The 57,671-nt window shown below is 42.7% G+C and carries 57 protein-coding genes (1 of these 57 running past the window's edge); 28 read left to right on the top strand and 29 right to left on the bottom strand.

Features of this window, described 5'->3' with window-relative positions:
• The 3 genes from RIB15_RS02720 to RIB15_RS02710 all read right to left on the bottom strand — a co-directional run.
• Position 1 carries a 1-nt sliver of an alanine dehydrogenase gene (locus RIB15_RS02720; RefSeq protein WP_350200616.1) on the bottom strand. The gene continues 1,214 nt to the left of window position 1, outside the view, so just 1 of its 1,215 coding nucleotides falls inside the window; only part of the start codon is in view: it crosses the left edge, with 1 base visible at position 1; its stop codon lies beyond the left edge, outside the window.
• Between the two features lie 118 nt (positions 2-119).
• Positions 120-2,117, bottom strand: coding sequence for an NAD-dependent DNA ligase LigA (ligA, locus tag RIB15_RS02715; protein WP_350200615.1), 1,998 nt, complete (start codon positions 2,115-2,117; stop codon positions 120-122).
• A 12-nt stretch (positions 2,118-2,129) separates the two neighbouring features.
• Positions 2,130-3,200: a helix-turn-helix domain-containing protein gene (locus tag RIB15_RS02710; protein WP_350200614.1), complete on the bottom strand. Its 1,071-nt coding sequence runs from the start codon at positions 3,198-3,200 to the stop codon at positions 2,130-2,132.
• 98 nt (positions 3,201-3,298) lie between these two features.
• On the opposite strand from RIB15_RS02710, the gene RIB15_RS02705 reads away from it, so the two are divergent.
• The 8 genes from RIB15_RS02705 to surE all read left to right on the top strand — a co-directional run bounded on the left by RIB15_RS02705 (position 3,299) and on the right by surE (position 8,981).
• The gene (locus RIB15_RS02705; protein WP_350200613.1) at positions 3,299-4,003 is read left to right on the top strand and encodes a ComF family protein; all 705 of its coding nucleotides are present in this window, start codon (positions 3,299-3,301) and stop codon (positions 4,001-4,003) included.
• Positions 4,004-4,033: 30 nt separating this feature from the next.
• A complete protein-coding gene (locus tag RIB15_RS02700) occupies positions 4,034-4,708 on the top strand; it encodes a hypothetical protein (protein ID WP_350200612.1) in 675 nt (224 codons plus the stop codon).
• Positions 4,705-5,352 (top strand): hypothetical protein, encoded by a 648-nt coding sequence (locus RIB15_RS02695; protein ID WP_350200611.1) that lies wholly within the window; start codon positions 4,705-4,707, stop codon positions 5,350-5,352. Before RIB15_RS02700 ends, RIB15_RS02695 begins: the two co-directional genes overlap by 4 nt.
• The gene (locus RIB15_RS02690) at positions 5,309-5,926 is read left to right on the top strand and encodes a histidine phosphatase family protein (RefSeq protein WP_350200610.1); all 618 of its coding nucleotides are present in this window, start codon (positions 5,309-5,311) and stop codon (positions 5,924-5,926) included. The genes RIB15_RS02695 and RIB15_RS02690 overlap by 44 nt, the downstream gene beginning before the upstream one ends.
• 112 nt (positions 5,927-6,038) lie before the next feature.
• Positions 6,039-6,728, top strand: coding sequence for a bifunctional demethylmenaquinone methyltransferase/2-methoxy-6-polyprenyl-1,4-benzoquinol methylase UbiE (gene ubiE, locus RIB15_RS02685; RefSeq protein ID WP_350200609.1), 690 nt, complete (start codon positions 6,039-6,041; stop codon positions 6,726-6,728).
• Between the two features lie 215 nt (positions 6,729-6,943).
• Positions 6,944-7,381 (top strand): 3-hydroxyacyl-ACP dehydratase FabZ, encoded by a 438-nt coding sequence (gene fabZ / locus RIB15_RS02680; protein ID WP_350200608.1) that lies wholly within the window; start codon positions 6,944-6,946, stop codon positions 7,379-7,381.
• Entirely contained in the window at positions 7,378-8,208 is an 831-nt protein-coding gene (gene panB, locus RIB15_RS02675; protein WP_350200607.1) for a 3-methyl-2-oxobutanoate hydroxymethyltransferase, read from the top strand. The genes fabZ and panB overlap by 4 nt, the downstream gene beginning before the upstream one ends.
• Positions 8,205-8,981, top strand: coding sequence for a 5'/3'-nucleotidase SurE (gene surE, locus RIB15_RS02670; RefSeq protein ID WP_350200606.1), 777 nt, complete (start codon positions 8,205-8,207; stop codon positions 8,979-8,981). Before panB ends, surE begins: the two co-directional genes overlap by 4 nt.
• A 159-nt stretch (positions 8,982-9,140) precedes the next feature.
• Here the strand turns inward: surE and RIB15_RS02665 are convergent, their stop codons facing one another.
• On the bottom strand, positions 9,141-9,992 hold the full coding sequence (locus tag RIB15_RS02665) for an esterase/lipase family protein (RefSeq protein ID WP_350200605.1): 852 nt from the start codon (positions 9,990-9,992) through the stop codon (positions 9,141-9,143).
• Between the two features lies 1 nt (position 9,993).
• The gene (locus tag RIB15_RS02660; RefSeq protein WP_350200604.1) at positions 9,994-10,434 is read right to left on the bottom strand and encodes a hypothetical protein; all 441 of its coding nucleotides are present in this window, start codon (positions 10,432-10,434) and stop codon (positions 9,994-9,996) included.
• A gap of 72 nt (positions 10,435-10,506) precedes the next feature.
• On the opposite strand from RIB15_RS02660, the gene RIB15_RS02655 reads away from it, so the two are divergent.
• Positions 10,507-11,655 carry a hypothetical protein gene (locus RIB15_RS02655; protein ID WP_350200603.1) on the top strand — a complete coding sequence of 383 codons (1,149 nt, stop codon included), beginning with the start codon at positions 10,507-10,509 and terminating at the stop codon, positions 11,653-11,655.
• 109 nt (positions 11,656-11,764) lie between these two features.
• On the opposite strand, the gene coaBC is transcribed toward RIB15_RS02655, so the two are convergent.
• The 4 genes from coaBC to RIB15_RS02635 all read right to left on the bottom strand — a co-directional run bounded on the left by coaBC (position 11,765) and on the right by RIB15_RS02635 (position 14,793).
• Positions 11,765-12,961, bottom strand: coding sequence for a bifunctional phosphopantothenoylcysteine decarboxylase/phosphopantothenate--cysteine ligase CoaBC (coaBC, locus tag RIB15_RS02650; RefSeq protein ID WP_350200602.1), 1,197 nt, complete (start codon positions 12,959-12,961; stop codon positions 11,765-11,767).
• A 2-nt stretch (positions 12,962-12,963) separates the two neighbouring features.
• On the bottom strand, positions 12,964-13,257 hold the full coding sequence (locus RIB15_RS02645; protein WP_349354634.1) for a DNA-directed RNA polymerase subunit omega: 294 nt from the start codon (positions 13,255-13,257) through the stop codon (positions 12,964-12,966).
• Positions 13,258-13,265: 8 nt separating this feature from the next.
• The gene (gene gmk / locus RIB15_RS02640) at positions 13,266-13,838 is read right to left on the bottom strand and encodes a guanylate kinase (protein WP_350200601.1); all 573 of its coding nucleotides are present in this window, start codon (positions 13,836-13,838) and stop codon (positions 13,266-13,268) included.
• A gap of 73 nt (positions 13,839-13,911) precedes the next feature.
• The gene (locus RIB15_RS02635; protein WP_350200600.1) at positions 13,912-14,793 is read right to left on the bottom strand and encodes a YicC/YloC family endoribonuclease; all 882 of its coding nucleotides are present in this window, start codon (positions 14,791-14,793) and stop codon (positions 13,912-13,914) included.
• Between the two features lie 145 nt (positions 14,794-14,938).
• Here RIB15_RS02635 and RIB15_RS02630 point away from each other — a divergent pair, with 145 nt between their 5' ends.
• From RIB15_RS02630 to RIB15_RS02615, 4 genes are all read left to right on the top strand, one after another.
• Complete coding sequence (locus tag RIB15_RS02630) at positions 14,939-16,783, top strand: carbamoyltransferase family protein (RefSeq protein WP_350200853.1); 1,845 nt, start codon at positions 14,939-14,941, stop codon at positions 16,781-16,783.
• Between the two features lie 3 nt (positions 16,784-16,786).
• Positions 16,787-16,936 carry a DUF5989 family protein gene (locus tag RIB15_RS02625; RefSeq protein ID WP_350200599.1) on the top strand — a complete coding sequence of 50 codons (150 nt, stop codon included), beginning with the start codon at positions 16,787-16,789 and terminating at the stop codon, positions 16,934-16,936.
• A gap of 19 nt (positions 16,937-16,955) precedes the next feature.
• Positions 16,956-17,324 carry an SxtJ family membrane protein gene (locus tag RIB15_RS02620; protein WP_350200598.1) on the top strand — a complete coding sequence of 123 codons (369 nt, stop codon included), beginning with the start codon at positions 16,956-16,958 and terminating at the stop codon, positions 17,322-17,324.
• Between the two features lie 116 nt (positions 17,325-17,440).
• A complete protein-coding gene (locus tag RIB15_RS02615; RefSeq protein ID WP_350200597.1) occupies positions 17,441-18,682 on the top strand; it encodes a carboxypeptidase-like regulatory domain-containing protein in 1,242 nt (413 codons plus the stop codon).
• 12 nt (positions 18,683-18,694) lie between these two features.
• Here the strand turns inward: RIB15_RS02615 and msrB are convergent, their stop codons facing one another.
• The 6 genes from msrB to RIB15_RS02585 all read right to left on the bottom strand — a co-directional run bounded on the left by msrB (position 18,695) and on the right by RIB15_RS02585 (position 24,683).
• A complete protein-coding gene (msrB, locus tag RIB15_RS02610) occupies positions 18,695-19,147 on the bottom strand; it encodes a peptide-methionine (R)-S-oxide reductase MsrB (RefSeq protein ID WP_350200596.1) in 453 nt (150 codons plus the stop codon).
• Between the two features lie 18 nt (positions 19,148-19,165).
• Positions 19,166-20,038 (bottom strand): N-acetylmuramoyl-L-alanine amidase-like domain-containing protein, encoded by an 873-nt coding sequence (locus RIB15_RS02605; RefSeq protein WP_350200595.1) that lies wholly within the window; start codon positions 20,036-20,038, stop codon positions 19,166-19,168.
• Between the two features lie 79 nt (positions 20,039-20,117).
• Positions 20,118-21,467 (bottom strand): phosphoglucosamine mutase, encoded by a 1,350-nt coding sequence (glmM, locus tag RIB15_RS02600; protein ID WP_350200594.1) that lies wholly within the window; start codon positions 21,465-21,467, stop codon positions 20,118-20,120.
• 6 nt (positions 21,468-21,473) lie between these two features.
• Positions 21,474-23,477 (bottom strand): SGNH/GDSL hydrolase family protein, encoded by a 2,004-nt coding sequence (locus RIB15_RS02595; protein ID WP_350200593.1) that lies wholly within the window; start codon positions 23,475-23,477, stop codon positions 21,474-21,476.
• A 2-nt stretch (positions 23,478-23,479) separates the two neighbouring features.
• Complete coding sequence (locus tag RIB15_RS02590) at positions 23,480-24,025, bottom strand: cob(I)yrinic acid a,c-diamide adenosyltransferase (RefSeq protein WP_350200592.1); 546 nt, start codon at positions 24,023-24,025, stop codon at positions 23,480-23,482.
• Positions 24,026-24,068: 43 nt separating this feature from the next.
• Positions 24,069-24,683 (bottom strand): IMPACT family protein, encoded by a 615-nt coding sequence (locus tag RIB15_RS02585; RefSeq protein WP_350200591.1) that lies wholly within the window; start codon positions 24,681-24,683, stop codon positions 24,069-24,071.
• 299 nt (positions 24,684-24,982) lie between these two features.
• Between RIB15_RS02585 and RIB15_RS02580 the strand changes: the two genes are divergently transcribed.
• The 4 genes from RIB15_RS02580 (at position 24,983) to RIB15_RS02565 (ending at position 28,998) form a co-directional block, all read left to right on the top strand.
• A complete protein-coding gene (locus RIB15_RS02580; protein WP_350200590.1) occupies positions 24,983-25,690 on the top strand; it encodes a succinate dehydrogenase cytochrome b subunit in 708 nt (235 codons plus the stop codon).
• Between the two features lie 35 nt (positions 25,691-25,725).
• Positions 25,726-26,133 carry a GxxExxY protein gene (locus RIB15_RS02575; protein ID WP_350200589.1) on the top strand — a complete coding sequence of 136 codons (408 nt, stop codon included), beginning with the start codon at positions 25,726-25,728 and terminating at the stop codon, positions 26,131-26,133.
• Positions 26,134-26,188: 55 nt separating this feature from the next.
• Positions 26,189-28,111 (top strand): fumarate reductase/succinate dehydrogenase flavoprotein subunit, encoded by a 1,923-nt coding sequence (locus RIB15_RS02570; protein ID WP_350200588.1) that lies wholly within the window; start codon positions 26,189-26,191, stop codon positions 28,109-28,111.
• 128 nt (positions 28,112-28,239) lie between these two features.
• A complete protein-coding gene (locus RIB15_RS02565; protein ID WP_350200587.1) occupies positions 28,240-28,998 on the top strand; it encodes a succinate dehydrogenase/fumarate reductase iron-sulfur subunit in 759 nt (252 codons plus the stop codon).
• A 63-nt stretch (positions 28,999-29,061) separates the two neighbouring features.
• Here the strand turns inward: RIB15_RS02565 and RIB15_RS02560 are convergent, their stop codons facing one another.
• Positions 29,062-30,207, bottom strand: a complete 1,146-nt coding sequence (locus RIB15_RS02560; RefSeq protein ID WP_350200586.1) for an aminotransferase class V-fold PLP-dependent enzyme — start codon at positions 30,205-30,207, stop codon at positions 29,062-29,064.
• A 77-nt stretch (positions 30,208-30,284) separates the two neighbouring features.
• On the opposite strand from RIB15_RS02560, the gene RIB15_RS02555 reads away from it, so the two are divergent.
• The 3 genes from RIB15_RS02555 (at position 30,285) to RIB15_RS02545 (ending at position 31,993) form a co-directional block, all read left to right on the top strand.
• Positions 30,285-30,761, top strand: a complete 477-nt coding sequence (locus RIB15_RS02555; RefSeq protein WP_350200585.1) for a GNAT family N-acetyltransferase — start codon at positions 30,285-30,287, stop codon at positions 30,759-30,761.
• 102 nt (positions 30,762-30,863) lie between these two features.
• Positions 30,864-31,232 carry a hypothetical protein gene (locus RIB15_RS02550; RefSeq protein ID WP_350200584.1) on the top strand — a complete coding sequence of 123 codons (369 nt, stop codon included), beginning with the start codon at positions 30,864-30,866 and terminating at the stop codon, positions 31,230-31,232.
• 206 nt (positions 31,233-31,438) lie between these two features.
• Positions 31,439-31,993, top strand: coding sequence for a fasciclin domain-containing protein (locus tag RIB15_RS02545; protein WP_502881332.1), 555 nt, complete (start codon positions 31,439-31,441; stop codon positions 31,991-31,993).
• A 67-nt stretch (positions 31,994-32,060) separates the two neighbouring features.
• Here the strand turns inward: RIB15_RS02545 and ilvA are convergent, their stop codons facing one another.
• The 6 genes from ilvA to RIB15_RS02515 form a co-directional block, all read right to left on the bottom strand.
• Positions 32,061-33,326 (bottom strand): threonine ammonia-lyase, encoded by a 1,266-nt coding sequence (gene ilvA / locus RIB15_RS02540; RefSeq protein ID WP_350200583.1) that lies wholly within the window; start codon positions 33,324-33,326, stop codon positions 32,061-32,063.
• 180 nt (positions 33,327-33,506) lie between these two features.
• Positions 33,507-34,583 carry a ketol-acid reductoisomerase gene (gene ilvC / locus RIB15_RS02535; RefSeq protein WP_350200582.1) on the bottom strand — a complete coding sequence of 359 codons (1,077 nt, stop codon included), beginning with the start codon at positions 34,581-34,583 and terminating at the stop codon, positions 33,507-33,509.
• 94 nt (positions 34,584-34,677) lie between these two features.
• Positions 34,678-35,220 (bottom strand): acetolactate synthase small subunit, encoded by a 543-nt coding sequence (gene ilvN, locus RIB15_RS02530; protein WP_350200581.1) that lies wholly within the window; start codon positions 35,218-35,220, stop codon positions 34,678-34,680.
• 4 nt (positions 35,221-35,224) lie between these two features.
• Positions 35,225-36,964, bottom strand: coding sequence for a biosynthetic-type acetolactate synthase large subunit (ilvB, locus tag RIB15_RS02525; RefSeq protein WP_350200580.1), 1,740 nt, complete (start codon positions 36,962-36,964; stop codon positions 35,225-35,227).
• A gap of 20 nt (positions 36,965-36,984) precedes the next feature.
• The gene (gene ilvD, locus RIB15_RS02520) at positions 36,985-38,664 is read right to left on the bottom strand and encodes a dihydroxy-acid dehydratase (protein WP_350200579.1); all 1,680 of its coding nucleotides are present in this window, start codon (positions 38,662-38,664) and stop codon (positions 36,985-36,987) included.
• A 277-nt stretch (positions 38,665-38,941) separates the two neighbouring features.
• Positions 38,942-40,483, bottom strand: coding sequence for a hypothetical protein (locus tag RIB15_RS02515; protein ID WP_350200578.1), 1,542 nt, complete (start codon positions 40,481-40,483; stop codon positions 38,942-38,944).
• A gap of 201 nt (positions 40,484-40,684) precedes the next feature.
• Between RIB15_RS02515 and RIB15_RS02510 the strand changes: the two genes are divergently transcribed.
• From RIB15_RS02510 to leuB, 4 genes are all read left to right on the top strand, one after another.
• On the top strand, positions 40,685-41,842 hold the full coding sequence (locus tag RIB15_RS02510) for a 2-isopropylmalate synthase (RefSeq protein WP_350200577.1): 1,158 nt from the start codon (positions 40,685-40,687) through the stop codon (positions 41,840-41,842).
• A gap of 269 nt (positions 41,843-42,111) precedes the next feature.
• Positions 42,112-43,521, top strand: coding sequence for a 3-isopropylmalate dehydratase large subunit (gene leuC / locus RIB15_RS02505; protein WP_350200576.1), 1,410 nt, complete (start codon positions 42,112-42,114; stop codon positions 43,519-43,521).
• A 4-nt stretch (positions 43,522-43,525) separates the two neighbouring features.
• Entirely contained in the window at positions 43,526-44,116 is a 591-nt protein-coding gene (leuD, locus tag RIB15_RS02500) for a 3-isopropylmalate dehydratase small subunit (RefSeq protein ID WP_350200575.1), read from the top strand.
• A gap of 3 nt (positions 44,117-44,119) precedes the next feature.
• Positions 44,120-45,232 carry a 3-isopropylmalate dehydrogenase gene (leuB, locus tag RIB15_RS02495; RefSeq protein ID WP_350200574.1) on the top strand — a complete coding sequence of 371 codons (1,113 nt, stop codon included), beginning with the start codon at positions 44,120-44,122 and terminating at the stop codon, positions 45,230-45,232.
• A gap of 197 nt (positions 45,233-45,429) precedes the next feature.
• Here leuB and RIB15_RS02490 read toward each other — a convergent pair whose 3' ends face one another.
• The 3 genes from RIB15_RS02490 to RIB15_RS02480 are packed head-to-tail and all read right to left on the bottom strand — an operon-like array spanning position 45,430 to position 47,383.
• Positions 45,430-45,903 (bottom strand): hypothetical protein, encoded by a 474-nt coding sequence (locus tag RIB15_RS02490; RefSeq protein ID WP_350200573.1) that lies wholly within the window; start codon positions 45,901-45,903, stop codon positions 45,430-45,432.
• 12 nt (positions 45,904-45,915) lie between these two features.
• Complete coding sequence (locus RIB15_RS02485) at positions 45,916-46,383, bottom strand: hypothetical protein (RefSeq protein ID WP_350200572.1); 468 nt, start codon at positions 46,381-46,383, stop codon at positions 45,916-45,918.
• A 43-nt stretch (positions 46,384-46,426) separates the two neighbouring features.
• A complete protein-coding gene (locus tag RIB15_RS02480; RefSeq protein ID WP_350200571.1) occupies positions 46,427-47,383 on the bottom strand; it encodes an endo alpha-1,4 polygalactosaminidase in 957 nt (318 codons plus the stop codon).
• Positions 47,384-47,430: 47 nt separating this feature from the next.
• On the opposite strand from RIB15_RS02480, the gene RIB15_RS02475 reads away from it, so the two are divergent.
• Positions 47,431-49,359 (top strand): RecQ family ATP-dependent DNA helicase, encoded by a 1,929-nt coding sequence (locus tag RIB15_RS02475; RefSeq protein WP_350200570.1) that lies wholly within the window; start codon positions 47,431-47,433, stop codon positions 49,357-49,359.
• Between the two features lie 35 nt (positions 49,360-49,394).
• Here the strand turns inward: RIB15_RS02475 and RIB15_RS02470 are convergent, their stop codons facing one another.
• Entirely contained in the window at positions 49,395-49,784 is a 390-nt protein-coding gene (locus tag RIB15_RS02470; protein ID WP_350200569.1) for a DUF4296 domain-containing protein, read from the bottom strand.
• Positions 49,785-49,787: 3 nt separating this feature from the next.
• The gene (locus RIB15_RS02465; RefSeq protein WP_350200568.1) at positions 49,788-50,507 is read right to left on the bottom strand and encodes an SDR family oxidoreductase; all 720 of its coding nucleotides are present in this window, start codon (positions 50,505-50,507) and stop codon (positions 49,788-49,790) included.
• A 51-nt stretch (positions 50,508-50,558) separates the two neighbouring features.
• Here RIB15_RS02465 and RIB15_RS02460 point away from each other — a divergent pair, with 51 nt between their 5' ends.
• Positions 50,559-51,320, top strand: a complete 762-nt coding sequence (locus tag RIB15_RS02460; protein ID WP_350200567.1) for a type III pantothenate kinase — start codon at positions 50,559-50,561, stop codon at positions 51,318-51,320.
• Positions 51,321-51,335: 15 nt separating this feature from the next.
• Here RIB15_RS02460 and udk read toward each other — a convergent pair whose 3' ends face one another.
• Complete coding sequence (udk, locus tag RIB15_RS02455) at positions 51,336-51,959, bottom strand: uridine kinase (protein ID WP_350200566.1); 624 nt, start codon at positions 51,957-51,959, stop codon at positions 51,336-51,338.
• Positions 51,960-51,961: 2 nt separating this feature from the next.
• The gene (locus RIB15_RS02450; RefSeq protein WP_350200565.1) at positions 51,962-53,251 is read right to left on the bottom strand and encodes an N-acetylmuramoyl-L-alanine amidase family protein; all 1,290 of its coding nucleotides are present in this window, start codon (positions 53,249-53,251) and stop codon (positions 51,962-51,964) included.
• Between the two features lie 180 nt (positions 53,252-53,431).
• Here RIB15_RS02450 and RIB15_RS02445 point away from each other — a divergent pair, with 180 nt between their 5' ends.
• Together RIB15_RS02445 and RIB15_RS02440 are read left to right on the top strand one after the other, a co-directional pair.
• The gene (locus tag RIB15_RS02445; RefSeq protein WP_350200564.1) at positions 53,432-56,470 is read left to right on the top strand and encodes an AAA family ATPase; all 3,039 of its coding nucleotides are present in this window, start codon (positions 53,432-53,434) and stop codon (positions 56,468-56,470) included.
• Positions 56,471-56,473: 3 nt separating this feature from the next.
• The gene (locus RIB15_RS02440; protein WP_350200563.1) at positions 56,474-57,529 is read left to right on the top strand and encodes a mechanosensitive ion channel family protein; all 1,056 of its coding nucleotides are present in this window, start codon (positions 56,474-56,476) and stop codon (positions 57,527-57,529) included.
• Positions 57,530-57,671 lie beyond the last annotated feature (142 nt).

Here is a 57,671-nt window from a genome sequence, read left to right as displayed (position 1 = left end):
TGTAACGAAGGGCTTAGGTGATTTTTGAGAAGATAATGAATTTTAGGGAGTGATAAAGTGGTGGGTGATTAAGCGACATAGTGTTCGTTTTTATGATTAGTTAGTCACCATATCATCCATTATTCACCGATTAACTCACGGAATTTGGCTTCATCCAATACGGTAATTCCCAACTCACGGGCTTTATCAAGCTTACTTCCTGCCGATTCTCCAGCTAATACAAAATCGGTATTTCCGCTCACCGATGAGGCTGTTTTACCTCCATGTTTTTCAATCAGGTCAGAAGCTTCTTTACGGGTATAGGTTGGGAGAGAGCCGGTCAGCACAAACTTCTTTCCTTCAAAAATATGGGAAGCTAATTCCTCTTCTTCCTGCTCAAACTGAAGACCTTTTTCTCCGAGGTGTTGGACAATGGCGAGGTTTTTTTCGTTACTGAAAAACTCTACTACCGATTCTGCAATACGCGGGCCTATGGAATCTACAGCTGTGAGTTCTTCTTCATCAACCGACTGAAGCTTTTCCATCGTTTTGAACGCTTTAGCCAAATCCTTTGCTACGGTCTTTCCTACAAATCGTATTCCCAAAGCATAAATAACCCGTTCAAAAGGCTGCTCCTTACTTTTTTCGATTGCATCGATTAAATTCTGAGCGCTCTTGTCGGCCATGCGCTCCAGTTCAATGATTTGATCTTTACTCAAATCATAAAGGTCGGCGTAGGTTTTGATAAGTCCTTCAGACACTAACTGATCAACTACTGATTCTCCCAGTCCTTCGATATCCATAGCATCACGCGAAGCAAAGTGTTCAATACGAATGCGTACTTGTGGAGGACAAGTTGGATTTACGCAACGCCAGGCAACTTCATCTTCGTATTTAATAAGTTCGGAATCGCAGGCGGGACAGGTTTTTGGAAATTTAAACGGATTATTCCGGTCTTTACGGTCGGGGTTTATGACACTGATTACCTGAGGGATAATTTCTCCCGCTTTTTCAACCACTACCGTATCACCGATACGAATATCCTTGCGCTGAATTTCATCCTCATTATGGAGGGAGGCACGTTTCACAGTAGTCCCGGCTAGTTCAACAGGCTCGAGTTCTGCAACCGGAGTTATGGTGCCTAGCCGGCCAACCTGAAGGGTGATTTCGTTGATAGTGGTAGTAGCTTGTTCGGCTTTAAACTTGTACGCGATAGCCCATCTGGGAAATTTAGAAGTAGTTCCAAGCTCTTCCCGAAGGTGACTCTGATTTACCTTGATTACCACACCGTCTGTTTCGTAAGGCAGTTTATGGCGTAAATCATCCCATTCCTTTATGATTTTGTGAACCTCATCCACCGATGAGCAAACTCTATGATATTCTGAAACGGGGAGTCCAAATTCTTCCAATAATTCTGCTTTCCTGTATTGAGTCAGAGCATCGTCTTCCTCATCCAAGAGCATATCAAAGGCAAAAAATCGAATCGGGCGTTGTGAAACAGCTTTAGGATCCTGCATTTTTAAGGAACCTGCTGTTGAGTTTCTCGGATTGGCAAAAACGGAGAGCCCTTCTTCCTCCCGGTGTTGATTCATTCGGGCAAAAGCTTCGCGCTCCATATAGGCTTCGCCCCGAACTTCTACAATCTCAGGGTAATCACCTTGTAATGTAAGTGGTATATCCCGAATGGTTTTTACGTTGTTTGTGATGTCATCTCCCTGTTCACCATCACCGCGTGTAGCACCCAGAACCAAACTTCCATTTTCGTATCGGAGCCGGAGGGAAGCTCCATCAAATTTGAGCTCCACCATATATTCGTAATCTTCGTGGCCGAGAATTTTCTTTACCCGTCCATCAAAATCATTTAACTCTTCTTCGTTATAGGTGTTATCTAAGCTAAGTAGCGGAACCGGATGTTGAACGGTTTCAAATACAGAAGAAACGTCGCCTCCAACTCTTTGAGTAGGAGATTCGGGGTCGTGGAGATCAAACTCTTTTTCCAGCTTTTCCAGCTCTTTGAGTGTTTCATCGAACTCTCTATCACTTATAAAAGGCTGAGCATCCTGATAATAGGCTTTATTGGCTTGTTCAAGAAGATCACGAAGTTCGTCTACGCGTTCCTGGGCTTCTTTCTTATTCATTAGGAAATACTGCTAAAATCTGATTCTGTAAACTGTGCTGTCGGGAGGGCCAACGCTAAGAGGAAATTCGCTTGGAGGAGCAGCCAGATAACGGTCTTGGTCTAAAATATCCCGGGTTATCATAATGGAATTGAATGCAGAGTTAAAGTAATTCTGCCGTGGATTTTCAATTACGTGACCATTGAACATCAAAAGCATACGGCTGTATTGGCCGCGAACCAATAGGGTATCATTGAAATCAAAATAATACGATTCTCCTTGTTCCATCCAGAATGGATTAGTTCGCCAGTTTAAATCGCTGGTAACACGAATAGGTTCAAGCTGACCATAAGCAGCGTACAGAGACACAGTCAGTGTATCGCCAAGTTCGATTGGACCGGAAGGTGTTTCTTGTTCATTTGTATTATTTGTCGTTTCTCCGGTTTGCAGATCATTATTCTCTACCAAAGCAGAAGAATCTATAGGAGCAGGCGGGATGGCGTTTTGGTCATTTGACGCAGGCTCATTTGCTACGGATTCATTTTGGAAGTATGAGCCGATATCATCCCAAAATAAATAGCCTGTAGTTCCCAAAGAGCCAACAATCACTAAGATTAATACAAAAAGCCATACTCTGGAATTTTTGCTTACGGTTGTAAATTTACGACCCATGTCGGCCCAGTTGATGGAATCTTCTTCGAGGGGAGGGGGTGTTCTTTTAGGTTTCTTGGGTTCCGGTTTGGCTTCCTGAAAAACGGGATTCTCCTCTTCCTGACTTTCGGAAGGGAGAGTATCCTTAGGTTCCAGTTTGAATTCAGTTTCTGTGACTTCTTCCGCTGAATCACTAATCAAACCTCCGTAATAATTTCCCTCTTCGACTTCATCGAGCGCCTGAACAATCTCTTCATCATCGATCTTCAATACCTTGGCATAACTTCTTACAAAGCTGCGCACATAGGTTTTGTTCTTGGTAGCATCAGAAAAAATGCTATCGTTCTCAATGCTTTTTAGGGTATTGAGAGGAATTTTAATCGCATTTTGTATATCCTCAAGAGAGAGGTTTTGGCTTTTGCGTATAGAAGCGAGGTCTTTTCCCAGAGACATATAAAATAATTTAGGTCTGCTTACAAAATTATAAGAAGCTAAGTAATTAAATGTGATAGGAAAAGCAAACTTTTAGCTTTAATTGATGCGGAAAAATTATGCTTTTTAAAAATTTTAAAGAGGGTGTTTTAGAGGTTCTGTTTCCAAAAGTGTGCACAGTTTGTGGATTGAAGTTAACCAGCAACGAAAACTTTGTCTGTAATCTGTGTTTAAACGAGAAATTTGAAGAAGCCTCTAGAGAGGGTAAAACTGCTTCCAGCGATATTATGCTGCCGGAAGGAATAAGTTTACAGCACGCGCTTTGGAATTTTGACAAGGGGGGACATTTGCAGGATCTTTTGCACCAGCTAAAGTATCAGAGGTTGATTGGGGTTGGAGAAGATTTGGGGAGGCAACTAGGGAAAAGTCTGCTGGCAAACCCTTTTTTTACAGAAAGGATAAAGAATAATAAAGTCGGTCTGCTCCCGGTTCCGCTTCACAAAAAGAAAAGAAGAATGAGAGGATATAATCAGGCTTTCCATATTGCCAAGGGGGTGGCTGAGGTCATTAATTTACCTGTTATTGAACAAGAAGCTGTAATTCGGAACAAGAATACGAGCACACAAACAGGATTTTCTCTTGAAAAAAGAAGGAAGAATATTTCGGGTGCTTTTCAGGTTCAGAAATATGAAGCAATTGAAAACTCAGTTTGCATTATTATTGATGATGTATTCACAACAGGTGCAACCACATTTGAACTGGCTTCTGAGTTGAAAGAAGCTGGTTGTAAAGAAATTATGATTGCTACAGTTGCACAGGCCTGAATCCTTCTTTATTAAAGCCTATATTTGGATATGGAAAATTTTAAAAGAGGACGATTTGAGTGGCAGATGCTGGAACTTCCGGATGGTATTACTACCAGCAATGGAAATTGGTATCATATTACGAGAGAAGGTATCGAAAAATACGTACCGGGTTTGCTTAAGGAGAAACCTCTTGAGCAAATAATTGAAGAAGCTGATGCCTGGGTCAAAAGTTCGAACGGGCTGGCTTTGATGCTTTTCTTTATTCTCGTTTACGCATCTGTAGATGCTTTATGGGCTTTTATTATTTCTTTGGGAGTTTATTTTTTTTGGTACTTCAATACCAGCGTTTTTGTGAATGTTGTTTCAACGCCAATAGCCAAGGTGTTGAATAAAGATGGATTCATATACACGGTTTCAGGCGTCTTTCTGATTGGGATAAGCCTCAATGATCTAATTACTGGAATGGGGATTAATGTGCAGTTTGCTGCATTATGGTACGGTTTGGGTTTATTCTTTCTTTTTAAAGTTGGCTTGCTGGGTTTGGCTATACAGTACATAAGAAATAGATTTTTAGATGAACCAAAGGTCAGCAAACCGGACAGAGTTTTGAACATGTTGCTCATTCGTTATGGAATGAAGCATGGAATACTAACCGGTAAAATTGCGGATATGGAAAAAGAGCTCATTCGTATTGCCAATTATCATAAAGAAAAGAAGAAGTGACCATAGTATTTGTTCGGGATATCAATATCCTGATTGTAATTTTTCTATTGGTAAGCGGATGCTCTGGCTTCAAAAATGGGTTGAAACCCGATATTGATCAAAAAAAAGTGTTTTTAACAACCCAAGGTTACAATTTTGAGAATCAAACAGGTTTTTTTTCGGAGGTATCAGAGCAAAAAGTAAATGAAACACTTGCTGTAGACTCAGTTTCCAAACTCATACTCAATCAGCTCATTATTTCTTATCCAAAACTTACCAGGTATGAAATAACGGATGATTCTGCTTCAGCTGATTTAATAGTCACTGTATCAAAAATTCGATTAAGAAGAAGGATATACAGCATTAATTTTCTCCACATTGGTCCCCTTTATGACATGAAAATAGAAGTTAACATCCGGGAAAAAGATGGTCGGTTATACACCTACACAGCCAGAAGCATAGCAAATATGGCCTGGGAAAATTTCAGCCATAAAGTAGCATACTGGATGAACCGTGAAGAAAAAAGGAACACTGAGTATCAGTATCACAATTATATAGTTGCACTAAGAAGAGCTTATTACAATCTATACATTCATCTGTTCAGGTATAAACCACATATAAATGAAGCAATTATTCATCATTCGCCACGGAGAGACGGACAATAACAAAGCGCATATTATTCAGGGAAGGAGCCTGGATGCCTCTATTAATGAGTTAGGCCGGCAACAAGCCCAGGCTATTTGCGATGCTCTTGAATCTTATGAAGTTCATAAAATTGTAGCTAGCGCTCTTCGGCGGACTCATGAAACAGCCCAACCGCTGGCTGATCAAAGAAAGCTGAAAATCCATAAACACCCCGAACTGGATGAGATTGATTTTGGCATCCTCGAGGGGAAAGTATTTACTGAGATCAAAGAGCAGGTGATGGACGTACATGAGAAATGGAAAAGCGGGAATGTAGATTATGCTCCTGAAAACGGTGAGTCGCCGCGGCAAACTTATGCCAGAGCAAATGCAAAGGTTGAAGAAGTACTGGAATCATCTTCGGAAGAAAGCATTGTATTCATGATTCATGGCCGGCTTACCCGTGTTTTACTATCTGAGTGGCTGGGACACGGGTTAAAGAACATGCACAAAATTGAGCATCAGAACGGAGCCATCAATCATCTGACGTGGCATGATGGGAAGTTCAAAGCTGTGGAGTTGAATAAAACCGATCACCTTATGGAGCTGGTCTGAACAATTTATTCTTATCAACCGGTTACATTTATTCTTTATATTCCAATTCTTTAAAAGAACCATTTCAGCCTGCTTTGGGTTTTATATCCAAAAGCAAAATCAACCGATATTTATGAGTGAAAAAGTAAGATCCATGTTTGCTGATATCGCCGATGATTATGATCGCGTAAACAGTGTGTTGTCATTTGGAGTACATCATGCATGGAGAAAAAAAGCGGTATTGGAAAGCGGGGCTCACGAAGGTGACCATGTGCTTGACTGTGCGACCGGAACCGGAGACTTGGCCATCGAGTTCAAGAAGGCAGTAGGAGATTCAGGGTATGTTTTAGGAACTGATTTCTGTGCTCCTATGATTGAACCGGCGCCTGCGAAAGCAGAGAAAGAGGGCTTGAAAATCGATTTTGAAGTGGCTGATGCCATGAACCTTCCCTATGAGGATGATAAGTTTGATATCTCCAGTATCGCATTCGGTATCCGAAATGTAGACGACCCGGTGGTAGCTTTGAAGGAATTAGCCCGAGTTGTAAAACCTGGCGGGAGAGTAACGGTACTAGAGTTTGGCCAACCCAAAGGACTCATGAAATATCCCTATGAACTCTACAGTCAGCATATTATGCCAGCCATAGGCGGTTGGCTAAGTGGAAATCGGGAAGCCTATACTTATTTACCGCGAACCAGCGCTGAGTTTCCGGCCGGAGATAAGTTTTTAGCTCTGATGGATGAATCGGGGGCTTTCAAAGAAAAGCGAGCGATTAAGCTAACCGGTGGTATCGCATACGTTTATGTAGGAGTGGTTCAATAATTGTATATTCTTGCCAATGTTGTCACTCTGAGCGCTCAGAAGATATGTTAAATGTCTGTGTTTAAAGCGAAGAGTCTCAGGTTCTAATTAACATCCGGTTATAAATTTTGAGATCCTTCGCGTTTAGCAATAGTTCATAATAAGCCATGTATGCGCTCAGGATGACAGCTTTGTAGATTCAGTAATTCCTGGCAAAATAAACCAAACAAATTTTTATGAAGATAGAAGACATTAAAAAAGTTCTGCCACATCGATATCCATTTTTATTGGTAGACAGGGTGTTGGAACTTGAAGAAGAAAAAATTAAGGCCCTAAAAAACGTGACCGCCAATGAAGAATTTTTTAACGGGCACTTTCCTGGTCAGCCTATAATGCCGGGTGTGCTTCAGGTTGAAGCATTGGCACAAGCTGGAGCGATCATGTTGATGACGCAAAAAGCAGAAAACCCGGATGAAACATTGATGGTATTTACAGGAATCAATAACTGCAAATTCAGAAGACAGGTTGTACCCGGTGATCAGTTGGTTCTTGAAGTAGAAATGGGATCTATGCGGCGCAACTTTGTTACCATGAAAGGTAAGGCTACTGTTGATGGCGAAGTGGCATGCGAACTGGAGGCATCGGCTGCTTTAGTGCCGAAGGATAAGGCATGAGCACTCAAAAAAAATCCGACCGTCCTGTAAAAATCACCACCCAAACGGTGGTGGATATGAAAGGTAAAGGCGAGAAGATATCCATGCTTACCGCCTATGACTTTACGATGGCGCAAATTATAGATCAGGCCGGAATAGAAATTATCCTTGTTGGCGATTCAGCTAGTAACGTAATGGCCGGACATGAAACAACCGTTCCCATGACGCTGGATCATATGATCTATCATACTTCGTGTGTAGTTCGCGGTGTTGATCGTGCATTGGTTATTGCTGATCTGCCTTTTATGAGTTATCAGGTAACCACCAAAGAAGCCTTGATTAGTGCCGGACGCATGATGAAAGAAGCCGGAGCTCATGCCATTAAGATGGAAGGCGGTAAGCCGATCATTAATTCAGTTAAGAAAATTGTAGAGGCCGGAATTCCTGTAATGGGGCATCTTGGCCTTACCCCGCAAAGTATTTATAAATTCGGAACCTACAAGGTTCGGGCCACTGAAGAACAAGAAGCCGAGGAATTGATTCGTGATGCCAAGCTGCTTGAAGAAGCCGGTTGTTTTTCTATCGTGCTGGAAAAAATACCCGCTAATCTGGCAGCAAAAGTAACAGAAGAACTTTCCATTCCAACCATTGGAATTGGAGCAGGAGCCGGCTGTGACGGTCAGGTTCTCGTAATCCATGATATGCTGGGACTCAATAAAGAATTCAATCCTCGTTTTCTTCGCCGTTATGCAGATTTGTATTCTGTTATGACGGATGCAGTTCAGAACTATATCAAAGACGTTAAAAGCAAAGATTTTCCAAACGAAGAAGAACAATACGGCGGATGAGCGATTCAAAAGAGCGACCTTTTATATTAGTAAGTAATGACGACGGAATTTTCTCACCCGGTATAAAAGCACTCGCAGAGGTAGCTGCCGAGTTTGGGGATGTGTATATCGTTGCTCCCGATAAAGAACAAAGCGCGGTTGGTCACTCCATTACCATCCAGGTTCCGCTGCGTTCCAGTAAATTCACCGTTGCGGATAAGTATGAAGGAGAAGCGGTTAACGGAACTCCGGCTGATTGTGTAAAATTAGCTCATGGTCAGCTTTTGGACCGAAAACCAGATTTAGTGGTTAGCGGGATTAATCATGGGAGTAATGCCGGAATTAATATCATGTATTCCGGAACCGTGAGTGCCGCAACCGAAGGAACCATTCTGGGTTACCCATCTATTGCAGTTAGTTGTACAGATTTCAATGAGGATGCCAATCTCAGGGGATGTCAGGAAGCAGCACGTCGTGTTATAAAGCATGTATTGAAGAATGGCTTGCCAAGAGGTGTAACCCTGAATGTAAACGCCCCAGCCGGAGAATTTACCGGCATCAAATGGACCCGGCAGGCCGATAGCCGGTATGTTGAAGAGTACGAGAGTCGAAAAGACCCTTTTAACCGTGCTTATTACTGGCTTACCGGTAAGTTCGAGTTATTGGATGAGGGTAAAGACTCTGACATTCATGTACTGAATGAAGGTTTGGCTTCCGTAACACCTATTCAATATGATCTCACTGCTTATGATTTGCTGGATGAGACCAGCGATGAAGATTTGAATGAGGATTAGACATAGGCGTAATTCTGTATCATACATCCGACCTCTCTTAATCTCTCCTTCACAAGGAGAGAGACTTCTGGTTTGCTAAACAGCCTCATAATTATTTTAAGAAAGGATCTTTAAAAGCGTTCTTCTCCTTGATAAGGAGAAGACAGAAGAGGTCAAAAATTAATGCCCACTTTTAGCTAATCTTTTTAAAAGATTAAGCCAAAATTTGTCGTAGATCTTTTGGGTATCCTTATTCATTTGAAGGTGCATTTGAGCCAAATGCGATAGAGGAACGGTTTCAAGATGATTTCCCCATTTAGCGCTTTCAACAGAAACAAAAGCATCGTTTTCGCCTTCCTTCTCAAAAATCTGAATATTCTGGAACTTCAGCATTGGGTTGATTGAGAATTTGGTTCCTTTACCCACGGCAGCCGAATACGAATAATAGGCTACATTATCAGCATCGGGATGATCCGGATTGAAAACATCGGTCACATAACCGCAGGTAAGTTGTTCCAGTGAACCAAGCGCGTCACTTTTCGTTTTTGGATACATGTTATCTCCAAACCAATCGAACATTTCGCTAAGCTTTTCAGTAACCAGTTCCGGCGCTTTCAGAACCAAGTCCGCCAGGCTGGAACCATGATGGGGAGTAGCAATGGTTGTCAGGCTTTCAACATAATTAGCTATATCCATCTTGGATAATGCACAACGCATATCCAGCCCCCCCATGCTGTGTGAGACAACATTCACTTTTTCACAACCGTATTCTTCGCAGAATTTTTTAATGAGAAGTACCCAGTTTTCAGCCCGGGTTTCTATCCGGGCGTAGGGTACTATGTTTGGAGCAATTGCAGGAACACCATGTGCCCTGATTTCCATGCAGGGGTCGTGCATCGGTCCCGATTTTATCACAGAGCCAATAGCCCCATAACCGTGACACATAAATATTGGATACTTAAGTTGTACCAAATCAGGCTGAGGAAATTCCTTTAGTTCAAATCTCTTTAGTATGGTAGATCGGTCTGGCATATTAATTTTCCGGGGTGACTAAACTGTCCAATTCGGGGTTAGTTGTTAAACGAATGGTTCTTAAAACGGTTCCCTGATGGTATACATAGATATCCATGTCATGAGATGGAAAATGCACTTTTGCCGGCGCTTCCATATCGTATTTGAAGAGGTCTTTATGCAGATCTACATGAAAGAGTGTTTTTGAAAATCTTGACGGGACCTCAATACGATATTCTTTTCGGGTGAAGATGGTGTCGATCCGGATACTAGAAACCCTGATTTGGTTTGGGTTGATACGCGCATCCTGAATGTGCACATTAAGCAAGGAATCAAGCTCACGGGTATTTTCCAGACGATAACTTTTAAATTCGGGAGAAGCTGCCAGAATGATTCCGCTCACAATACAAGACAGCACCAATAAAGCCGTGATTATTTTTTTTCCGTTTTTCTTATCCAGCATAAACCGGGTTGGGTTCTTAACTTCTTAGATTTACCTTAGGCTGAATCTATAAACTTCTGCTGAAAAAAGGATATGTCTTTTCAGATTCAAAAAATTAAAACACAAGAACATATAAACGCTTTTCATGAGCTTCCGGAAAGGCTGCATAAAGAGTGTAGCTGGTATCGGCCGCCATTCAGGTTTGAAGTTGAGAATGTATTTGATCGGCAGAAGAACGAACGCTTTCAAAAAGGTGGGGTATGTGAGCGTTTCCTGGTTTTGGAAGATGAAGAAGTTGTTGGACGGTTTGCAGTTTTCATAGATCCCGAAAAAGATGATCGATACGACCCAAAGCTGGGTGGAATTGGCTTTATAGAAATGGAAAATAAGCCCGGAGTTGCAGAAGCGATTGTTGATTTTGCAAAAAAATGGCATCAGAAAAGAGGGTATGCAGGATTCAGAGGCCCCATTAACTTTGGGGAGAATGACACTTTTTGGGGCATTCAAACCGGAGGGTTTGAGGATCACAATGTGTATGGTATGCTGTATCATCACCCATATTATGAAGAACTGATTGATGCGACCAATCCTGAAAAGTTTGATGATGTGTACATGTATCAATTGGATTTAGAACAGCCTTTGCCCGAACGATTGCTTAGAATTACAGACCGCCTGAAATCAAAAGATCACATTGAAGTTCGACCGATTGATAAGAAAAACCTTGAATGGGACGGAGAGATGATCAGGCAAATCTACAACCGTGCATTCAGCAATCAGGTGGTAGAGGAGAGGGAGGAAGAGTTTATTGGAATCACACAGGAAACCATCCGGCAGATGATCAAAAAGCTAAAACCGGTGCTTATGCCTGAAACTTCCCCCATTGCTTTTGTGAATGGGAAACCGGCTTCTTTTCTGGTGAGCGTCCCGGATTTGCATGAAATATCAGCTAAAACCGGAGGAACCCTTAACTGGTGGCAGCTTTATCATCTTTTTGGTTTCAAAAAAAGAGCGAAAAAGTTTCGTCCGCTGGCTTTTGGAACCGACCCAAAGTATCGTGGAAGAGGACTGGAGGCTTTAGTGTTTATAGAAGGTTTTAGATGGACAAAAAAACATTATCCTAATCTGAAAGTACTTGAAGGTGGCTTTGTCAGTGAAAAAAACTGGATTATGAGAAGAAGCCTGGAGGCGCTGGGCTGCGAAATAGCAAAAACGTATCGTGTGTACAAGTGGGGGTGTGGGTGATTAGGTGATGAAGTGACATGGTGATATTAAGAATTAAAAAATCGAATCTGGTATGCTAATCTGTTCAGGCGTAGATCTATCGGTGGCGTGTTCAATATGACATCACTCATCACTCACTACTTCTGAAAATCGTATTCAGGATTTCAATGGCGATGTCTTTTTTGGCGCCCTGAAATTTCTGTTCCGAATTTTTACTTAGCAGGTGGACCAAATTAGTATCGACTTCAAAGCCGGCATCTTTGTTATTTAACGAATTGGCGATAATAAAGTCAGCATTTTTCTTATTCAGCTTGGACGTCGCATTTTCAATAAGATTTTCAGTTTCCATGGCAAAACCGATTAGTGTTTGTCCGTCTTTTTTATGCTCACCCAGCCAGGATAAAATGTCTTGTGTTTGCTTCAGTTTAATCTCATTACCGGCTTTATCCTTCTTTACTTTACTTTGATGAACTTCTGTTGGGGTGAAATCAGAAACCGCTGCTGCCATAATGATGACATCAGCGTCGGTATATTTCTTAACGGCATCAAATAAATCGGCGCTACTGGTAATTTGTATGGAGTGAATGTCTTCCGGGCTGGGGATGGAAAGTGGTCCATGAATCAAAGTAACATCAGCTCCAAGACTTTGTGCAGCTTCGGCCATGGCTACACCCATTTTACCAGAGCTCGGGTTAGAAATAAAACGTACCGGGTCAATATGTTCGCGGGTTGGTCCGGCTGTAACCACTACTTTTTTACCTTTTAGCGGACCTTCAATGGATCCTATAATTTCAGAAGCTTTATCGAGAATAGACTCGATTTCTGGTAAACGACCTTTTCCTTCCAGTCCGCTTGCGAGATAGCCGGCTTCAGGTTCCAATATATGATATCCATTTTCTTCAACTTTCTTAAGGTTCTGAGAAACCCCGGGCGATTCATACATTTCGCCATCCATAGTTGGACAGATTAATACCGGGCATCGGGCAGCTAAAACCGTGCTGGTGAGCATGTTATCGGATAATCCGGTAGATATTTTGGCAAGCGTATTAGCCGTGCATGGAGCAATTACAAAAAGATCGGCCCATTCGCCCCAGTTTATATGGCGGGTCCAGTCGCTGGAGTCTCCTTCATCTGGAAAAATGTCTACGGCTACTTCATGGCCGGATAGGGAAGCAAAAGTCTCTAAACCAACAAAGCGGGTGGCTGAAGGCGTCATGGTGACGCGGACTTCGGCTCCCGCTTTTTGAAATTCTCTGAGTAAAAAAGCAGCTTTATAGGCTGCAATTCCTCCGGTAACACCAAGAATGATGCGTTTACCGGAGAGCATAATTAATCCTCTTTTTCAGGATGTCGGTAGTAAATTTGGTCTTCCTGCATTTCCACAATAGCGCGCTGAGTTGCGTGTGGAAGTTTTTCGAATGCTTTAGAGATGTTCTCCTGCTCTTCGTTGAAAGAAAACTCGTCTTCTTCTTCAAATCCTTCGAAATATTGGAGTTTCTCGTCCAGCTCCAATTTTTCCTGAGCTGCAATCTGCCGGGCTCTCTTGGAAAGGATCACAAGTAACTCATATTTGTTACCTGTTTTGAATTTCAGTTTTTCAATGTCTAATGTTTGGACTGCCATGGATGGTATCAGTTTTGATTCATGAATTTGACAACGGCCTCTTTAACTTCTGTATAAGCCGTATCCAAATTGTCATTTATAATAACCTGATCAAATTGATCAGCGTAAGTAAGTTCTTTTGCAGCGCGTTCTAGTCGCAGAGCCAGTGTTTCATCATCTTCTGTTCCGCGGTCAATAAGGCGCTGTTTCAAAACATCGATTGAAGGCGGCTGAATAAATAAACTGAGACTTTCATCCCCGTAAATTTTTTTAATATTTACGGCACCTTTTACTTCGATGTCAAGCACAACAAAATAGCCTGAATTTAGTTTTTTATCAACTTCAGAACGCAGTGTGCCGTATTTCTTTCCGCCATAGAATTCTTCCCATTCCAGGAATTCACCGTCTGCTATTTTTTGATTAAAATCGGCGTCAGAAAGGAAGTAATAGTGTTTTCCGTCCACTTCGCCTTTTCTGGCCGGACGTGTAGTTGCAGAGACTGAGAATTTAAGTTGGTCAAACTCTTTAAAAAGCCGGCGCGCGAGGGTCGTTTTTCCGCCTCCGCTGGGTGCAACCAATATGATGACTTTACCTTTTTTCATACTAATGAGTAGTGAGAAATGAGTAGTGAGTATTTAGAGTTACTTTTCAATACTCACTACTAAAATCTAATTTTTATTCGACGTTTTGAACCTGTTCGCGGATTTGTTCCAGTGCTTCCTTGCATTTCACTACATACTGGGCAATATCAGAGTTGTTTGCTTTGGAACCAATGGTATTGAGTTCACGATTAATTTCCTGGGTGAGGAAATTAAGTCTTCGGCCTGCCGGATCGGGTTGCTCAACAGCTTCAATAAAGAATTTCAAGTGTGAACGAAGTCGCACAATTTCTTCCGTCACATCCATCTTATCAACAAGAATAGCCACTTCCAGCTCCAGACGTTCAGGGTCAATTTTGTCTTCTTCAATCAGGTTATGGATACGCTCTAAAAGCTTATCACGAGCTTCTTCAGCCCGTCCAGCTGTTTCTTTGGTAATGATCTCCAGATTATCTTCAATAAATTCTATACGATCTACCAAATCTTTTTTAAGCTGATTTCCTTCTTGTGTTCTCATCTTCAGAAGAGATTCAACTGCTTCGGATAAAGCCTTTTCAGCAACTTTCCACTTCTGCTCCAGCACCTCTTCATCTTCTTCTTCATTGATAAATACATCACCAAATTGAGTGATATCTTTAATTGAGATAGGGTCAGAAATTCCGGCTGTTTCCCGAAGATTATTCAGGATTTTGGAATAACCCTTAATTTTCTTTTCATCAATTCTGATGGAAGGTTCACCCGTTTCTGATTCTGACAGGTAGACCGTAATGTTTAATTTTCCACGATTAATCGTTTTCTGAACCAGCTCTTTAACTTCCAGTTCTTTATCCTGAAGACGTTGGGGTAAACGAATGCTTAAATCGAGGTAGCGGCTGTTTAGTGATTTGATTTCAACCGTGGCCGTGATGCCATTTTCAGAGGCTTCTCCGCGGCCAAAGCCGGTCATTGATATAATCATGATAATCTTGATGATGAAAATTGAGCGAGAAAATACGAAAGTATAGTCCCTTTAAAAACTTTGGGATGCTTGTCTTTGCTTTCCATCAGAAACCTGAAGATTGAAGCGATAGTTTTATTATCTTCACAGCCAGTTAAAGATGCTTATGACTATTCTCGGAATTTCAGCTTTTTACCACGATTCAGCCGCATGTATAATTCGGGATGGAAAGGTTTTAGCTGCTGCTCAGGAGGAGCGGTTCACCCGTAAAAAACACGATGAGGGTTTTCCATCCAATGCCATTCGTTATTGCCTGGATTTTGCTGAAATTGAGCTTGCCCAGCTGGATGCTATCGCTTTTTATGACAAGCCTTTATTAAAGTTTGAGCGCTTGCTTGAGACTTACCTTTCATTTGCGCCTCGCGGGGTTAAGTCTTTTATGACTGCAATGCCGGTTTGGCTGAAAGAGAAAATGTTCATGAAGAGGGTAATGCATGAAGAGTTAGGTAAAATCGGAGATTATGATCGAAAAGAACTTAAGTTGTTGTTTCCCGAACATCACTTAAGTCATGCAGCCAGTGCTTTTTATCCATCTCCATTTGAAGAATCTGCAATCCTGACTATCGATGGTGTTGGAGAGTGGGCAACGGCATCTATCTGTTCAGGAAAAGGAACAGATATTACCATCCACCGGGAACTGACCTTTCCGCACTCGCTGGGTTTGCTCTATTCAGCTTTTACCTATTACCTGGGTTTCAGAGTTAACTCCGGAGAATACAAGTTGATGGGATTGGCGCCATATGGAAATCCGAATTCCAAAATGGTAGACGAATATATATCCAAAATTAAAACAGATTTAATTGAGTTGAATGGCGATGGTTCCATTTATTTGAATCAGGATTATTTTGATTACTCTACCGGTCTCAAAATGGTGAAAGAGAAAAAGTGGGAGGAGCTATTTGGCTTCCCGAAAAGAGAAGAAGAAGCGGAACTGCAGCAGCATGAAGCCAATCTGGCGCTAGCCATTCAAAAGGTGACTGAAGAAGTTGTATTGAAAATGGCGAAGGAAGCACAAAGACTTACGGAATCCAAAAACCTGTGCCTTGCCGGAGGGGTGGCACTTAATTGTGTGGCAAATGGTATTATTCAGAACGAAGGTGTTTTTGACGAGATCTTTATTCAGCCCGCAGCTGGGGATGCCGGTGGAGCCGTTGGTGCTGCTTTAGCTGCTTATCACATCTATTTTGGAAAGACTAGAAAACCGGAAAAGCCTGATGCGATGCAGGGAGCTTATTTAGGGCCTGATTTTCATGAATTTGAAATCCTCCAGCAAATCAAGAAATACAAGCCCGTGTACAAAAAACAGGATGAATCAGAACTGTATGATAATGTTGCAGAATGGCTGGGCAAAGGAAATGTAGTTGGATGGTTTCAGGGAAGGATGGAGTTTGGACCCCGCGCATTAGGAGCTCGTTCGATTTTGGGGGACCCGCGTAACCCTGATATGCAAAAGAAGCTGAATTTGAAGATCAAGTACCGGGAATCGTTCAGGCCGTTTGCCCCTTCTGTTTTGGCTGAAGATGCTGACCAATATTTTGATTTGAAATCAGATTCGCCGTACATGCTGTTGGTGCAGGAAGTGAAAAAGAATCACCGTAAACAATTGCCAGAAAATTATCACCAATTACCACTCAGAGAAAAACTCGCAGTTGAACGATCCGGGTTTCCGGCTATCACGCACATTGATTTTTCAGCCCGGATCCAAACGGTTCATAAAGAAACAAACCCAAGGTATTGGAAGTTGCTGCATGCTTTTAAGGAACGAACCGGAATAGGAATGCTGGTAAATACAAGTTTTAATGTGCGTGGCGAGCCGATTGTTTGTACACCGAAAGATGCATATCGTTGTTTCATGAATACAGAAATGGATTATCTTGTGATCGGTGACTATGTTTTTGAGAAAACCGAACAGCCTGAATGGGAAAAGAAACGTACGTTTGAAAAAGATTGATCTATGGAAACACTGAAAGATTTATGGAACTTCATGAAGCAGCGGAAGAAATTCTGGCTGGCTCCGGTAATTGTCGTGTTGCTTTTGCTGGGATTTTTAATTGTGATTGGCGGGGGCTCGTCTATCGCACCATTCATTTATACCCTGTTTTAAGATGTTAGAACCGCGTTCATTGGAATTCATAAAAGAAGACCCGGCAACAGCAAAAACACAGTTGGTAATAGTAACGGGTTTGCTGGTATTAGCCGCTATTTTTGATAGCGAAAACATCGCTTATCTGGCTTTAATAGTTGGGCTGTTATCCTTTATTCCACCCATTGGTAATAGAATTGTTTGGGGATGGTATAAGCTGGCTGAAGGGCTGGGATGGTTTAACTCTAGGGTGCTGCTTTCATTGGTCTATTATCTAATTGTTACTCCTATTGCGCTTTTGTTTCGCTTATTTGGGAATGACCCCCTGCTTCTGAAAGATACCAAAGGAAGCATGTTTCACTTCAGGGATCATACTTACAAGAGCGAAGACCTGGAAAATCCATGGTAATGTCTTAGCGTTCTGATTATAAAAAATCGTTAATCATATATTATCGTTTTTTACCAATCGGCAGAATTACCTAGTTTCACGGTAACATTTTTTAACCTGTCAATATTATAGTTTTAGTGTCTACAAATAAGACGTTGTCGAAACATGGTTTTTTGGTGGTAGTAGTTTTGCTTGTGTTGATTCTGCCTTCTTGCCAAAGTACAAATGAAGTGCTGAATGAGGTCGCATCCGTAAACATATATGAGTTCAGAGGCGCAGTCACCGATGAAGAAACGAGTGAGCCTTTATCCGGGGCTCAAGTTATGTTGGAAGGCACTTCATTTAAGACAAGCACGAATGAATTGGGTGAATTTAGCCTGAATATTCCAAAGGGTTTTTATGAAGTTATTGTAACTCAAGATGGATATCGATCCATGAGGCGGTTAGTTGGCTTTGAAAGTGCTACTTCTCAAACGTTCAGGCTATTTAACAAGTCTGTAGTGAATTCCTTTTCAACGAAGCAGGAAGAACCCGCTTCTATAGAATCTCTTAGTAAACGTGTTCGGTATTTAGAGCAGAAAACTGATTCCCTGGAAAAGTTAGTAAACTCACTAAAAAGCAGCATTAGAGCACAAAGCGATGATTCCAGATTAGATAAATTTGCCGACTATTATATCGGCGATGCTCCCGGCTGTGATGTATTAAATCCCGGAGATATTAAGTTTGCTGATAGTGATGAGCCTGGGGTGATTTCTATAGATGAACCCGTTGAGCTTATTATGGAGAATTATAATACAGGGTATCGGGTCATCATAAAACTAAATGATTTTCATGCTAAAGATTATGGAAGAGTAGTTCGAACCAATGTTGATGCCGATTATTTTTTCGAAGAATTAACTGCAGAGAACAATAATCAGCGGGAAAAGTGGAAAAGAAACAGACAAGAGTTGTTTGAAGGATCATTTCAGCATTTACTGGTTGCTTTAGCCAGTGAGAAACCACCCATTTATTTTGGATACAGATTTTATTCTGGCAATAATGTAGAAAGTGTGTCCGGGCTGGGTTTTACATCCTCAACGGTGCAGGATCGTGAGGTAAAGAAAGAATATTTTGTCAAAAAAAAGCCAGATAAGAATCTGCTTGAATTTGATGGGGAAATCAGGGTCGAATATATCAGGAAGGGTGTGGATGACCCAAATAGCATTATGGGTTTAAGTAAATATTTGAACCAGACTTCATGGATAACATTGAATAAGGAAAGCATTGAGTTTTCTGAAAATGGAATGCTGAAGGATAAAGATGCACTTGAAATTCAGGGGGTATGGAATTATACCACAGTCTGCAAAATGTTGCCCAGAGATTATATACCGCCTAGTTAAGCAGGTTTTTTCTTAATCGGGGGTTTCAACTTTTTCGAGGCTAACTGCATTCATGCAATAGCGTAACCCACTGGGCTCTGGTCCGTCCGGGAATACATGCCCCAGGTGTGCATCACACACATTACAAAGTGCTTCAATACGTACCATGCCGTGTGAGGTGTCCATTTCATATTTCACAGCATTTTCTTTTACCGGCTGGGTGAATGAAGGCCATCCTGATCCGCTTTCAAATTTTGTGGTTCCATCAAAAAGTTCTGTTCCACAGCATACACAAGCATATAAACCGGGGTCAAAACGATAACACATATCGCTGGAGCCAGGACGTTCTGTTCCTTTCATGCGCGTGATTGTATACTGCTCGCCAGTTAATTCCTGTTTCCATTCCTCTTTAGATTTTTCAACCCGCCGGGGTGGTTCAGGATTTCCATTTTTAGCAAAATCTTTAAGGTCTTTCCAGGTAAGCATACGCAAACGGATGTTTAATCAATTTATAGTATCAACCGGACGTGCAATCATAATGCCGGTATTTTTTGAATTTGGCTTAAGGAAGGAACTCAGCGGTTCATCAGATACTTCAACTTTTAAATTTGACTGAGATGCATGCATAAGGTGCAACTTGCCATTCACTTCCACCAGAACACCTACGTGTGCTACGTCTAACCCTTCAATGCTGGTCGTTAGTCCGATGATGTCTCCCTCACGGAGCAGGTGCATTTTTTCGTCAATGTTCTCTTTTGGGATATAGAAATAATCCTTACCGGAGATTTCCTTCTCCTGATCTGCAACAACAGAAATGAAAGCAGGGTTTCGTTGCAAATGCTTGTAGCTATCAGGGTGGGTAGACATAAAATTAACTTCAATGTCCAGTGGGCTCCCAAAACTATCTGCGGGTGTTGTTACCAGGTTGTTGGCAGCATTATTATAAATCCAATCACTGAAATAGTGCAGGCGGGTAGGGTAATCACCACGCTGGCCATCGCGATAACGAATTTTCTCAAGTTCCTGCGTATATCTCTCAAAAGTGATTTCTTCAGATTTTAACGTGCGAGCCAGAGCCAGCAAGTTTTCAGCGTAGGTAGTACAGTCAAGGTCCCTGAGGTTAACGATCAGTTTTTCTTGGTCTGTAACTTCGAGGGCATGTGCTACATATTCATCCCCCAAAAAATACCGTCCTATATCCGGGATGAGTTTATTAATGGGTTGATCCTTCTTCGGCTCAAACTTTTGAATGATGTTCGAAAAGATGGCAACATCCTGTTGGGAGTAAACCACATCTTCGGGAAGGTTCGGGGTTTCCTGTGCACAGGCACTTTGAAAGAGAACAAGTAGAAATATGTACGAGAGTATTTTTTTCACGATATCAAATCAGGTTTTAAGTTTGATGCGCTTACAGTGATTTTAATTACTTCAATAAGAAATTATTGTACGAAAAGGTTTACTTAAGTAAATCAAAAATTTTACCTGCAAAAGCCTTTGCTGCTTCCGGTGATTTCCCTTCTGAGTAAATCCGGATAATCGGTTCTGTATTAGACTTTCTGAGATGCACCCACCCTTCAGCGAAATCAACCTTAACGCCATCAACGGTATTGGGTTCAAGGCTGGAAAAATGGTTCTTGACCATCTCGAGTACTTCATCGGCATCTTTGCCCAGTTCATCCAGCTGAATTTTATTTTTGCTCATGTAGTAATCGGGAAGCGTAGCACGGTATTCGGATGAACTCATGTCTTTTTCAGTAAGCAGTTGCAATACCATAGCAATTCCCACCAGAGCATCCCGGCCGTAGTGTAAATCAGGACTAATCACCCCGCCGTTTCCTTCACCGCCAATCACAGCATTTTGTTCCTGCATTACCTTAACTACATTGATTTCTCCAACAGCCGAGCGATGACAAATTTGGTCGTACTCCCGGGCTACATCATCAGATATTCGGGATGAAGAAAGATTAGTAGCACAGGAACCAGCTTTTTTACTCAGTATAAAATCAAATGCCGCGGCCTGGGTGTATTCTTCCCCAAACAGTTTGCCGGTTTCATCAACAAGGGCAAGCCGGTCGGCATCAGGATCGGTGACGACTCCAAGGTCGGCCTTGCTTTCCTTAACCAGTTCACAAATCTCGGTGAGATGCTCGGGCAGAGGTTCCGGGTTGTGTGGAAACAGTCCGTTTGGGGTACAATGTATTTTATGAACCGTTTTTACCCCGAGCTTTTCCAGTAACTTAGGAATGGCCTCAGAACCGGCGCCATTGACAGCATCCACAGCCACAGAGAAGTTTTTAGCGGCTATTTCTTCAGCATTGATATACGGTAATTCTAAAATCTTTTCGATATGGTGATCGAGTAGTTCTTTATCTTCCCGAATTACACCAATCTTGTCATAAGGTTGATATTCAAACTGCTCACTTTCAGAAATACGAATAACTTCATTTCCCTGATCGGCATCCAAAAACTCACTTTTGTTGTTGAGCAGCTTCAAAGCATTCCATTGAGCAGGATTATGGCTCGCAGAAATGATGATTCCACCCGCAGCCTTATGTTTCAATACTCCCATAGCTACAGTTGGGGTAGGGACTATGCCTACTTTAATAACATCGCAACCCACTGAGGCCAATGTAGCGGCTATTATATCTTCACAGATTTTACCTGTTACTCTTGAATCACGGCCCAGAACAACGGTTCCTCCCTTCAGCCATGTTCCATAAGCGGCCGTAAAGCGGGTTAAATTTTGAGGGGTGAGGTCGGTACCGAAAATGCCCCGGATGCCCGAGACGGAAATCATTAGTGCCATGTTGAATTAGTTTCTTCTTGAGTTTAAAATTCTATCGAGTTGCTGTTTCCACTGTTGTATACCCGGATAATTCGGGTTTAGTTCAATTACTTCATTAGCAATCTCCATCGCTTTTTGAAATTCACGATTGGTTCCATAAGCACCGGAGAGGTTATATAACATCTGAGGGTCTTTGGGATTGACTTGCCGTGATTCTTCCAGAAATTTGATAGCATCATTTATGTTCCCACTATTCAGTGCAATAGAGCCCAGCATTTTGGTAATGAAGGCCTCACGTGGTGCCAGTTCATAGGCTTTTCGCAAATAAGGTTCGGCGGCAGCATAATCATTCTGGTTGATTAGCATGCGGGCTGCGTAAACATAGGGAGAATCATTCCACGGTTGATTTCGGATGAGTCCTTTATATTCAAGGAGGGCTTTTTCAATGTTGCCCTGATCTTCATAATAAGAACCCAGTTTTACCTTTGCAGCATCCCATCGTATGTCTTTATGCACAACTCCGAATGCCAGGCTATCCAAAACACCATCCGGATTATAGCTAAACTGGTACGGTGTTACACTTCCATCCATAATAAACGGAAATCCCTGTTTTAAGGTGCGCAGCCTGTGATGTACAATTCTGTTATCAAACTCGGAGATGTACATCTGACCAAAATATGATTCTGGCTCTAAATCATCTGTAGAAATCTGACCTTGTTCTTCTAAGTCTGAAAGTAAAGACTCAGCAAAATTTCGCCCCATAATAAAATACCCTGTTTGATTTGGGTGCAGGTGTTCGAGCATCAGATTGTTTCCAATAATTCCATTAGCGGATGCTTTTTCGTAGGCTTCATGAACCGGAACCAGCTTTGTATTGGGATATGAATCGGAAAGCGATTGTATAATCCTGTTGATATCGGATGGAGCCCGAAACTTTAGCCCGTCCAGATCCTTGGCATATTCGAATTGCTCTTTTGCAACAACGGAATCGCCGTTTTGGTAAACAGATAGCGCTTCCTGGTAAACATCATCAGCCGGAGGGTTTTTCTCTTGTTCAATAGATACAAAAGGAGGTTGGTCTTTTACATTGCTGGCAATAGTAGAGATATAAACCGGTATGCCTTCGTCCGCAAACTTTTGGATAATGGCTTCCATGTTACTCTTGAATTGCACCATAGCCAGCTCATATTCCGGACCATTTAACGCTATAGACTGGTTGTTGATGATACGCTCCATAAGCGTACCTGTAGCCGGTTTTTCGTCACTAACTGCAGAAGAGAGCCATTGTCCGGAATCGACAATAATCTCCCGCAACAACATAAACGTCTTGAACCGCTGCAACTTCAGATAAAAGCGGACGAATCCTGGGAAACCACCCAGGTTCTCATTGGAACCTACTCCAAGTGCGCCATAAAATTCATTATGTCCTGCATAAATCATAATGGCATCTGGTTTCTGTTCTAAAAGCTCATCTGTCTGGTCGAACAAGGTGTAGGTGCTAATGGCAGAAGTAGCCACATTCACGACTTCGACTTCACGGTCTGGCATGGCGTCAGACAACATATCATCTACAATCCTGGAGAAGGTGCCATTGTATCCATAAGGGTAACCCGCAGCACTTGATCCTCCCATTGCGAATACCCGAAATGCATTCTCAGGTTTGCTCTGCAAAAAAACATCAGAGGAAGGGCTGGGTATTGTTTTGGTGTAAAAGAAATAACGGGCTGCAAAGTTGGGGTTGGGCATGTAATATTCATCGGTCGGAATATTCGGGTCTATAAACAGCTCGGTATTACCCATATAGTCTACACCCCTTAGTACAACCTCCAAAATCACAAAGAAAAGAACCGGTATGGAAAAAGTGATAGCATAGAAGGCCATTTTCTTTTTAAAGGGCAAAGGCTCGCTGATTTCATCAATAAAAGCCTGAACGTCTTCTTTACTCTGATTCAAATTCTCAGCTATTTCTGCAGCACTTTTCTTTTTGTAATGCTTTCGGATGTAATCTTTGGCCTTATTTGTCAGAGACATACTTATCGTGCTGGAATCCAGGTTTTTTCTTCAGTACCTGCATCTTTGTTTTCATACCGGGCAAGCACAAACAGGAAATCAGAAAGCCGGTTGATATACATAATTGCTACTTCCGAAATCTCTTCTTCATGCCGGCACTCTACGGTAATGCGTTCAGCCCTTCGGCAAACGGTTCGTGCAAAGTGAAGTGTGGCCCCAGCTTTAGCGCCTCCCGGAAGGATGAAATTCTTCAGTGGCTCCAGGGTTTCTTCCATTTCGTCAATGGCTTTTTCCAGAAACTCAACCTCAGAGTGCCCGATGCGTTCAATGCGAACTTCTTTAGATTGAGGGGTTGCCAGATCGGCTCCCAGTACGAAAAGCTGTTGTTGTACTGTTTCGATAAGTTCAGCGCCCTTCTCAGATAAACCAAATGATGCAGCCATTCCTAAAATAGAGTTAAGCTCATCTACAGTTCCATAGGCATCGATACGTTTGGAACTTTTAGAAACACGCTGCCCGCCAAAGAGGGAGGTATTACCGCTGTCGCCTTTCTTGGTGTAAATTTTCATAACATCCTTTTTTCAGAAAATAGGGGTTTGCTTGATAAGTTACTTAACTAGCCATGAAATGTTCTTCCAGCTTTTCAAAAGTGATATTAAGGTGTTTCATTCCGATAAGTTCTTTTTCGAATTGGGCAGCCATTTCTTTAGGGCAGGCAATTTTCAGGGTGATGATTTCAAGATATTCTGATTCCTGAACCACCAGTTCGTAGTCGTTTTTCCATTTCTGAATGGTATTCTCTTCGGAATAAGGGTATTGAATTTCAAACATTTGAACAGGTCTGATGGAAATCAGCGTGGCTTTTTCAAGGCATTGTTTTGCTGCGAGCCCATAGGCCTCTATTAAGCCCGATTTTCCCAATTTTGTGCCTCCATAATAACGTACGACCACAATTCCTGCATTCACAACTTCAAAGGATTTCAGCTGATTCAGGATAGGAAGTCCGGCCGTACCAGAAGGTTCGCCATCGTCAGTGCTGAATTCTTTGGGTTGAGCCGGATTGATCCGCCAGCCATAGCAGTGGTGTGTGGCGTCAGGATATCTGGATTTAAGCAGATCCAATTGATCTGAAAACTTATTTTCAGAATCAATAGGGAAAAGGTATCCAAGGAACTTGGATCCACGCTCACGGAAACTGCTTTCAAAAGATTTTTTTATGCTAAACATCATCATGGAAGAATTATAGATGTTAAGGTAGCAGGAGTGCAGACGAAAGTCATATATGAAAAATGAATTTCAGAATTTCAGGGATTGGCCTCAGGCAAACAAATGCGCTTTAGGGTATTAGAAGAATGCCGAATAATCAAAAGCTTTATTTAGAAGTAATCTGCCTTGTTATTCAGAGCGGAAAAAGCGATTTTCACGGCGCAGTAAAGCTTTGTTTAAAGTTTCAATATGAATTGAAACTAAGCATAGCAAGCAGCTGTTTTATTACCACAATTTGAAATTATCTAAGACGTAATTACATGCCTTCTCTTATTAAAGCTCTGAACTCTCAGGTGGGCCGTAAAATCATGACCGGTATCACAGGTATCGGGCTCATGTTATTTTTGATCGGACACCTCGCTGGTAACCTCACAATTTTTGGAGAATCACAAGCATTTAACGTTTACACGTACACGCTGGAAAGCCTTGGGCCGCTACTTTATGTAATCGAGGCCGGATTGGCATTTTTCTTTTTATATCATGCTATTTTGGGGATTTCCATTTGGTTGCAGCGTAGAAAAGCCCGTCCGGAAGGCTACGACAAATATCAAACCAAAGGCGGACCCAGCCATCAGTCACTGGCTTCCAGAAGCATGATCTGGACAGGAATTATCATTTTGGTATTTCTGGTATTCCATATCTGGCATTTCAAATTTGGCCCTACAGAAACGGTGGCGCTGGAATCGGTTGGAGCAACAGACGCCCGTGATTTAAGAGCATTGGTAATTGCAGAATTTCAGAAGCCGCTTGTAGCATTTGGGTATATTGCGGTACTTGCATTGGTGATTTTGCACTTGTCTCACGGTGCCTGGAGTGCGTTTACATCATTGGGAATGAAGCATGGAGATACTTCCAAGAAAGTACAAATAGGAGCTTACATCTTTGCCATCGTATTGATGCTAGGCTTTATTTTCATTCCGCTATATATCTTCCTGACTGGCGGAGAAGGTTCACTCATCACATATTAAGGGCCACTAAAACACTAAATCACTAAATTTTAATGATGAGTTTACAAGCAGATAAAATTAGCCCCATTCCTGACCGACTTGAAAGAGTTGGAAAAGAAGTGGTAGATGCTGCTTATAAAGTGCACAAAAATTTAGGGCCTGGCTTATTGGAAAAGATATACGAAGCTTGTTTAGTACATGAGCTTGGGAAGAAAGGATTAAAAGCAGAAAGACAAGTTCCCATATCTATTTCATACGATAATTTAAAATTTGATGAAGGACTTAGATTAGATGTTTTAGTAGAGGATGAAATAATTTGTGAATTAAAGGCTGTTGATAAAGCAAATCCGGTTTGGGAAGCGCAAATTATCAGCCACCTGAAATTGACAAATAAGAGATTAGGCTATTTGATAAACTTTAATGTTAAAAATATCGGAAGAGGTATAAACCGTTTTGTTGTGTGATTATGCAGACATACAACTTTCGTGTTTTAGAGCTTTCGTGGCGAATTAATTGATTATGAAATTAGATTCAAAAGTACCCGGCGGACCGTTAGAAGAAAAATGGGATAAGCACATCAAGGACATCAAATTGGTGGCACCCAATAACAAGCGGAAATATGAAATTATTGTAGTGGGAACCGGGCTGGCCGGTGGAGCTGCAGCAGCTAGTTTTGCTGAGCTGGGCTACAATGTAAGAAGCTTCTGTATTCAGGATTCAGCTCGTCGTGCACACAGTATTGCGGCTCAGGGTGGAATTAACGCTGCCAAGAATTATCCAAATGATGGAGATAGCATCTGGAGGCTTTTTTACGATACCATTAAAGGCGGCGACTACCGCTCTCGCGAATCAAATGTGTATCGCCTTGCCCAGGTATCCAACGAAATTATAGATCAGGCCGTAGCCCAGGGTGTTCCTTTTGCCCGTGAGTATGGAGGTAACCTGGCTAACCGTTCATTCGGTGGTGCACAGGTATCCCGAACATTTTATGCCCGCGGACAAACAGGTCAGCAGCTGTTGCTTGGGGCTTACCAGGCGATGATGCGTCAGGTCCACAACGGGAATATCAAATACCACCCGCGCCATGAAATGCTGGATGTGGTTGTGATTGACGGACAAGCCCGAGGAATCATTACTCGTGACTTGGTTTCCGGTGAGTTAAACAGATATGAAGCCGATGCTGTAGTGCTTGCCACTGGCGGTTATGGAAACGTATTCTATCTTTCCACCAATGCAAAAAATTCAAATGTAACTGCTGCATGGAGAGCTCACAAACGAGGAGCTGCTTTTGCAAACCCATGTTACGTTCAGGTTCACCCAACCTGTATTCCGGTTTCCGGCGACTATCAGTCTAAACTGACACTGATGAGTGAAAGTTTGAGAAATGATGGCCGGGTTTGGGTGCCGAAGAAGAAAGGGGATGATCGCCATCCGAACGATATTCCCGAAGACGAACGATATTATTATCTCGAAGAGCGCTACCCAAGTTTTGGTAACCTTGTGCCTCGAGATGTGGCTTCCCGTAATGCCAAGATGGTTTGTGATGACGGATTGGGTGTTGGTGAAACCGGACTGGCCGTTTACCTGGATTTCCGTGATGCCATTAAACGTGATGGACGCCAGGCTATTGAAGCAAAATATGGCAACTTATTTGATATGTATGAAAACATCGCCGGTGAAAACCCATACGAACGGCCAATGAGAATCTATCCGGCTGTTCACTATACCATGGGTGGCCTTTGGGTTGATTACAACCTGCAGACAACCATTCCTGGATTGTACGCTGCCGGAGAGGCTAACTTCTCTGATCACGGTGCAAACCGATTAGGTGCCAGTGCATTGATGCAGGGACTATCAGACGGATATTTCGTTCTCCCTTATACCATTGGTGATTATCTGGCAAAACAAGAGCCCGGCAAACGCTATGGAACCGATCACGAGGCGTTTATAGAAGCAGAAAATGCTGCTCAGTCTCAAATTGATAAGCTTCTGAATATTGACGGTGACCGTACAATTATTGACTTCCACCGATCATTAGGTAAGATTGTTTGGGATAAAATTGGGATCGCCCGAAATGCTGAAGGCTTGAAATCTGCCATCGAGGAAATTCGCGAACTCCGGGAAGAATTCTGGAAGAACGTGAAAGTACCCGGCGAGAAAAATAATTATAACAAATATCTGGAATTCGCTGGTCGTGTTGCTGACTTCTTTGAATTGGCAGAACTGATGGCACAAGATGCTTTACAGCGTGAAGAATCTGCTGGATGTCACCTTCGTGAAGAATATCAAACTGAGGAAGGGGAAGCCTTGCGTAATGATGAAGAGTTTTCATATGTAGCTGCCTGGGAATACAAAGGCCTGAATGGCAAACTGGAAGAAACCCTTCACAAAGAAAATCTAGAATTTGAATTCGTTGAGCTAAAACAACGTAGTTATAAATAGAGCCACTAAATCACGAAAACACAAAATTTAATGTTAAACCGGAAGAGCAATAACATGATTCAAAGTATGATTTCTTACAAATTATACCCTTCGTGTTTTAGAGCTTTTGTGGCAAAAATTATTGCACTATGAGTAAAGAAATGACCATTCATCTTAAATACTGGAAGCAGAACGGCCCGAATGCACAGGGGCATTTTGAAGAGTATACACTCGATAATGTCAATGAGCATATGTCTTTCCTGGAAATGCTTGACGTGCTCAACGAAGAGCTGATGCTGGAAGGCAAAGAGCCCGTTGAATTTGATTATGACTGCCGTGAAGGAATTTGCGGATCTTGTAATCTGGTAATCGATGGCCGTGCACACGGACCTAAACAACGGGTAGCTGCTTGTCAGTTACACATGCGTAACTACAGCGATGGAGATCGTATCACGATTGAACCGCCGAGAGCTGCTTCCTTTCCGGTTATTAAGGACTTGGTAGTAGACCGCAGCGCTTTTGACCGAATTATTGAAGCTGGCGGATATGTTTCCGTGAAAACCGGTTCTGCTGCCGAAGCAAATGCTATTCCCGTTGAAAAAGAAAAAGCCGATGCGGCCTTTGACTACGCCACCTGTATTGGTTGCGGAGCTTGTGTAGCGGCTTGTCCAAATGCTTCTGCATCGTTGTTTACCGGAGCCAAGATTGCTCACCTTAATAAGCTGCCACAGGGTGAAGTTGAGCGTAAAGATCGCGTAGTGGCTATGGTCGATCAAATGAAGGAAGAAGGCTTTGGCGATTGCTCTAACTTCGCAGAGTGTGAAGCGGTTTGTCCGGTAGGAATCTCCATTTCAGCTATTGCTGAAATGCGCCGCGATTACATGAAAGCGGTGATGAGCGGAGATTGATGAATCTTTGATTTGATCATTTGAATAAATTTGAAGCCGGCTATAAATGCCGGCTTTTTTATGTCAGGAGATTAACGCGTCAACAAGCTTATCGAAATCCTGAGCAGTATTATACACATTCGGTGAAACCCGGATGGAATCACCCCGGAAGGACACCAGGATGTTTTGCTTATCAAACTCAGCTTTAATTTGGTCCATATCATGTTCTTCGCCTAAACGAATTCCAAACAGATGAGCGGCTCTGAAATCAGGATCTTCAATTCTATATCCGGCTGATTTTAGTTTTTCAACAGGTTCAGCTATCAGTTCCCGGCAATATTGCTGGACATTATCGACGCCCCATTCATTCAGCTGTTGAACCGCTTTAAGCATCATAGGTATCAGTATGAAGTTGCTGTGTTCGCCTACTTCATAGCGTAAAGCTCCTGGCTGATAGTCATCGTTGTAATTAACCAGGTTTGCAAAGTTTTCACTTTCATACCGATTGATCCAGTTTTCTTCTACCGGTTTTCCTTCATCCAGTGCGGGACCATAATAGGCCAGCCCGATAGAATAAGGTCCCATCAGCCATTTATAACCGGCGCAAACGAGGGCATCGGGCTGAATTTCAGATACATTAAAGGGGAGAGCGCCTACGGATTGAGTTCCGTCGATGGCAAGCCAGGCTCCTACTTCCCGCGTTCGTTTCCGGATGGCTTTTAAGTCAAATAAAGTGCCATCTGCCCAGTGAATATTGCCGACAGCTACCAGCCTGGTTCGGTCGTTGATGGCATTCAGAATTTTCTCATTCCAGATTTTACCACGGTCTTTATGTTCTTTTGGTGGAGTTACAGTGATGATTTCACCCCCTTTTTCCTGAGCCACCGAGCGCCATGGATATACATTACTTGGAAATTGTTCACCGATCACTATGATATTATCCCCCTTGTTAACCGGCACATTATTAGCCACATTGGCCATTCCGTAGGAGGCTGAAGGAATAACGACAATTCGTTTTGGGTCATCAGTATTAATGAGTTTGGCATATTCCTTACGAAGCTGATCCGTTTCACCAAAAAACTCTTCCGGAGAAATTTGAAACGGATTTCGTTTTCGTTGTACTCCCCAAATTCCGGCTTCCTCAACCACTTTTAGCTGGGGCGACATGTACGCACAGTTCAGGTAAGTAACAGATGTATCAAGCTGGAAGTGAGATTTTTTACAGTCCATGGGTGGCGATTACAATTAGTTTGAATTAGGTTGTGGAACGTCGAAATTTCAGTTATCAATTACCAAATTTTTTGTTGATGAATATCAGACAAGCCCTGAAGAAAGATCTTCCCGAAATTCTTGAAATGAATGAGGCTTCTCTTCCCCATGTAAGTAGTGTGAAACTTTCGGAGATGGAGTACTATCTGGAAAAGGCAAATCCATTCCTAGTGATAGAAGAAAAGGGGGAGCTGGCCGGCTTCATAATCGTACTTCAAAAGGGACTGGATTACCCAAGCCTGAACTATACGTTTTTCTGTACTAATTATGATGATTTTGATTATGTAGACCGTATCGTGATTTCAGAAGATTTTCGGGGCAGAAAGTTTGGAACGGCTCTATATGAGTATTTATCAAATAACTCCAATCAAAAGTTGATTACCTGTGAAGTGAATCTTCAGCCGCCAAATCCAAATTCGCTGGCCTTTCACAAATCGCTGGGTTTCAAAAAGGTAGCGGAACAAGAAACGGAAAATGGTAAAAAGAGAGTGGCTCTGATGGCCATGGAGATATGAGTCTGTTTGGGAGTATGCTGTTAGGGTAACATTTTCAGGTAACTGCCGTAGCTGAGCATTGGTTTTTAAAATTTTGTAGGTTATCAAAAAAAGGGGAAAAGTATGGAGTGGTCGACAGTAATATTTCTTGGGATGGCAATGGTGAGCCTGGTTGTTTTAATGGGGGTGATTATATTTGGCACCCGTAAGACTTCAGAGATGAAAGAATTGGAAAAGCAGATCAGGCAAAACGCCGGGGAGTTGGGCTCAAGCAATGAAGAATTAAGGAAAGCATTGAAAAAGAGCGAAGCAAAGAATGAACAGTTGGTAGAACGTCTTCAGAATCTGGAAGCTATTGTGACCAGTGAAGCATGGGAGGCAATCAAGAACGGGGAAAATGACCATGATATTCGGTTACATCTTGACGATGAGGAAACTGAAGATTTAAATGATGCCGAAAAAGCAGCCAAAATTGCCAAACGTGTTCGGTGATTTTCAGGGTTGAATTTCAGGATGTTCTGTAAGTCACTGAGCGCTAGTCTACTAGCGGATGGGGCTAAGAAATAAGGGTAAAAAAGGCAGTCATAATGGTTTAAAAGGTTGTAAATGAAGGAAACTATTTCTTTCAATTTGGAATGAAAGTAATAAGTCTCAGCTTTTAGAGACTGACTATTCAATCATAACAAACCTTAATTATTATGGAATTCATGAAGAGAGTATCAGGAGTTTTTGCATTAACCTTTGCATTGCTTCTGTCCACAAACGTAAAAGCGCAAGACAGTAATATTGTAGAATTGGCTGTTGCTACCGATGAACTTTCAACCCTCGTAACTGCAGTTCAGGCAGCCGGGTTGGTTGAGACGCTACAGAGTGACGGTCCTTTCACTGTTTTCGCTCCCACAAACGCAGCTTTTGAAGCCCTGCCGGAAGGCGTACTCGATATGCTTCTTAAACCAGAAAACAAGGATAAGCTTACAGCAGTACTTACTTATCATGTAGTACCTGCGAAAGTAATGTCGGGCGACCTGAAAAATGGTATGATGGCAGAAACGGTTCAGGGAAGTAAAGCCAAGATCAAGCTTAAAGATGGAAAAGCGTGGGTTGATGGCGCTTCCGTAACAATGGCTGATATCAATGCTTCAAATGGTGTGGTACACGTGATTGATGAAGTGATTCTGCCTCCAAGTATTCAAAAGGCACTGGCTTCTGCTGACAAGCAAATGAAGAAAGAAAAGAAAGACAAAGACTGGTAAGTTAGAAACCAGACAGGACCATCCAGGCCGATATCGAAAGATGTCGGCCTTTTTTTATTAAGCTATTTTAAATCAAAAACCGAAATAGATGAGGCTGGTTGTTGACGTATTCATAGTTGATGTTGGCTGCTTCCATACGCCCGACTAAAGGCTCAAAATCTTTTTTGGCTTTCACTTCAATCCCGATTAAGGCCGGACCTTGTTCACGGCTGGTTTTCTTAGAGTATTCAAAGTGAGCGATGTCATCTTCAGGTCCGAGTACATTATCCAGAAACTCACGTAATGCACCGGCCCGTTGGGGAAAATCCACAATGAAATAATGCTTGAGTCCTTCATACAGCATCGACCGTTCTTTAATTTCGGCCGTTCGTGTGATGTCGTTATTGCTTCCGCTGACAACACAAACCACGTTTTTTCCTTTGATTTCTTCCTTCAGAAAATCGAGGGCAGCCACAGCTAATGATCCTGCCGGTTCTGCTACAATCGCTTGTTCATTATACAGCTGGAGAATGGTACTGCATACTTTCCCTTCCGGCACGGTAATTACTTTTTCCAGCACTTCCCGGCAGATGTTGAACGTGTGCTCGCCCACCCGTTTTACTGCAGCTCCATCCACAAACTTGTCAATTTTGTCTAAGGTGATGAGCTTGCCTTCTTCGAGTGACTTTTTCATAGCGGGAGCGCCAGCCGGTTCAACCCCGATAATTTTTGTGGAAGGAGAGAGTACACTGAAATAGGAGCCAATGCCTGCGGAAAGTCCGCCTCCACCAACTGGTACAACCAGGTAGTCAATCGGTTCTTCCGCATCCTCCAGGATTTCTTTTCCCACGGTTCCCTGGCCTTCAATAATTTTAGGATCATCAAAAGGAGGGATGAAGGCGGCTTTTTGTTGATTGCTGAAGGTTATGGCTTCGTCAAAAGAATCGTCAAAAGTGTCACCCACCAAACGAACATCGACGTATTCCTTGCCAAACATTTTCACTTGTTTCACTTTCTGTTCGGGAGTGGGAACCGGCATAAAAATAGTCCCCCTGATTTGCTTTTGCGCACAGGCAAAGGCCACACCCTGAGCATGATTTCCGGCACTGGCGCAGACGATTCCATTCTCCAGTTCTTTATCAGTAAGACTTTGAATCTTGTGAAAAGCTCCCCGGATTTTATAGGAACGAACTACCTGTAAGTCTTCCCGTTTCAGCCAGATTTTAGCTTCGGTTTGTTCTGAAAGCTGGTGGTTATACATCAGCGGTGTACGAACGGCTACGTCTTTCAGGACATGAGCGGCTTCCTGTATATTTTGAACCGAGACGGTTGATGATACTTTAGCTTCAGGCATGTAGAATTTGGAAATTATGGATTGGAAATTTTGAATTGAATTAGCTACATCATTTGGTTCCGACGCAGAGCGTCAGAACCAGGCATTCATCAAGCAAAAAACTCGTTCTGATGCTCTGTGTCGGAACCAGGCGTTCAACAAGCCCAACTCGTTCTGACGCTCTGCGTCGGAACGGGTATGCTATTCTCCGGCGACTACTTCTTCTTCAACCTTATTGTTTTCCGGACGAAGCTGGCGCACGGTCGAACCTGCTTTCCACATTTCGGATTCACGGAGTTCTTTGAGTTCTTCTTCCAGTTTTGCCCGGTAATCAGACTGGCTGTTTGAATCGATAGAGCGCTGGGCTTCGCGTCCGGCAGCTACTTCATCATATAGATTCTCAAATACAGGCTTGGTCGCGTCACGGAACTTTTTCCACCAATCCAAAGCACCGCGCTGAGCTGTGGTAGAGCAATTTGCGTACATCCAGTCCATGCCATTTTCTGCAACAAGCGGCATCAGTGATTGAGTTAACTCTTCAACCGTTTCGTTGAAGGCTTCAGAAGGAGAATGGCCGTTTGACCGGAGCACTTCATACTGAGCAGCGAATATTCCCTGAATAGCACCCATGAGTGTACCCCGCTCGCCTGTTAGATCACTGTAAACTTCGCTCTTAAAAGTGGTTTCAAACAAATATCCTGAACCGACTCCAATTCCGAGGGCAGTTACCCGTTTTTTGGCACGGCCGGTGGCATCCTGAAAGATAGCATAGCTAGAGTTCAGGCCCCGTCCCTCCAGAAACATGCGCCGGAGGGAGGTTCCCGAACCTTTAGGAGCTACTAGAATAACATCCACATTTTCAGGAGGGATGATGCCTGTACGATCTTTATAAGTAATACCAAATCCGTGCGAAAAGTAGAGGGCATCGCCGGGATTAAGGGCTGCCTTGACGGTTGGCCAAACAGCTATTTGTCCGGCATCAGAAAGCAGATACTGTACAACGGTTCCGCGCTGAGCTGCTTCTTCAATTTCAAATAAAGTCTCGCCGGGAACCCAGCCATCTTCAACAGCTTTATCCCAGGTGCTGGAATTTTTGCGCTGGCCAACAATCACATTAAAGCCATTGTCTTTTAGGTTTAGTGCTTGTCCCGGCCCCTGAACACCATAACCGATCACCGCAATGGTTTCATCTTTCATGGTTTCAAGTGCTTTTTCAAGGGGGAATTCATCCCGGGTAACTACTTCTTCTTCGACGCCGCCAAAATTTAGTGTTGCCATAATTTATTTCTGTGTGTTTTTATGAGTGATTTACATTCGTTGTTCGTTCCGACGCTGAGCGTGCGGAACGAGGTGGTAGATTTCTATAAATGGTTTATAAAGCTGCTTCAGCCAGTATTTTTTCTACATCTTTCCCGATACCATCCCGTTCCCGGGACACGGCAATCCGTCCGGATCGTACAAATTCGTTGATGCCAAAAGGTTTGAGTTCATCAAAAAGAGCCATAGTCTCTCTGCGAAAACCGGATTTTTCGATCACCACAAAGTGCTTTTCGATAGTCAGAAACCGGGCATTATGCTCGCGGACAATCCGCTCAACTTCGAGTCCGTTGGTGAGGGACTTGGTCGAGATTTTATAGAGTGCCAGTTCCTGTTGAACGACCTCCTTTTTGGTGTAGTAGTCAGCCTTCAGCACTTCCACCTGCTTTTCAATTTGCTTGACTACTTTTATAACCTGTTCCTCGGTTTCGGTTACCGCAATGGTGAACCGGTGAATGCCCTCGGTTTCGCTTTCGGAAGTTGTCAGGCTTTCGATGTTAATCTTCCGCTTGGTGAAAATGATGGTAAGCCTGTGCAGCAGTCCCACATGATTTTCGGTATATGCGGTTATAGTAAATTCTTGTAGTTCAGATTGCATAGGATCACTCCAATCGTATTTCTGCGACTCCCGAGCCACTAGGTACCATCGGGAATACATTATTTTCTTTGCCCACCATCACTTCGAGGAAATAAGCACCATCATAGTTGATGAATTCCTCAATCGCTTTATCCAGATTTTCCCGCTCTGTGACTTTTTTGGTGGGGATATAAAATCCTTTGGCCAGCTGCTGGAAATCAGGATTAATAAGTTCGGTGGATGAATATCTTTTTTCGAAAAATAGCTGCTGCCATTGCCGTACCATCCCCAGAAATTCATTATTCAGCAGCAATACTTTAACTTTGGCTTTGGTCTGGTAGATGGTCGCCAATTCCTGCATGGTCATCTGGAAGCCACCATCGCCAACTACGGCTATTACAGTTCGGTCTGGTGCGCCAAGTGCTGCTCCAATTCCAGCTGGCAGACCAAAACCCATGGTTCCGAGTCCGCCCGAAGTGATATTACTTTTCGAACGGCTGAAGTTGGTGTAGCGGCAGGCGACCATCTGGTGTTGCCCTACATCGGTTACCAGAATATGGTCGTCGTTGGTTTTTTTATTGATGATGCGAATCACTTCCCCCATGCTCAATACATCAGTAGTGGGGTGGAGTTCTTCCTCAATAACCTTATCCCATTCCTCTTTGTCGCAATCACGAAATCGCTGAAGCCATTCTTCATGGCTGTTTGGTTTCACGTGTTTTATGAGCTCGGTTAGAGATTCTTTGGCGTCGCCAAGAACAGGGACATCAGCCGATACGTTTTTATCAATTTCGGCAGGATCAATTTCAAGATGAATGACCTTTGCCTGCCTGGCATATGTAGAAAGGTTTCCGGTTACCCGGTCATCAAAGCGCATGCCTATAGCAATAAGTATATCACACTCGTTGGTGAGGAGGTTCGGTCCGTAATTGCCATGCATGCCCAGCATCCCTACGTTTAAGGGGTGATCGGTTTCGAGCGCGGAAAGCCCCATGATGGTCCATGCAGAGGGAATGCCTGTTTTTTCGATGAACTGTTTGAATTCCTTTTCGGCATTCGCCAGCAACACTCCCTGCCCAAAAAGAACATAGGGGCGCTCAGCGTTATTTATCAACTCAGCAGCCTCTTCAACTTTAGAAAGATCCAGCTTTGGTTTAGGAGTATAACTTCTGAGAGAAGTACATTTCTGATAGGCGAAATCAAATTCCTCAAACTGGGCATCTTTGGTAATATCGATGACCACAGGCCCGGGCCGGCCGGTTCTGGCCAGGTAAAACGCTTTAGCAAGAGCCTGGGGTATTTCTTCGGCACGTGTGATTTGATAATTCCATTTGGTAACCGGCATGGAAATGCCAAGTACATCACATTCCTGAAAAGCATCGCTTCCCAGTAAAGAAGAATTAACCTGACCCGTTATGCATACCAAGGGAGTAGAGTCAATCTGGGCATCGGCAATACCGGTAATCAGGTTAGTTGCTCCGGGACCGGAAGTGGCAAGGCAGACACCGACTTTGCCGTTTGCCCGGGCATAACCCTGAGCCATGTGAATAGCTCCCTGTTCGTGTCGGGCAAGTACATGATGGATGGTATCCTGATGATCATAAAGTGCATCATAAACCGGCATAATTGCACCGCCGGGGTAACCAAAAGCCATATCGACATTTTCTTCAAGTAAAATCCGGACCATTGCTTCAGCGCCGGTCATTCTTTTGGTTGCCGTTGTTTTTGGTTGTGATGTTAATTCAGGTACTTCTACTGTTCCCATAATGAGTGAGATTATATAGGTTAAAACTCGTCGGTTACACAGCCTTGTGAAGCTGATGAAACGCTTTTGGCGTATTTGTACAGAGTGCCAGTGGCCTCCTTAAGTGGCGGCTCCTTCCATTGTTTCTTTCGTTCAGCTAGTTCCTCATCAGAAATCAGCACATTGATTTCATTTTTTATGGCATCAATTCTGATGGTGTCTCCATTCCTGATCAGTCCAATTGCACCGCCTGTTTGTGCTTCAGGAGTTATGTGACCTACTACAAATCCATGGGTGCCTCCGGAAAACCGACCGTCGGTTATAAGAGCCACATCATTCCCTAAGCCTGCGCCCATAATTGCGGAAGTGGGTTTCAGCATTTCCGGCATTCCGGGACCGCCTTTGGGGCCGGCATATCGGATTACGACTACATCTCCGGCTTTTACTTCCCCGTTCTTAATTCCATCGTTGGCTTCAAACTCGCTTTCAAAAACACGGGCTGTTCCTTCAAAAAGTTCTCCTTCTTTCCCGGTTATTTTAGCCACAGCACCTTCTTCTGCAAGATTTCCATATAGGATGCGAATATGGCCGCTTTTCTTAATGGGGTTTTCAAAGGGGTGAATGACATCCTGTTTGTCATCCAATGCATCAACTTCTGCAAGATTTTCAGCTAATGTTTTTCCGGTCACGGTCATGCAGTCTCCATCCAGGAGATCCTGTTCAAGCATATATTTCATTACAGCCGGAACACCTCCTGCTTCGTGTAGGTCTTGCATTACATATTTACCACTTGGCTTCAGGTCTGCCAGAAAAGGGGTGTTGTTGCTCAGTCGCTGAAAGTCATCCAGCCCGATGTCGATATTCGCAGTACGGGCAATGGCAATAAGGTGAAGAACCGCATTTGTTGATCCGCCTAAAACCATAATCAGGCGGATGGCGTTTTCAAATGATTGTTTGGTTAGAATGTCCAGTGGCTTGATGTCGTTCTCCAGCAGGTGGTAGAGATGTTGTCCAACTTCTTCACATTCAATGGCTTTTACTCCATTCATAGCCGGGTTCGAAGAATTATAGGGAAGACTTAACCCCAGAGCCTCAATAGCTGATGACATGGTGTTGGCGGTATACATCCCGCCACAGGCACCGGCACCGGGACAAGCATGCTGAATCACATCCTTAAAATCTCCTTCCGACATTTTCCCGCTTACTTTTTGACCCCAGGCTTCAAAAGCGGAAACCACATCCAGTTTTTGTCCGTTATGAAAACCGGGAGCAATGGTTCCACCATAAACCAGAATGGAAGGCCGGTTTACACGAATCATGGCCATCAGAGCGCCGGGCATATTCTTGTCACAGCCTACGATAGCCGCAAAACCATCATAAGACATTCCCTTGACTACCGATTCCATTGAATCTGCAATTAAATCCCGGGAGGGCAGAGAATACCTCATTCCGGGCGTTCCCATCGAAATGCCATCGCTGATACCAATAGTATTAAAAATCAGTCCGTTTAATCCGGCATTTTCAATTCCTTTTTTCACATGAACCGCTAAATCATTGAGGTGCATGTTACAGGGATTGCCTTCATAACCAGTACTTGCAACACCAATGAGAGGTTTCTGTAGGTCTTCGTCAGTAAGGCCTATAGCATGTAGCATAGCCTGGGCTGCAGGCTGAGAGTCGTCCTGGGTGACTTGTTTACTGTATTTATTTAATTCCGCCATGTAATGAGTGAGTGTGAGTCGTTTCCAAAAAACTAAGTTCAAAAAAAAAAGCCTTCCGGATTAGGGAAGGCTTTGTGTAATCATAATCAAGTTGCCATCACAAAACTTTCCCTGGTTGGTATGGAATACCAATGACTTGAATAATGACCAGAGAAATAATGATAGACAGCATAATTGAACGTTTAATTCGCTCCTAAGAAAAGCTGACTTAGCTATAATATCAACTAAACAGCGGTGCTATCTTTTTAATTGATGGGATGCCCAAATAAATATTCTATTAATGACGGGGAGTGAATTTCTCGTTTATAACGTCCTGAACGGGTTTATTGTGAATTTTGGACTCCAGCCAGGATATGATGTCCAAATACAAAAAAGGACGTTTTTGATAAGGCATTTCATTGATTTCGAGCAGTCGCTCGCGCAGTTTTATGAACTTTTCTTTCAGGGATGAACCGTTTGCCTTGCCTAAATTCTGAAGAAAGTTCAGTATTTCCTGCTGAACCAGATTCAGGTCATTCATCTTTCTGAGAAATCGGTAAACAGATCTTATTTGATACTCTACATGGGTCTGATTTCCTAATTCATAATGGGCAATAAGGTTCAGAATACGTGCAAAACAGTGAAGGTCTTCCCGCAGCTTTTGGTCGGGATAGTTGATGATTTTATTGAGGTAATCGATGGCTTTGTCATTATTTCCGGCGCCAAAATACAAACAGGCTATTTTATAGTAGAAGACCAGAATACGGTGTGGATCCACCTGCTGTGCGTATTTTTCTATTTTCCGGTTCAACTCCGGAACCATCTTTACCCCTTCTGAAAACGTACCCGCAATAAAATGTCCGTTAATTTTTGAGGTATATAGGTACATAAAGCCGAGCGTTTCCAGGTTTTCATTACTCCGTATAGGAGGATTATCCAGAAAGGATTCCAGATTCCTTTTTACTTCCTCATGCTTCTTGTAATGGCCCAGAATGAACAATGCTTCTAGCAGCACATGTTGCCCTTTAAGATACCAAATAGGTTCCAGTTCCAGCATATCCGGATTGTCGTGAAATAGATCGACCCACTTTTGGGCATAGCGATATTGAAGCAAGAAATCCTGAACAATCAAGCTGTACCAGGCATAGGAAACATAGAGATAAAGCTGCTCAAAAAAGCCCAGGTTTTCCTTATCTATATCGTCCAGTTCCTTTTTGAAATATCGGCTGATGTTCTCATAATCGGTTTGATCCCGAACATGGCCAGCCTTAATGTATATGCCATAAAGCCTTAACGACAGATTGGAAAGTCGGTTATAGTTGGAAAGGGTTTGAAGCTTTTCCTCAGCTTGTTCAATCAGTTCATCGGCTCTGTTCTTTAGACTCCGGGTGATATATTGCGACTCTATGATTCGTTCAAAAGTCAGAATTTCATATTCCAGTGAATGCCGGTGATTTTGGTGGGCGAGAGACTTGGCTTTGTCCAGCAGTCTCAGGCTTTGCTTATAGAGTCCCTTGTTATACAAAATTCGAGCATGATCAATCTGCTCGCGCAGCATGATGTCTACATTGTGGTTGATATTGGTAAGCCGAAGACTGGTGAGAATCTGTTTATACAGATGAGCTTTCAGGTTTGAAAATTGCCGCTTCTTAACTCCTTTTAAGCTTTTGATAATAGCTTCTTCATCATAGTCGGTCACTTTATCCACTGCATCAAAGAGCTTGATGAATTTAGCATCGGGCGTGCTGTTCCGGGTTGCATAAATCTTAAATGCACGCTTTTCAGCCTTTGTCAACGATTTAATCAGTTGATAAAGATAATCATTCGGTTGATTGGCCATTGTACTAAATGAGTGAGTAAAAGTGAGTTAAGTAATTAATAATCAGTAAGATGATTATTTATGCCAAATGTTTGGGTATCGTAATAACCTAAGATTCTGGTTTTAGGAAAACCTTGTATGCCAATACATTCAGCCCAATTACTAGAACTTTGACCAGAGACAGTAATTGATTCGGCAGTTAAGTTAGAAATCCTCAGACTAATGCCAAACACACAAATACAGATTTTTGATACAACTCTCCGGGATGGCGAACAAGTACCGGGGTGCAGATTAAATACCCAGGAAAAAATTGAAATCGCCAGGGAATTGGAACGTCTTGGAGTAGACGTAATGGAAGTCGGTTTTCCGGTTTCCAGCCCAGGAGATTTTAAGTCCGTAAAACAGATTTCTGCAATCATCAAAAATTCAACGGTGTGCGCTCTCACTCGCGCCGTTCAAAACGACATCGAAGTAGCAGCTGAAGCTGTTCAAAATGCTAATCGTCCTCGTATTCACACAGGAATTGGAACATCTGACAGTCATGTCTTTAATAAACTCAGAACTACCCGTGAGAAAGTAATTGAACGGGGAGTGGAAGCCGTAAAGCTTTCGAAGAAGTATGTGGAAGATGTAGAATTTTATGCTGAAGACGCCGGGCGTACAGATAATGAATATCTCGCAAAAGTAATCGAAGCAGTGATCAAGGCTGGAGCAACGGTAGTAAATATTCCGGATACAACAGGCTACTGCCTGCCTTCGGAGTATGGTGAAAAGATCAAATACCTGAAAGAAAACGTGAAGGGAATTGATAAAGCCATTATCTCCACGCACTGCCATAACGATTTAGGCCTGGCCACAGCAAATTCAATTTCCGGAATACAAAATGGAGCTCAGCAAATCGAATGTACCATCAATGGAATTGGTGAGCGGGCCGGAAATGCATCATTGGAAGAAGTGGTGATGATTATGCGTAAGCATCATGACTTGAATTTTGATACCAACATCAATACCAAGTATCTCTGTGAAGTCAGTGCGCTGGTTTCAGCTAAAATGAATATGCCGGTTCAGGCCAATAAAGCCATTGTTGGATCGAATGCTTTTGCACATTCATCAGGTATTCACCAGGATGGAGTGATTAAATCGCGGGAAACTTATGAAATTATAGACCCTGAAGAAGTTGGCGCACTGGAGTCATCTATTGTGCTTACTGCCCGGAGTGGTCGTGCTGCATTGCACTACAGGGCACAGAAACTGGGATTTGAGTTTAGTAAAGAAGAATTGGATCGTTATTACAAGGAATTTCTGAATCTTGCTGATCAGCAAAAGGTGATTCAGGATCAGGACTTGGTTCAATTGTTTTCAGTTGCTGCAACAGGCTAAAGAACATCGAACATTCAACAAGGAACGTTGAATGCTGAAGTGTTTGGTTACGACGCAGAGCGTTCGGAATCAGGTTCAGGCAGATACATAATTGAAATAATGAGGTCGTATCCAACTCAAACTCTTGCCAAAGAGTTTCCCCTCCCGGGAGGGGATAAAGGGGAGGGTCAATGTTTGTAATGTTTATTCGCTCTGCGTCGGAGCGAACATTATTTATTTAGCAAAGAAATTGGAGTTACTAATAGTATTGAAGAAGTATAAATCAGTTTATGCCAAAAACGTTATTTGATAAAGTTTGGGATCATCATGTAGTTGCGCAGGTAGAGGGTGGTTTAGAAGTTTTATATATCGACCGGCATTTTATCCATGAGGTTACCAGCCCACAAGCTTTTAGTGGTATCCGAAACCGTGGAATAGATATTCACCGAACCGATAAGATTGTTGCAACGGCAGATCACAATGTGCCTACCAAAAATCAGCATCTTCCTATTAAAGATGCGCTTTCCAAATTACAGGTGGATGCTCTTCAGCAGAACTGTGAAGATTTCGGGATTGAGCTTTATGGATTAGGACATCCCTATCAGGGTATTGTGCATGTAATTGGTCCGGAGCTGGGAATAACCAAGCCGGGCATGACCATCGTTTGTGGTGATAGCCATACGTCAACTCATGGGGCATTTGGTGCTATTGCATTTGGAATAGGGACTTCTCAGGTAGAACAGGTAATGGCTACTCAATGCCTGCTTGTAGAGCGTCCTAAAACTATGCGCATTACTATAGATGGAGAACTGGGGGACGGGATTTATGCCAAAGACATCATCCTGTATATCATTTCGAAATTGGGAACCGGCGGAGGAACCGGCCATTTTGTAGAATATGCGGGAACAGCCATCTGGGGACTTTCTATGGAAGCTCGCATGACCATCTGCAACATGAGTATAGAAATGGGTGCACGTGGCGGGATGATTGCTCCGGATGAAACGACTTTTGAATATGTGAAAGGCCGTGAATTTGCCCCACAAGGAGAACGATTTGAGAAAGCTGTAGATCATTGGAAAACACTTTTTTCAGACGATGAAGCTATTTTTGATACAGAATACAATTTCCGGGCTGAAGACATTGAACCGATGATTACCTATGGGACCAATCCCGGGGCAGGCATCAAGATTACCGGAACGGTTCCAAAACCAGAAGAAGTCGCAAACCCGGAGGGATTGCAAAAGTCGCTTGAATATATGGGGCTGGAACCCGGTCAAAGACTTCAGGGAAAGAAAATCGATCACGTATTTATAGGAAGCTGTACCAATAGCCGCATTGAAGACCTTCGGATTGTAGCGAACTATGTGAAAGGCAAAAAGAAAGCCGATCATGTTAATGCGATGATTGTACCGGGCTCAAGACAGGTTCAAGAGCAGGCACAGAAAGAAGGAATTGACAAGATATTAGCCGAGGCTGGTTTTGAATTACGACAGTCGGGATGTTCAGCATGTCTTGGAATGAACGAGGATAAAATTCCAAAAGGCGAATATTGTGTTTCTACATCGAACCGAAATTTTGAGGGGCGGCAGGGGCCCGGTGCCCGAACTATGCTGGTGAGTCCTCTTACCGCAGCTGCCATAGCTATCGAAGGAAAAGTGGTAGATCCGCGGGAATTTGAACTTGAAAAAGTAGCAGTGTAAATCAATGGAAAAATTTAAAATACTAAAAACACCAGCTGTGCCTCTGCCTGCAGAAGATGTAGATACGGACCAAATTATACCTGCTCGTTTTTTAAAGGCTACTTCACGGGAAGGATTTGGGGAAAATTTATTCAGGGACTGGAGGTATGATTCAGAAGGCAATCCTAAAGAAGATTTTGTGCTGAATGATGAAAGATATTCCGGAGAAATACTGGTGGCCGGTCGTAATTTTGGGTGTGGATCAAGCCGCGAACATGCCGCCTGGGCTTTGTATGATTATGGATTCAGGGCAGTTGTCTCAAGTTTTTTTGCAGATATCTTTAAGGGAAATGCACTGAATAATGGGCTTCTTCCGGTTCAGGTTAGTGACGGGTTTTTGAAAAAGATGCTGGCCGACATCAAAAAAAAGCCATCAACACCTGTTAAAATAGATTTGAAAGATCAGCGGATTTCCCTGGAAGACGGAAGCAGTGAGACATTTGAAATCAACTCGTTTAAGAAAATGTGCCTGCTGAAGGGATACGATGATATCGACTTTCTACTCAGCCAAAAAGACAAAATTAAAGCATTTGAACAACAACACGTGGAGTTTTAGGGAATGAAAAAAAGAATAGCCGTATTGCCCGGAGATGGAATTGGGCCGGAAGTTACCAAACAGGCAAAGAAAGTACTTGGAGTCATTGCCGATCGGTTTGGACATGACTTTGAATATAAAAAGGGATTAGTTGGCGCTATCGCTATTGAAGAAACCGGCGATCCCTTGCCAAAAGAAACGCTGGAAACCTGCCTGGAAGCTGATGCCATCCTTTTTGGCGCTATTGGTGATCCCAAGTATGATAATAATCCGAATGCAAAGGTTCGGCCAGAGCAGGGATTGTTGCGGCTGCGAAAAGAGCTTGGACTGTATGCAAATATTCGTCCCGTTAAAACCTATGATTCACTGGTTGATCGTTCACCACTGAAAAGAATACATGTGGAAGGAACCGACCTGGTGATTTATCGGGAGCTGGCAGGAGGAATCTATTTTGGAGATAAAGGCCGAAGTGAGGATGGCGAATCGGCTTATGACCATTGTACCTATTCTGTAAAAGAGATTGAGCAAATCGCGAAATTAGCCTTTGAAGCTGCTCAAAGTCGTCGTAAAAAGTTGACGCTGATTGATAAGGCAAATGTATTGGAAACCTCCCGCCTGTGGCGACAAACCGTACAGGTGATTGCTCAAAATTACCCGGATGTAGAAGTTGAATATCTGTTCGTAGATAATGCGGCCATGCAAATCATTTTGCGCCCCAATCAGTTTGATGTGATTCTGACGGAAAACATGTTCGGGGATATTATTTCAGATGAAAGCAGTGTCATAACCGGTTCTATTGGCTTATTACCGTCTGCTTCGATTGGAGAGAAGACTTCGTTGTTTGAGCCGATTCATGGAAGTTATCCTCAGGCAGCCGGTAAAGATATCGCCAATCCAATAGCAACCATTTTATCAGTAGCGATGATGCTGGAGCATTTTGGTCTCTACGAAGAAGCTGAGCTAATTAATACCAATATCGACTTTATGATCCGTAAAGGACTGGTGACTCAGGATCTGCATTCCCGAAACTTTATTTCATGTTCAAAAGTTGGAGATGCACTAAGCCTGTTACTCGACCAAAATATTTCGGACGTACGTTTCGAGAATATGTTTGAAGGAAAGCTGCCTGTGATCTGATTATAGTCAGTTTGATATAAAGATAACCGTTTCATACGTTAAGAGGTCATTTTACGGCGAATGCCCGAAATCTAATTGTTTTCCAGGAATCAACAGCTGATTTTAGGACTCTATTTAGATTCCCGCCTTCGCGGGAATGACCACAATCGCTATTTTTGAGTCTGTTATACTCATTTCTTATTTCGAACTAACGTTAATTAATTATTGTCAGGATTCAGATCTTCCCGGGTTTCTCTGAGCCTGTTAACCAGTTCTTCGATTTGTGCCGGTGGTTGTCTGTATTCAAAAGTTACTTTTTTTACAAAACCGGGACTTTGAATCTCAATCCACTCGGCTCCACCATCGGCACAATCAGGGCAACCTATTACTTTTGGCAGTGCACTAATTGCATTTTGATCAACAAGAGCCGTTAGGTCATTCCATTCCTCAGATGTAACGGCACGCTTGTTTACCACTTTTAAATCGGTTTGTCCACCTTCACTTTTTGTTTCCCGAACTCTGAGAACAGCCTGAGACTCATTTAGTGAAACTTCCTGATAGCAGGGCCCAATACACATTCCAAAAGAAGACCCGGACTTGATGGTATATTCTGACTCAATGATATTTCCTTGATTGCATCCGGTGAAAATCATCACCATAGCAAAAAGAATGGTTGTAAGGAAGTTCTTCATAATAGCTCGTTATTAATCTTGAATGTAAAGGTTGTTCTGTAATTCTCTAAGCTTGGTAACCAAATCTTTAACAGAATTAGGTTCATTAAGATACTCAAAAGTCACTTTTTTGTGCAATCCAGGACTTTGTATCTCGATCCATTCTGCTCCACCATCAGCACAATCAGGACAGCCAATGGCTTCTGGTAATGCCTGGATAATATCAGTATCAACAAGACTGTTAATTTGTTCGAAGTCCTGAACCGTGAGGCCTTTCTCAGCTCTTACTTCAAGTTCGGTTTGTTTTCCCTGCTGATATTCCTGAACTCTGAGTGTGGCCTGATACTTTGTGATGGAGGTTTCTCTGTAACAATCTCCCATACATTCACCGAAGGAGGTGCCATATCTTATAACGTAATCAGATTCGAGGATATCGTTTTGCGAGCAGCCGGCAAATAACAGGCATGAAACGCTGAGTAAAATAAAGGTCAGGTTTTTCATAGTGAGGGTGTTTAAGAAAGTAACCTATAAGAGACAGTAGTTATTATTCAAAGAATTCAAATCCATCTATGATATCCAAATATACTCCGTCAAAACCAGCGTCTATAATTTGTTGCAGATAAGAGTCTTCATTCCCATATATGATGGATTTCCATTCAGGATGCCAGTACATTACCTTGTAATTTCCTTCCCAGTTTGGGTTTTCCTGTACCAGCCACTCCGGGTTGCCAGTGTACCATTCATCTTGCCAGTAGTAGCGATAATCTTCCGCTTCTCCGATGCTCATGTAGCTGATGACCATCCGCTTGCCCCCATTTTCTTTTTGCCGTAGCTGTTCTACCTCTTGTGGGGTAAACATACGGCTTCCATAAAAAGCATCCATTACAATGAGGTCATAGTTGGTGCTCTGGACGGAATTTATGAAGTCAGCTCTGGACTCAAATTCAGACATATTCAGCAGGTATAAAAAGTTCTTTGCTTCTGATAGTCTTGAAATCTGTTCATCATTAACACCAGGTAAAGCAATAGGGCGGGAGGGAATTTTCGTTAAATCCCGTTCAGGAGCGGCAAAGGACAGATAGCCCAATGAATTATTTTGGTTGTACGAATTATTTACCTTAAATGAAGTGGAACAATAATCGGTAACCAGAATGGTCTTACCAGCTTGTTTGCCCATGTTCAATAATTTAAGCAACTGATTGGTTTCAGTAGCGGGGGTAGGCTGATCGTCTTTGCTATAGCCGAAAAAGAGACTTTCCTGGGCGAGTCCATCCACGGCATTGAGGTAATCATTGGCAGGATTTCCATTTCTTAATATCAATGGATGTCCGTTTTGAGGGATGACGGAAAAATCAGGGTTTTGATCTTTGGCGAACTCAGAAATTTCCTGAACAAAAATGCGCATCTCTTCACGATAATCAATACTGTCATCATTGAAATCTACACCACAAGAAAATAAGGTGGCGATAATTAAAAACAGGAATAGAAATTTTGTTCGCATTGGTTTGTATTTTGAAGTAAAACAGAGATAAACGTATAAGGCGAAAGTTGCAGGATTATTTTCACAAAGCAGAATTAAATTTAAAAAAATTTTGGGGATTTGATGGATTCCGGCCCGGTCAGGATGAAGTAGTCAAGTCTGTTTTTGAGGGGAAAGACACGCTTGTTCTTTTTCCAACGGGTGGAGGGAAGTCGCTCTGTTACCAGGTGCCTGCTACTGTTTTTGAAGGCATGACGCTGGTCATTTCCCCACTGGTGGCATTGATGCAGGATCAGGTGCAGCAGTTAAAATCTAAAGGAGTATCTGCTACCTTTATCAACAGCACCATTCCTTCGTATGAAGTAGAGCAACGCCTGGTGAATGCCCGAAATGGAATGTACAAATTGCTTTACTGTGCACCGGAACGGTTAAAAACTTCACTCTGGGAAGCGGAAATGCCGAACCTGAATATTGACCTTGTGGCTATTGATGAGGCGCATTGCATTAGTGAATGGGGGCATGACTTTCGCCCGAGTTACCGGGATATCAGGGAATCATTGGCCGTTATTGAAGATCAAACCCGATGGGTTGCCCTTACGGCTACAGCTACTCCGGAAGTTCAAAAGGATATCGTCGGTTCGCTGGGTTTTGAGCAGCCAAATGTAATATCCCGCGGTTTTTCACGCCCGAATTTGAAATGGTGGGTAGTGAAAGCTCCCAATAAAAAACAGAAGCTGGAAGAATCGGTAAAGAAAGGAGCTCAAAAAGGAGATGGCCTGATTTATGGGGGGACCCGGAAAAACTGTGAACAGCTGGCTGAGCGATTTTCCAGAATAGGGATTAAAGCCGAGGCTTATCATGCAGGAATTGAATCTGAAGAGCGGAAAGCTATCCAACAGCGGTGGATTACAGGAGAAACACCACTCGTAGCTGCGACCAATGCCTTTGGAATGGGAATCGACAAACCAAATTGCCGATATGTGATTCACGAAGAAATGCCTTATTCACTGGAAGCATATTATCAGGAAGCCGGTCGTGCAGGCAGGGATGGGGAAGAAAGTTTTCCGATTTTGCTGTACAGAGAATCGGATTATCATAAAGCTGATGACCGTATTGATCAGGGCTATCCTAAACTTGATGAACTGGATCATGTTTACCAGGTGTTGTGCGATAGTTTTCACCTTGCCGTTGGGTCTGAAATGGAAGAATCCATGCCTTTTGATATTGAACAAATTAAAAAACGGGGGAAACTTAAATACGGGAAAGCAAGAGCGGCTATGCGGCTTCTGGATCAGTTTGATATTATTGCTATGCAGGAAGAGGTGAAGCCGGCTGTTAGCCTGCAGTTTACGCTTAGTCAAAACGCTATGAAAACATTCCGTGAGAAATGTAAGAATGATGAAAAGGCTGAATTCACGGATAAGCTGGAGCGCATGTTTGGAACATTGGCGTTTAATGAAATGGTGCAGCTGGATGAAGAGTATGTGCTTGAGAAGTTAGGAATTCGAAGGAATGTATTAGTCAAAGCTTTAAATGTGCTGATGCAAAATGATCAGGTATTGGTTTTCGAAATGCATAAACAACGAAACCTGGTAAAAGTTCTGGAGGCCCGTTCCCGTAAGTTACCTCTCACAAAAAAAGAGGTTGAGTCGCACCGTAATAATTTGTTCCGGAAACTAGAGCATATGCATGGATTTATTCTAACAGAAAATTGCCGGGAAGTATATCTGCGAAACTATTTTGGTGATACCGATGCTGAGCCTTGCGGTCATTGTGATAATTGTCTGAAGAATGGATCTGTTCAGGAGGTAAAGCCAACCGATGAGGAAATCGCCGCAGTCTACACAGAACTAAAAAATGAAGAGCAGAATATTCATCAACTTTGCAGTTCAACCAAACAGTCTAATCAAAAGGTTCAACAAGCTGTTCAGTTTTTGATCAGGGAAGGAAAAGTGACTACAGTACCATCTAAACCGGGATATTATTGTAAAATATAAGAGGATGGATTTTAGGAGAACCCATCCTCTGAAATCTATTTCTCAGTTGAATCCCTTCTGGCTGCTTTTACGGAATCGATGTGAGCCTGAATGTATTGCTCTTCATTTTCAAGTTGACGAATGGCTTCATTAACCCGTTTTATTTGTCGATCTACCTGCTTTTGATAGTATTCATGAGTGGCTAAAAACTGTTCTTCGGTAATGTTAAACTTATTGTATATCAAAGATTTTAAAGAATCGGCATTCACATCTTCTATTCGGGCATCCCGATAAGTCGAGATGTGCTGCATCTCAATCAAGAGATCGATGTAGTTTTGTTCATCGATAAGGTTGTCGGGTTTGGGAGTTTCCTCAGGGCCCAGACAACCAAATACAGTTACTACTAAAAAAAGAAAGCAAGCAGCTTGTTTAAAAGGAGTTTTCATTCCTTAATTGGTAGGATCTTTAGGGTTAAGAGGGCGCATGGTGATTTCATTAATCAGGAAGTTATCATCTGTTTCGAGCAGGAACTTCACAGTACTTGAAATATCGGTGGTTTTCATCATGTTGGGATGATTCTCTATACCATCAATTTTATCAAACAGGTCGGTGTTTATAGAGCCCGGGAAAACGCAGGTAACTTTGATGCTATCATAACGAAGTTCTTTAAATAAAGCCTCACTAAATCCACGTACCCCAAACTTACTGGCGTTATATCCTGAAATGGTTGGGTTTCCTAATAATCCGGCAATAGAAGAAATATTGATAATATGGCAGGTATTTTCATTGTTTTTCATCAGCGGGACGATCAGGCGTGTGAGGTAAAAAATCCCATTCAGGTTAACATTGATCATGGTATGCCACTCATCCATGGAAAGGTCATCCACGTTGGCAGAATACATCACTCCGGCATTGTTGATCAGTATATCCGGCAGGTGATTCAAATTAAAAGTATCATTCACCCATTCTTCAAGGTCATCAGGATTTGTGATATCCATTTTAACCGGGTGAAATTTATCACCCAAAGATTTTTGAAGCTTATTCAGTTTATCAACTCTGCGCGCAAGTCCATACACTTCGGTTCCGTTTTCAATCAGCATTTTGCAAAACTCTGCTCCAATACCGCTGCTGGCTCCGGTTACGATGGCGACTTTAGAATCAAGATTCATGGTAAAAGTGGTATTTTGTTTACATTCAATTGTTAAAAGTACTACAAAAAGATGAGCAAAATCGATTCCAATTCATCAAAAAAAGCTCTGTATCTGGATGCCGGAAATTCATCTATTAAAGGTGCATACAAAAACGGAGTGAACTGGGAAGCCATTCATGCCAGGAAGAACTACACCGCATCCGAGCTTGTGCACTGGATTGATGAGCATCCTGAGTCTTTTTCACATATAGTATTGGCGAGCGTACGGAAGGACGTACAGGATGCAATACGCAAAGAATTGAGTCATGTCAAACTGGTTGAGCTAAGTACAGACGACATTCCCCGTGAATTACTTGATTATCAGACTACCGAAACCCTGGGAATAGATCGGTTTTTAGCATGCTACGGAGCTACCAATCAAACGAATGGTTCGGTGGTAGTGATTGATGCTGGTACCGCGTTGACTATTGATTTCATGGATCAGGAGAGTGTATATCATGGGGGATTGATTGCTCCGGGATTATCTTCATTCACTGAAATTTTGCCGCAAAAAGCTCCTGCATTGCCGGGTGTAGAGATAGAAATTCCTGAAATCTGGCCCGGAAAAAGTACGGTTGATTCATTGAAATGGGGGCAGGCAGGATTTTATCAGATGGCCATTGAAGGGATTCTTCAAAAATATGAAGAGGAATTCGGTCCTTTCGAATTGTTTATAACCGGAGGAGATGCTCAATCAATCAGGCAACTGATAAGCGGGGAATCCAAAGTCAGGCCATTTCTCGTGTTTGATGGAATGAAGTTATTGGAACGCCGAAAAAGGAACATCGAATAACGAATGTAGAACTATTTACCCATTCATCTTGCCACTGATAAGTGCAGAAACCATTTCGAGGGCTACTTTATTTTTTCCGCCACGCGGGATAATAATATCTGCATATCGCTTGCTGGGCTCCACGAACTCAAGGTGCATGGGGCGCACGAACTTTTCATACTGTGTTAGCACCCCGTCTACAGAACGGCCCCTTTCCTGAATATCTCTTTTGAGCCGGCGCAGAAGACGGACATCGTCATCAGTATCCACGAAAATTTTCACATCCATCAGGTTTAACAGATCAGGCTCAGAAAAAATCAGGATACCATCAATGAGAATGACTTTTGAGGGTGTAGCCGTGATGGTTTCATCTTTTCGGGTGTGCTTCTCGAAATCATAAACCGGAACTTCTACGGGATAACCTTCCATCAGTGCTTTTATATGCCGGATCATGAGCTCGGTTTCGAGGGAAGCCGGGTGGTCAAAATTCTGTTTTACACGTTCTTCAAAAGGAAGGTGATCCAGTTCCCGGTAGTAGGAGTCGTGCTCAAGCCGCAGGATGTTATCTTTGGCAAATTCCTTGCAGATATAATTGATAACCGTGGTTTTGCCCGAGCCGCTTCCTCCGGCAACTCCAATAACTAATGGCTTGGAAGACATGCTTATTTTTGGTTAGAAGATGAAGTAGTATTGTACGCCTGTTTTTGGTCGTATTCGGCTTTGTAATCGCGTATGGCTCTAAACATAGCCGAAGCCATTATACTTTGGCCGTAATCGCTGGTAAGAAACCGTTGTTCGGCCGGATTGGTGATAAACCCAAGCTCAACCAAAACGGCGGGCATGGATGCTTCAAAAAGCACTTGGAACCCAGCTTGTTTCACACCCCGTGATTTTCGCTGCGCCCGGTTTTTGAACTGATCTTCAATCATGTAGGCTATTTTTTCACTTGTGGCAATGTAGCCGCTGTGTGCCAATTCATAAACAAGCAAATCTTCTTCAGTAAGTTCTTTATCTGTTTCATTTTTGAATACACTGTTCTCACGTTTCATAACCTCGAAAGAGGCATCACTTTTATGCAGTCCGAGAAAATAAACTTCAGCTCCCCGTACATATTGATTTCTATATGAATTACAATGGATGGATACATATAAATCTGCTTCTGCAAGATTCGCAAAGTGACCCAACTCAGCCAAGCCAAGATATGAGTCATCGGTACGGGTGTACACCACTTCTACATCCGGGAGGTGTTCATTAATATATGCGCCCAGTTTTTTAGCAACTGCAAGAGTAATTTCTTTTTCCTTGACTCCTTTATAACCAATAGAACCAGGATCCCATCCGCCGTGTCCGGGATCGATGACAATTTTATCAAAGCGTAGTTTATCTTTTACATCGTAGTAAAAATCATTTCTTGGCGCAGTGTCAGGAGGTAATACTTCAAGTGCGCTTTCATCTACAATTTCCTCGTACCAGTTACGGGCCAGAAATTGCTGGGAGTATCGCTCAACCTCACGCTGATCTGCCACTTCGAGGTTTACTAAAATATCTTTCCCGTTTTGATCGAGGTAAGCTTTGGACTTATAATGGGCATCATCCGAAAGATAAATGTCTACTCCATATCCATAGTTGAGCTTATAGAGGCGAACTTCCTTTAATTTTTCACTTTGTTCAGGCAGCTGAAGTCCGGTGGTATCCATTTCTTCGTCGTATAAAACCATCTGAATGAGATCGGGAGCTGGCTGAAGAATGTCAAAAGAATCAACCGGTGCGGTAAGGTGATATCGAACTACATATCCCAAGCCATCGCTGCGAGCAGTGTTCGAAACCCTGTGAAGCTGCGTCTGGGCAAAGCTGCTGGCGAAAGAAAAAAGAAATAAAAACAACAATGGTAGCGCTCTGTAAATATGAGATATGCGCATATTGAAGCCGGAGTTATGATTTCGGTAAGTCATTTGCCTTTGTAGATGATGCATTTAATGTAAGATATTCTCTAAACCATTGAAAGAGTTCTGAAAAAAGGATAAAGTGGAGAAATATTGTTTTAATGATACTTTCGGCCAACAGAATTAATAATTTGTTGTTTATTTAAAAGAGTGCAGTTTCAGAAGCACTAAGAAATCGATTTTATATACATGCAATCCGATTATTCCAGGGAAAAAATTTTAAATCAGCTCCAGCATACATGGCTTTCTAAAGTGAAGGACTTGATGAAGAACAGGCTGAATATGGAAGTCGAGCAGCTGGAAGCTTTACTCAAAGAGTCTCAGTCAGGGGTCAAAGCTGAACAAACAGCAAAATCACTTAAGGATTTTGCAGAGAAAATACGGACCGAACTTCCAGCTGATACAGAGGATGAAAAAGCTGAAAACCAAAAAAATGAAAGAATAGAGTGGCTGGAAGATTTACGGCCTGTTATTTCGGACATTGAAGCCCATGTTATTTTACCCCAGGAAGAGAACCGATTTCAGTCACAGCCTGACGATACTGGTTTAATGAAAGGAAGGAAGATTATAAAACGGTCTTCCAGAGGAGTCCAGCGGGGACTGAATACTGTAGCAAATGGTGTGAGAAAGATTTTTGGAAGATCAGCACAATCGGCACACGTCTGGAAACAAAAAATTCCACTCCAGTATATTGTCAGAACTCATCTTCTGAAGCTTGACCGGTGGAGCCGTGAGTGGAAACATGATATTCAGAAATTGAAAGCCGAAGTATTGATGGAAGCAGATGCATGGACGCTGCATTCCAGTGGACTAATCACTTTTGATGAACTTCCTGCAGGGGAGGGCGAAGAAGCTGTAACCGCAGAGCCAGCTGAAATCACTCCTAATCAGCATGACATAGAGGTGTTTTTTGAGGAAACCCTGAAACGAGTGGCGGATATAAAATCCACTCAAACCAGGAAACTTGACGAATTTCTAAAAACGATAAAGGATGAGATTGAACGTGCGATTTCTCTGACAGGTACCGTCGAACGTTCAGAAAGTGAGTATACCAAAACGAAAATTATTCACAGGCAAAATAGCATTCAAACCCGAAGACAGAATGATCGAAAAACGTGGGATGAACTTCTGAGTGTGCTGGTAAATCGTGTGTTTCTATCCATGAGTTTCATAAACCTGAACGAAATGGTTGAGGACCGAACGGGAGGATTTGGTGATTCAATCGATGAGTTTTTTGCAGATCAGATCGAATCTCCTTCTGTTGAGCTGATGAAACAGCTGGAAGAAGCGATCTCGATTTTTGATGATTCCGAAAACCGCTCTTTGAAACAGGTGCGGGAGCTTAGCAGCGATCATCGGGAAAAGATGAATGAATTTATAGATCAGCAGATGCTCAAGTCTATTCGGGAGGCTACCGAAGATGTGACTTTGAGTACAAAGCTTGACCGGTTTACTTCTGCGATTCCCGAATGGACGAAAGAACAACCTGAGAAGGCAATCCTCATCGAAAAGCTGGATTTGACTCAGCTTCCTCCGGTATATGAGTTTGAGCAGGTTGAATGGCAGAGTTTGGTTCAACGGGTAATCAGTAATAACCTGGCCAAAGAATTCATGCCAAAAGAGATTAAGCCCGAACAGTTTCTGATGGAGACTCTCGTGGATATTCAGGAAATCTCTGAGATTATTTACACCAACCTTGAAATTGCAGATGAGGTCAAAAAATCGGATGAAGAAGAACCCATTCAGGTAGCCCGGGAGGGCTTGGAGCGTGCCAAAACCAAACTGGAAGAGCTACAGGGCAATGTTCGGGAAAAACGAGAGTCGCTGGAAGAAAAACTGGATGAAAAACGTAAGGCAGCTTTTGTAAAGCTGGCTATGCTGCTCGAAAAACAAGATGTGAATGAAGTCCGTCTTGCCGGCGCCGAATATAAAGCTAAACAGGCAGCTGTTGACTGGAAAACCAAGCTCCAGGTGTGGTGGGCCAGAATTTCTGAAAAAGCGGAGTTGTTTGGCCGTTTCATCTGGAAAAAGATCAAACACTATGTTGAGGTAATACGCAAGTTTCTGGGTTTTGCAGAAAAAGAAAAGCTGGAAGGGGATAAAACAGATCTCGCTACTTTTCTTTCTGAAACAGATGAACAAATCGCCAGCCTTCCATTTATTTACCGAAGACTTTTTGATTTTAATAAGGAAGTAGAAGAGCGTTTCTATATTCGCAAGCCGGAACAATTTGATAGATTCAAAAAAGGATATGAGCTTTGGCAGAATAATTTCCCTTCCACCTTTGCCATTGTGGGTGAAAAAGGAAGTGGAAAAAGCTTGTTTGTTACTTTGCTGATGGAAGAAGTGCTGACCAAACACGATGTTATCGAAATTAATTTTGAGGACACGATCTGGACTCCCAAAGAAATTACAGATCGAATTGCTGGCGCTTTAAAGATAGATGAGCCGGAGAATACCGAAGCTCTTATCGCGGCTATAAAAAGAAAGAAAAAACGTGTTGTTATTATTCTGGAGAATATTCAAAACTGCTATATCCGCAATATTTCAGGTTTTGAAGCCATTGAGGAATTGCTACTATTGATCTCAGAAACCAACAAGGAAATAATGTGGATAGCCAGCAGCACGAGATATGGATGGTTGTTCCTGGATAAGGTGCTGAATATTGCAGATTACTTTACACATGCTGCAGAAACAGATAACCTGAGCGCTCAACAAATTGAGGAAATGATCCTGAGGAGACATCGTGCAAGTGGATACCAGCTCATATTTTTGCCGGATGATGCCACTAAAAAAAGCCGAAATTTCCGAAAGCTCATGGACGACGAGGAGAAGACTCAAGAGTATTTGAAAGACCGATACTTTGAAAAGCTGGCGAAACTAAGTGAAGGAAATGCTTCAATCGCTATGATTTTCTGGATACGATCGATTCGGGAATATGACGATACCCACTTTTATATCAATCCGTTCGACTTCACTGCCATTAGCCGTATCGATGAACTTGATAGTTCTGAATTGTTTGCCCTGGCGGCTTTTGTATTACACGACTCACTGATGCCTGAACATCTTTCAAAAGTGTTACATCAACCTTTCAGAGATAGCAAGTTGCTGGTGTCGCGGTTAACATCCCGCTCTATTCTATTTAAAACCGAGCATGGATATATGCTGAATCATCTGATTTACCGGCAGGTAGTACGGATTTTGAAAGAGGCAAATTACATACATTGAGATATGAGAATGCATAAAAACATATTGATGCCTTTGGTTCTGTTGACGCTCAACATAAGCTGGGCAGGAAGTTTATTTGGCCAGAACTCCACTGCTGCCGATACTTCTGCTGTTCAGGATACCACGATAACACAAAAAGTAGATTCGCTTGTTAATGATCGGTTAGCCCGTCTTGATTCTCTCACTAAAAAATTGGAGCAACAGTTCGGGTTTTCAGGAGATTCCACCTCTGTATCAGGGGATGCTGAACAGGCCTTAGCTCAGCTTGAACAGGTTATATCATGGCCAAAAATCATAATGATTATCCTGTTTTTTATAGCCACCTATTATGTGACATCATTCATTAGTACCATTTTGGGTAACTTTTCTGAACGGATATCCAAATACCGGCTCCGGATAAAGCGGATGGTTCCCATAATTCGGGTGGTGCTATGGACCCTGGCTATTTACGTGGCGATCGCCGGAATTATTCAGCCACCCTATGCTACCATCATCACGGTGATGGCTTCAGTAGGTATTGCTGTTGGGCTTGCTTCACAGGATGTGCTTAAAAATTTATTTGGCGGGGTGATGCTGATTCTGGACCGACCATTTCAGGTAGGGGATAAAATACAGTTTGCCGATCATTATGGGGAAGTGCAGCAAATTGGGTTGCGTTCAAGCCGCATTGTGACGCCGGGAGATTCCGTAGTCACGATTCCTAATGGAGAGCTTATCAGGACGGCTGTATCCAATGCCAATACCGGCGCTTTAGACTGTCTGGTGGTTACAAATATCTTTTTGCCTGCAGAATGCCCGGTTGAGGAGGTGAAGGAAGTAGCTTATAAAGCCGTGATTGCTTCCCGCTTTGTATTCCTGAAAAAACCGATCAGTATTATGACAGAGAATGAGATGCACGAACGGCGGTTTGTTATTAAGCTGAAAGTAAAAGCATATGTACTCGATATCCGTTATGAGTTTCCATTTCAGAGCGATGTTACTGAGTTAATCTTGACTGAACTGAAAAAGCGGGACATCATACGAGATGAGACTTTACATCAGGAAATTACAGGGGATTAACTCACAGTCATCGCGGGCATAGACCCGCGATCTCCTTGATTGACATCCCAAGTTGGAACAGGAGATCCCGTATCTCCGCTACGCTTCGTACGGGATGACGGGGTGGGTTGAATGGTGTAGAATACTACGCCAGAAATGAATC

It is taken from the genome of Gracilimonas sp. (assembly GCF_040218225.1).
Taxonomy (GTDB): Bacteria; Bacteroidota; Rhodothermia; order Balneolales; family Balneolaceae; genus Gracilimonas.
This window is presented reverse-complemented; position numbering and strand designations above follow the sequence as displayed.

Bases quoted from the DNA above. Each gene is read 5' to 3' on its own strand.
- RIB15_RS02510 (WP_350200577.1), top strand. From the start codon at position 40,685: ATGCCAAACACACAAATACAGATTTTTGATACAACTCTCCGGGATGGC.
- ilvC (WP_350200582.1), bottom strand. From the start codon at position 34,583: ATGGCAACACTAAATTTTGGCGGCGTCGAAGAAGAAGTAGTTACCCGG.
- RIB15_RS02460 (WP_350200567.1), top strand. From the start codon at position 50,559: ATGAGCAAAATCGATTCCAATTCATCAAAAAAAGCTCTGTATCTGGAT.
- ligA (WP_350200615.1), bottom strand. From the start codon at position 2,117: ATGAATAAGAAAGAAGCCCAGGAACGCGTAGACGAACTTCGTGATCTT.
- RIB15_RS02575 (WP_350200589.1), top strand. From the start codon at position 25,726: ATGAGTTTACAAGCAGATAAAATTAGCCCCATTCCTGACCGACTTGAA.
- RIB15_RS02560 (WP_350200586.1), bottom strand. From the start codon at position 30,207: ATGGACTGTAAAAAATCTCACTTCCAGCTTGATACATCTGTTACTTAC.
- RIB15_RS02700 (WP_350200612.1), top strand. From the start codon at position 4,034: ATGGAAAATTTTAAAAGAGGACGATTTGAGTGGCAGATGCTGGAACTT.
- RIB15_RS02590 (WP_350200592.1), bottom strand. From the start codon at position 24,025: ATGAAAATTTACACCAAGAAAGGCGACAGCGGTAATACCTCCCTCTTT.
- RIB15_RS02550 (WP_350200584.1), top strand. From the start codon at position 30,864: ATGGAGTGGTCGACAGTAATATTTCTTGGGATGGCAATGGTGAGCCTG.
- panB (WP_350200607.1), top strand. From the start codon at position 7,378: ATGAGCACTCAAAAAAAATCCGACCGTCCTGTAAAAATCACCACCCAA.
- leuB (WP_350200574.1), top strand. From the start codon at position 44,120: ATGAAAAAAAGAATAGCCGTATTGCCCGGAGATGGAATTGGGCCGGAA.
- RIB15_RS02440 (WP_350200563.1), top strand. From the start codon at position 56,474: ATGAGAATGCATAAAAACATATTGATGCCTTTGGTTCTGTTGACGCTC.
- ilvD (WP_350200579.1), bottom strand. From the start codon at position 38,664: ATGGCGGAATTAAATAAATACAGTAAACAAGTCACCCAGGACGACTCT.
- RIB15_RS02630 (WP_350200853.1), top strand. From the start codon at position 14,939: ATGACTATTCTCGGAATTTCAGCTTTTTACCACGATTCAGCCGCATGT.
- RIB15_RS02655 (WP_350200603.1), top strand. From the start codon at position 10,507: ATGTCTTTTCAGATTCAAAAAATTAAAACACAAGAACATATAAACGCT.
- RIB15_RS02480 (WP_350200571.1), bottom strand. From the start codon at position 47,383: ATGCGAACAAAATTTCTATTCCTGTTTTTAATTATCGCCACCTTATTT.
- RIB15_RS02490 (WP_350200573.1), bottom strand. From the start codon at position 45,903: ATGAAGAACTTCCTTACAACCATTCTTTTTGCTATGGTGATGATTTTC.
- RIB15_RS02705 (WP_350200613.1), top strand. From the start codon at position 3,299: ATGCTTTTTAAAAATTTTAAAGAGGGTGTTTTAGAGGTTCTGTTTCCA.
- RIB15_RS02470 (WP_350200569.1), bottom strand. From the start codon at position 49,784: ATGAAAACTCCTTTTAAACAAGCTGCTTGCTTTCTTTTTTTAGTAGTA.
- RIB15_RS02710 (WP_350200614.1), bottom strand. From the start codon at position 3,200: ATGTCTCTGGGAAAAGACCTCGCTTCTATACGCAAAAGCCAAAACCTC.
- RIB15_RS02565 (WP_350200587.1), top strand. From the start codon at position 28,240: ATGAGTAAAGAAATGACCATTCATCTTAAATACTGGAAGCAGAACGGC.
- RIB15_RS02450 (WP_350200565.1), bottom strand. From the start codon at position 53,251: ATGACTTACCGAAATCATAACTCCGGCTTCAATATGCGCATATCTCAT.
- coaBC (WP_350200602.1), bottom strand. From the start codon at position 12,961: ATGCTCTCCGGTAAACGCATCATTCTTGGTGTTACCGGAGGAATTGCA.
- RIB15_RS02660 (WP_350200604.1), bottom strand. From the start codon at position 10,434: ATGCTGGATAAGAAAAACGGAAAAAAAATAATCACGGCTTTATTGGTG.
- ilvB (WP_350200580.1), bottom strand. From the start codon at position 36,964: ATGGGAACAGTAGAAGTACCTGAATTAACATCACAACCAAAAACAACG.
- RIB15_RS02580 (WP_350200590.1), top strand. From the start codon at position 24,983: ATGCCTTCTCTTATTAAAGCTCTGAACTCTCAGGTGGGCCGTAAAATC.
- ilvA (WP_350200583.1), bottom strand. From the start codon at position 33,326: ATGCCTGAAGCTAAAGTATCATCAACCGTCTCGGTTCAAAATATACAG.
- RIB15_RS02515 (WP_350200578.1), bottom strand. From the start codon at position 40,483: ATGGCCAATCAACCGAATGATTATCTTTATCAACTGATTAAATCGTTG.
- RIB15_RS02485 (WP_350200572.1), bottom strand. From the start codon at position 46,383: ATGAAAAACCTGACCTTTATTTTACTCAGCGTTTCATGCCTGTTATTT.
- surE (WP_350200606.1), top strand. From the start codon at position 8,205: ATGAGCGATTCAAAAGAGCGACCTTTTATATTAGTAAGTAATGACGAC.
- RIB15_RS02635 (WP_350200600.1), bottom strand. From the start codon at position 14,793: ATGATTATATCAATGACCGGCTTTGGCCGCGGAGAAGCCTCTGAAAAT.
- RIB15_RS02555 (WP_350200585.1), top strand. From the start codon at position 30,285: ATGAATATCAGACAAGCCCTGAAGAAAGATCTTCCCGAAATTCTTGAA.
- leuC (WP_350200576.1), top strand. From the start codon at position 42,112: ATGCCAAAAACGTTATTTGATAAAGTTTGGGATCATCATGTAGTTGCG.
- RIB15_RS02645 (WP_349354634.1), bottom strand. From the start codon at position 13,257: ATGGCAGTCCAAACATTAGACATTGAAAAACTGAAATTCAAAACAGGT.
- ilvN (WP_350200581.1), bottom strand. From the start codon at position 35,220: ATGCAATCTGAACTACAAGAATTTACTATAACCGCATATACCGAAAAT.
- gmk (WP_350200601.1), bottom strand. From the start codon at position 13,838: ATGAAAAAAGGTAAAGTCATCATATTGGTTGCACCCAGCGGAGGCGGA.
- RIB15_RS02545 (WP_502881332.1), top strand. From the start codon at position 31,439: ATGGAATTCATGAAGAGAGTATCAGGAGTTTTTGCATTAACCTTTGCA.
- RIB15_RS02445 (WP_350200564.1), top strand. From the start codon at position 53,432: ATGCAATCCGATTATTCCAGGGAAAAAATTTTAAATCAGCTCCAGCAT.
- RIB15_RS02465 (WP_350200568.1), bottom strand. From the start codon at position 50,507: ATGAATCTTGATTCTAAAGTCGCCATCGTAACCGGAGCCAGCAGCGGT.
- RIB15_RS02690 (WP_350200610.1), top strand. From the start codon at position 5,309: ATGAAGCAATTATTCATCATTCGCCACGGAGAGACGGACAATAACAAA.
- RIB15_RS02595 (WP_350200593.1), bottom strand. From the start codon at position 23,477: ATGTCTCTGACAAATAAGGCCAAAGATTACATCCGAAAGCATTACAAA.
- msrB (WP_350200596.1), bottom strand. From the start codon at position 19,147: ATGCTTACCTGGAAAGACCTTAAAGATTTTGCTAAAAATGGAAATCCT.
- leuD (WP_350200575.1), top strand. From the start codon at position 43,526: ATGGAAAAATTTAAAATACTAAAAACACCAGCTGTGCCTCTGCCTGCA.
- udk (WP_350200566.1), bottom strand. From the start codon at position 51,959: ATGTCTTCCAAGCCATTAGTTATTGGAGTTGCCGGAGGAAGCGGCTCG.
- RIB15_RS02570 (WP_350200588.1), top strand. From the start codon at position 26,189: ATGAAATTAGATTCAAAAGTACCCGGCGGACCGTTAGAAGAAAAATGG.
- fabZ (WP_350200608.1), top strand. From the start codon at position 6,944: ATGAAGATAGAAGACATTAAAAAAGTTCTGCCACATCGATATCCATTT.
- RIB15_RS02585 (WP_350200591.1), bottom strand. From the start codon at position 24,683: ATGTTTAGCATAAAAAAATCTTTTGAAAGCAGTTTCCGTGAGCGTGGA.
- RIB15_RS02625 (WP_350200599.1), top strand. From the start codon at position 16,787: ATGGAAACACTGAAAGATTTATGGAACTTCATGAAGCAGCGGAAGAAA.
- ubiE (WP_350200609.1), top strand. From the start codon at position 6,039: ATGAGTGAAAAAGTAAGATCCATGTTTGCTGATATCGCCGATGATTAT.
- RIB15_RS02665 (WP_350200605.1), bottom strand. From the start codon at position 9,992: ATGCCAGACCGATCTACCATACTAAAGAGATTTGAACTAAAGGAATTT.
- glmM (WP_350200594.1), bottom strand. From the start codon at position 21,467: ATGGCACTAATGATTTCCGTCTCGGGCATCCGGGGCATTTTCGGTACC.